Here is a 44463-nt window from a genome sequence, read left to right on the forward strand (position 1 = left end):
GTACCCCGGTGCGGGTACCGATCGCGCACAGTTCGTTGATCAGCCGGTGAACCAGCGGCGACGCCGGTTCACGGCGAATTCCGCCTTCTCGGTGGCCAGTTCGGTCGACGGCGCGACGAACGGCGCGACGGGCGCCGGTCCGGACAGGAAGTCCGCGTCGACCTTGCCGACCAGGCCGCCGCCGAACTCGATGTGGCAGGCGCCCCGGCCGCGGTACTTCACCTCGGGCTCTGGCGCCGACCGCACCCTCGCGGCGATGACCGCGGCGACCGTGCGGGCGGCGTCCTCGGCGAACACCCCGGCCCGGGGAACGGGTGCGTCCGCGCAGTCTCCGATGGCGTAGACGCCGGGGAAGGGCGTGGCGAGCGTGCGCTGATCCACGGCGATCCAGCCGTCCGTTCCGCCCTCCGTCAGTCCGGAGGCCTCGACGACGGCGGGCACCCGGTGTTTCGGGATCCCGATGAACAGGTCGTAGTCGAGGTCCCCTGCACGCGTGCGGGCGCGGTGCGCCGACGGGTCCAGCGCGTGGACCAGGCGCCCCGGCGAGTACTCGATGCCGCGTTCCGCGAGCGCCCCGACGAGGGCGGTCGAGGTTCCCGCCGACACCGGGATCGGCGAGTCCATCGGGCTGAGCACGTGGATGCTCGTCCGGTCGCGCAACCCGCGCCGGACCAGTTCGTCGTGCAGGAGCAGGACGCCCTCATAGGGCGCGGGCGGGCACTTGAACGGGACGCTCAGGATGCCGAGCAACACCGCGCCGCCGGTGAAGTCGTCGAGCCGGGCACGCAACCGCCCGACGCCGTCCACGGAGTAGAACTCGTGCCCGTCCTCCACGAACCCCGGCGTCGCGCCGGGCTCGTAGTCGGCGCCGAGCGCGACCACCAGGGTGTCCGGCTCGTACTCGGACCGGTCGGTGATCACCCGGCGCTTCCTCGGATCGATCGAGGTAACGGTCTCGCGCCGGAACTCGACGCCCGGCCGGGTCAGGTCGCGGTACGGAATCCGGACCGATTCGCTTGTCGCACCCTTGAAGAGGAGGTCCATCTTCGCGAACCCGAACATGAACGAGTCGCTCTGGTCGACGAGCACGATGCGGGCCTCATCGGCAACCGATTCGGACAGACATGCGGCCAGCTCGAGTCCTCCGAACCCGGCGCCGAGGATCAGCACGGTGTGCATTCATCAAGGCTCCTCCCGCCGGGGGCGACGAGGCAAGGGTGTGCGCGCTACGGCCAGACGAACTCGGCGTCCGACTCGTAGTCCGCGCGGCGGGCGGCGAGGGCCATGTTCACCATCTGATGGGCACCGGTGCCGATGACCTGGCGCACCGGCGGATGCGGGTTGTTCACCAGTGCGAGAAGTGCGGCCGCCGCCTCCGCGGGCGGGGCATCGACCCACTCGGGATCCGTGTCCTCCGGCTCCGCCTGCGGCGCTGCGCTCGGGTCCGGATACGCCGCGGTCCCCAGGATGGCGAGACGGGTCTCGTCGTAGGCGGGATTCGCGGCCGCGAACCTCATGCTCGAGCCTGCCCAGTCGGTGTCGAAGCCGCCGAGCTGGGCCATCGTCACCGAGATCCCGAACGGGCGGAGCTCTTCGGCGGCCGACGCGCTGAACCCCTCGAGGGCCCATTTGCTCGCGTTGTAGAGGCCGAAGGTCGGCATCGCCCCGACCGCACCGACGCTGGAGATCTGGATGATGTGTCCCGATCCCTGCGCCCGCAGCTGCGGTATCACGGCCTGGGTGACCCACAGGGCGCCATAGAAATTCGTCTCCATCTGGGCCCGGGCCTGATCCTCGGTGACCTCTTCGACGGCGCCCATCAGTCCGTACCCGGCGTTGTTGACGACGACGTCGATCCGGCCGAACCGGTCGACGGCCCGCGCGACGGCCTCGGCGGCGGCGGCGCGATCGGTCACGTCCAGGCGAAGCGCGGCGACGCGCCCCGGGTGGGCGGCCTCCAGATCCAGGAGGGTCGTCGCGTCGCGGGCGGTGGCGACCACCCGATCGCCTGCATCGAGTGCGGCGGCGGCGAAGGCGCGGCCGAGTCCGCGTCCGGCGCCGGTGATGAACCAGGTGCGGGGTTCGGTGGTCGGAATGGTGGCCTCCTCGGATCGGTTCACGAGACGGTGCGTCTCGTGGGACCACTGTGGCATCGTCCCGAGGGTGTGTCAAGACGGAACGTATCGTCTCGCTGATATGGTGGGCGAATGACACCCGAGCCCAAGGTCCTGCCCGCACGGCGCAGCGAGCGCGCCCGGTCGGCGATCCTCGCCGCCACCGCGGAGCTGGTCTTCGAGGTGCCCTACGGCCGGCTGACGATCGAGGCGATCGCGGCGCGCGCCGGCGTGGGCAAGCAGACCATCTACCGCTGGTGGCCGACCAAGGGAGCGGTGCTGTTCGACGCGCTGCTCGAGCTGTCCGGGGGGCCGGACGGGGTCGCCCTGCCCGACACCGGTGACCTGCGTGCGGATCTCGGGCTGTTCCTGCGCGCGACGGTGGCGGAGATGACCGAACCGCGTTTCGATGCCTTCCTCCGCGCGGTCATGATCGAGATCCAGTCGGATCCCGACCTCGCCGAGGTCTACCGGGATCGGCTGCTCGCGCCGCAGCGCGAGGCGATTCGGGAGCGGCTCCGGCTGGCGGTGGAGTCCGGCGCGATCCGGGCGGACGTCGACCTGGAGGTCGCGGTCGACCTGCTGGTCGGGCCCGTCCAGACCCGGTGGGCGCTCGGGTTGGGAGGCCTGACCGAGGGTTACGCGGACGCCCTGCTCGACCTGGTCATGGCGGCGGTGCGCCCGAGCTGATTGCCCCGCGGGCGGATCCGTCCATGGAACGTCGAGAAGGCTGAGAAGGTGCTCGAGGACGGTGGCTACAGGCGCGCGGGGCGTGGTGGTCGAGCACCGCCGAAACCGGCTACCGATCCTGGCCAGCCAACACCACGTCGCAGAAACGACCGATTGATGGACGTGAATCTGGATGGTGAGGTCTCGGAGGGAGACCAGCGGCAGGGATGTCGGGGATCTCGACGCTTCCCCACCGTTCTCTGGCGGCGTCGAGCTACGTGTGGGTCACTCCGTAGCCATCTTGCGGGCGTGTCCCTGGTGACAGCTTGACTCACAACCGACCGCCAGGGACACCGGGCACTCGGTTCGAGGAAGATGCTCCTGTGAAAAGGACATCAAAGAAGCGCACCCGGTGGCCCTTGCGCGCTTGGGTGGGGCTCGGAACAGCAGTCACGACCGGCGTCGGGTTGTCGGTGCTGTTGGTGTTCGCGCGCTTGCAGGCCGGCAAAGCGGTGTGGGAGAACGGCTTCTACCTCAACGGATCTCAATGGTTCGATGTCGCCCGCACCACCGTCACCTTGATCGGAATCATCGGCCTCGGCGGCGCTGCATTCCTCGCCTACCGCAAACAGCTCTCCACCGAGGCGACCCATATCCTTCAGGAGGCCGGTGCATTGCGTAACCGCTACACCACCTGTGCCGAACAACTCGGACATGACTCTCCTGCGATCCGACAGGCTGGGGTCTACGCCCTCGCCTCCCTCGCCGACGACTGGCACATCAAGGGAAGCGACGCCGAGCGCCAGGTCTGCATCGACCTCCTGTGCGCATACCTTCGGACAGACCGCGCCCCATCCATCGCCCCCGCCACACCTGGACCAAGTCCGACGTCTCGACGAACAGTTGCCGGCCGAAAGCCCATGCGGTTGACGCCGAACCCGCCACCGCCGAAGTCGGATCCCCAGGAACAGGAAGTCCGCGATGCGGTAATCAGCGTCATCCGGGACCGCACAACGACACTGAGCCCTGAAAAGCGCTGGCCAGATGGTGTTCTTGCTCTCAGATCGGCGAACCTGCGCGGCGCGGACCTGCGCGGCGCGCACCTGGTGCGAGCGACGCTGCTCGAGGCGAACCTGAACGGTGCGCACCTGGACGGCGCGTTCCTGTCCGGCGCGAACCTGCGCGGCGCGCACCTGGCGCGAGCGACGCTGCTCGAGGCGGTCCTGAACGGCGCGCACCTGGACAGCGCGTTCCTGTCCGGCGCGTTCCTGAACGGTGCGCACCTGGACGGTGCGTACCTGCGCGGCGTGGACCTGACTGACGCGGACCTGACTGACGTGGACCTGCGTGGCGCGAACCTGTCCGGCGCGAACCTGTCCGGCGCGTTCCTTTCCGACGCGGATCTGCGTGGCGCGAACCTGCGCGGCGCGAACCTGCGCCGCGCGCACCTGACTGACGCGGACCTGACTGACGTGGACCTGCGTGGCGCGAACCTGTCCGGCGCGCACATGTCCGGTGCGAACCTGACTGACGCGAACCTGACTGGCGCGGACCTGCGTGGCGCGAACCTGTCCGCGAACCTGTCCGGCGCGAACCTGTCCGGCGCGAACCTGTCCGGCGCGAACCTGCTCGACGCGTTCCTGTCCGGCGCGGACCTGACAGACGCGGACCTGTGCGTCGACCTGTTCGGCGCGGACCTGACCGAGATTCACTACTCCAGCAGCACCAAGTGGCCGGATGGATTTTCCCCTCCCTTACCAACGCCGCCTGGTTCCTGACTATCAACTGTTTCTCAGGTGCCACGCGAGGCCGTCCTGAAATCGTTCATTTTTTGGACGCGAATCTGGATGGTGAGGTCGCGTGTGGACTTGATCGCGGAGGAGGGCTGTGATCCAGCATGTTCTCCGCGGCAGGACGGCGATCGGGATGCGACGATGATCAGCGTGATCATTGAGCATGCGCTGTTGAATGTCCGGCCCGGGCACGAATCGGACTTCGAGGCGGCTTTCGCGGATGCAAAGTCGATCATTTCCGCGATGCCGGGCTTCGAGCAGCTGACGTTGTCTCGGTGTATTGAGCAGCGGGGAACCTACCTGCTGCTCGTGCAGTGGGAGAAGTTGGAAGACCACGTCGAGGGCTTCCGTGGTTCGCCGCAGTATGAGCGATGGCGTCAACTGCTGCACCACTTCTACGAACCGTTCCCACTGGTCGAGCACTACGAACCGGTGCTCGCCGCGCAGTGTTGCCACCGAGGTTAGGGCGCGTCGTTCCGGATCCACGCTCGGATGAGGTCACCTGCGGCGGACAACGAATCTGCGTTGTCACTCGCCGCTGCAAGCTCATTGGCTTGATGGGTACTGCTGATGGCCAGCACTCTCATCCCTGCTCCCAGGCCCGCAGCTACTCCGGCCGGGGCGTCTTCGACAACGAGGACATCGGACGGGAAAGCCCCAAGAAGCTCTGCGGCCCGCAGATATCCCTCCGGGGAAGGCTTCCCGGCGGACACGTCCTCGGCATCAACGAACACTTTCGGTTCAGGAATACCCGCATTCCTGAACCGCGCCAACACAGTAGAGCGGCGACCGCTTGTGACAACACCCCAGCATTCGGGAGGTAATGACCGAAGTAAGGGGGCCGCAGCAGGAAACGCAGGGAACTGGTCGCCGATGCTGTGCATCAGCTGCCTCAACAGTGAGTACTCGGCGTCGGGGTCAAGATGTGGGGCGACTTCAGCGATCGTTTCGACGGGTCGCCGGCCGTGGGTGGCCGACCAGGTCACCTCGAACGGAACCGACCTCATCGCGCACCAGCGACTCCAAACCTGCCTGTATCCCCCATAGGAGTCGATCAGAACGCCATCAACGTCGAAGAGTACGGATCGCACCTCGGGATGCTAGCTGCCTGCGAGGCAGCTCTGGGCGAGCGCGACCGCGACCGCGACCGCGACTCAGAATTGATAGCTCCCCCCTGTCGAGTTGCGCGCGTCTCCCTACCGTTCGTTTCCAGGACGCGAATCTAGATGGCAGGTCGCGGACTGTGACTCGTGGCGATGTGTGGCGGTGAGGCGCGAGCTTGCTTCCCCAGGCGAGAATTTGGCGATGCCGCCCGAGACGAATACCGACAGCGACAAAGTTGAGGTCTTGCACGACGACGAGCCCTGGTACGAGGTGGCTCTGGTCTGCCTGAGCGTGGTCGCTGGAATGGTGGCCGGGATCGTCCTGGGCTGGTACGTCGCCAGCTGGGCGGTGCCAACGCTCCAGGACCTCATGCACGTTCCGGAGCTGTCACCAATACCTGACTACGATCGGGCGCCCGGTGTTCCCGGACCAACGGCAGGATATTGGATCGCCTGGGTGATACCGCCGCTGGCGGTATACGCCACCTGCGCGCTGGTGGTCTGGGGCTGGCGGCCAGCCCGTTGGTTCATCGGGCCCATGTTGTCGAGCTTCACCGTGCTCGCCCTGCTCTTCGTGCCGATGTTCATCTTGCTCGACGTCGGTGGGTTCAGCCCCAGCTGACCCGAGAGGAAGTGGACGACCACTGCCTAGGAACCACAATCCGTTCTGTGGCTCTGCTCGTTCTGGCTCGGTGCGGATATCAGTATCCGGTCTGGAGCCCGGATTGATAGCTCTCCCCTATCGAGTTGCGCGCGTCTCCCTACCGTTCGTTTCCCGGACCCGGATCGAGGCGGGGGAGTGGCGGCGAGCGACCAGCTCCTCACAGGTCCCAAAAACGTGTCTCAATGCCGTTGTCCCGAAACCTGGTGCTGTCGGTGAGTTCTGGGACACTCACCGCCGTGAGCGCACTGTTGGGCTACGCCCGGGTCTCGACCGCCGACCAGAACCCAGATCTCCAGACGGACGCCCTCAGGGCCTCCGGGTGCTTCCGAGTCTGGACCGACACCGCCTCCGGCGCGAGGACCGACCGGCCCGAGCTGGCCGCCGCGATGGATGCGCTCAGACCGGGAGACACCCTCGTCGTGTGGCGGCTCGATCGCCTGGGCCGCAGCCTCCCGCATCTGATCGAGACCGTCACCGAGCTCGAGCAGCGCGGGGTGGCCTTCCGCTCGCTGACCGAGGCCATCGACACATCGACTGCCGGTGGGAAGCTGATCTTCCACATCTTCGGCGCGCTAGCCGATTTCGAGCGCAGCCTCATCCGCGAGCGCACTATGGCCGGACTCGCCGCGGCCCGCGAGCGCGGCCGTGTCGGCGGACGCCCGCCCGCACTCACCCCGGCGAAGAAGCCTCAGGCCAAGAGAATGCTCGCCGAGAACACGCCCATGACTGAGATCGCCGAGGTGCTCGAGGTCGCCCGAAGCACGCTCTACCGGCACCTCGGGTGAGGGTGCGTGAGCTGTGTAAGACTCGCGTGGTCCCCGCAAATCCCCGTTGCCGTGGACGTACCTCCCCGGGCTTCCGTTCTGCGTGCGGCTCGGGGAGGCTCAGATTTGCCACCGCCGCCATCGGGCGACAGAAGCGCCAGTGGGTGCGTCGATCGGGTGGTCTGGCGAGATGTTGCATCGGTTGTTCGCGGCCCGATTCGCTCAGGTCCGTCCGTCACGGGCCACCTACCTCGGACTGACATGCAGGACAGGTAAACCGAACAACCGAGCGTGTGTTTTCGCAGGCCGCGATCTTCCCTGAGTCGCTGGGATGTGCCTTGTTTGACGATCGTCAAACAGGACCGGCCAGAAGGTGCACTGTGGTGAGACCGGCTTGCGGCACCGAACGCTGCCACCGATACAGCTTCGCGGGTCGACATCCCCAGCGGCGAGCGGTCCGGCGACTCTAAACTGGCATGTGGCGCATCGCTACAGTCGCGTCAGGAATGCTGATCTCGGCGGCAGCAGGTATGGCGTAGCCGCGGTCTATGGCGTCGGTACAGCCTGGATGTCAGTGCCGCCCGCCGAGCAGCTGGGCGGCTCGGTGCCGCCCAGCTCGGAGCCGGTATGTCGGTGACCTCCTAGATGGAGCTACTTTGGTCGCGAGGCCAACCCCATCGCCACCCCAACGGCGTAGCCGGCAGCGGCAATGCCGATTGCAATCGCCAGATTCCGCTCATCGGGTTCATCGTCGGTCAATAGTGGTTGGCCCGCGATGTCGTTTATTGATTGCACCGCGTCAGGATTCGCCGCGAGCTGGGTCGCGATTTGGGGTGCCACCTGCGAGACCGCAGCCCGAACATCGGGGCGCTGGTACAGAGCGTCAATTACGTACCACGGCGGACAGAGTGGCGGTTTCCCCAGGCCGTTGCCGGAATTGGGCAGCGAACAGAAGGGTGGCCATTTTGGAATGAAGGTGTCCAATTGCGAGGGGGTAAGTTGCGTATTCATCCTAAACACTCCTACTTCGCCCATGTATGCCCGACGGCGTAGCCGAAGGCCATCGCTGAGACTGCCAATGCAACAAGCGCGACGGGGTTGCGCTCGGGTCCGGTTAAATCCTGCCGGAGAAGCTCCTCGAGAGTCGCTGGCCGCTCTCCCGGGGTAGTGGCGAACGGATTCTCGGCGCTCTTACGGGCGTGGTTGCCGTCCATGGTTGACTGGGCAAACTCCTGCAAGAACCCTTTTCGCGCTGGCTGCAGTTGCGCAAGCTCCTGGATCACGCTCGGAAGGTTTGCATTGAGTCCATCGACCAGCTGCGGTGTCATAACTGGCAGCGCTTGCGAGTACATACACAGTTCGGCAAGAGCTTCCACGTGGGTAACGGCATCGCCAGAAGGCTCGGTCGGCGGTTGGTCGGATCGGCCCTTGGTGAGCGTCTTCGTTAGAAGTCCGATCGCCTCGTCGAATGCAGGGTGGCCGGGTCGAGATTGGGTTGCGGTCATCGGATCCTCCTCGTCGTTCGTTCATTCGTTACGCCCAACGGCTGTGATCACGTCTGCAGAATATTTTCTCGTGCAACCCCTGTCGCGAGTAGTGCGCTACTCGAATGGGTGCCTGCTGCATCGCGTAGTGGCCCGGGCAGGAGAGAACTCGAACAACTGGACGACCTTAGAGCGGGTGCCGAGGTCCACGGAGGCACCACGACCCCCCTGGACAGAAACGAGAAGATGCCGCGCGAAGGCGTTGGCTCGGCCTTCCTCGGGACTGTTCGAGGTCACATTCGGCTTGTCGATCGAGCCTTCGAAGATCACGTCAGCCAACTCGTGGGCGAGGGTGCTGCGCCGCGGCATTGGTACAGAGTGCGTGCAACAGCGATGACCACAGCATCGAGGGCAGATCTGCGGGTAGACGTCCCAGGCGCGGACATCATGGTGTCAATCTGACCCCCGGCCGGGTCGATCCCGGCCGGGTCGATCCCGGCCGGGTCGATTATGAAGGCTAATGATCGGTGACAAACGCCCCTCGGCCAGGAATGATGGAATCAGACCGGTCTTGATGTGAACAGGACGCAATGCCGCTATACCGGGCCAGTTGGCCCGGTTGAAACGATGGAGGCCGGTTATGACTGAGCTGAATCCTCAACCACTCCTTCCGAAAGTTGTACGGATTCACGTCACTCGTGAGATCGCATATGATCTTGACAAGACCGAGAAGATCCGGGCGAACGTGATGGACAAGCTCGGATGCCGTGGGTGTACCTCGGGGCACATCCTCGACTTTCACGTGATCGACGAGTTCATCGTTGATCCAGATACCCTGGATGTTTCGCCGAATGTTGTCGGACCGACATTCTGACGTTGTACCTGGTCGGCTGGGGGTCGGGCTGGTCTACTTTCCGGCCCTCCGCCCGCTGTACGCCGAGGATTCGGATTCTCCCCCTGTCCTCGAACTGGAGCCGCAGACTCTGTGGGTGCGCACTCGCGTCCACGGGATGTGGCGTTACGACATGCCGTCGGAACGTCTCGCGGAGATAGACGGGCTTGCGCCATCTGTGCTCCTTCACGGCGTCGGGCAACCCTTCGCGGGATCCACGCTGGACCCTGTCGACTACTTCCCCCTGCTTCGGGACGCTGTCGACCTATTAGATCCTGTATGGATCAGCGAACATTTGAGCTTCATGCGCGTGCGGACGGCATCGGGCGTCCATGAGACCGGCTTCCTTCTGCCGCCCCTGCAATCAGAGGAAACGGTCCGCGTCGCTACGGCTCGTATCGGCGAGTACCGCAGACGACTTGGCCGTCCCGTCGCGTTCGAAACCGGAGTCAACTACCTGCGGTACCGATACGGACCTCTGGACGACGGCACTTTCTTCCGCCGCGTTTCCGAGAACGCAGATGCCGGGATCCTGCTCGACCTGCACAACCTCTGGTGTAATCACGTCAACGGCCGCGCAGAACTACAGAAGGTCCTCGATCGCATCCCGCTCGACAGGGTATGGGAAGTGCACCTTGCCGGCGGCAGCACCATGGATGGGGTATGGCTTGATGCCCATAGCGGCCCGATCCCCGAAGCGCTCATAGAGTGCACCGCCGAGATCATGCCTCGGCTCAGTGCCTTACGCGCCCTCATCTACGAGGTCATGCCCCAACAGGCTGATCGTATGGGAGTTGACCAGGTGCGAGAGCAACTGGACACATTGCGTGCGCTCTGGAGACTGGTGCCGTCTGGCCACTTCGCTGTCTCGCCGGGCGATCTGAGGGCGCCCCAGTCGCACATACTCAGTAGTAGTGACATCGCCACGGTGGAATCCTGGGAGCAGACACTCCATACCGCAGTGGGACTTGGTCCGAAGGCCCGCCGTGGCCAAACATCGGAGAATTCAACCTATTCCGCGCTGGCCGGTGATCCCGGCCTCGACATCTACAGAAAGCTTGTCAACGATGCTCGTCTCGGGTGCATAGCGCAGACCCTCAGATACACCGTCATGTTGCTGCTGATGCACCTCGGGTCGCGCCTAACCCGTGAACTTCTTGAGCAATACAGCACCGTGGCTCCGGCTCAATCTTATGCAGCGATTGAGGGACATCAGTTCTGCACGTATCTGCGAAGCGCTATCGAGTCCACGTCGAATGGCCTAGCTGAAATCCCCTACTTGAGTGAGGTGTTGGCGTTCGAGTCAGCACTACTGAAATCAGCTGTCTTCGGAGAGTCGAGCACCGTGTCGTGGACGGTCAACCCGTCTTTGCTGTTATCAACGCTTGACGCCGGACTCAAGCCGGACAATCTTCCTTCCGCGCCCCAGACGAGCATCTTCCATGCAGGTACTGATCGACATACGGGCTGACCAAGGCCTCGCTGCCACTGGTTCTGACTAACCTGACCGCTTCGGATTTGGGGCCGCAACGACCGTTTTCGTTTTCGGCCCGATGCCGTCCGCACGTGCAACCGTGGCCCGGACTCGAGGCAGGCACCATCAAGAGCCTGTCGCAGATGTCGCGCGGCCGACTCCCAAACGCGCAAGGCGTCGGCTAGACGCGCCGGCGCACGAGCGGCCACCACAGTCAGGCCGGCCACCACCGGGATGACCAGCAGTGCGGCCGCGATGACCATCACAGTGCTCGATCGCAGCGCGGGGCCACGCTCGCCGAGCTGCAGCATGTGAGCGTGTGGACGACAGATCCGTACAATGTGGAACGGGTTCGCGTTCTCGTTGCGCTGCACGGCGATCCCGAGGCGATCGCCCGCAAGGTTCTGCGGGGCGAGCCGGCAATTGGTTAGGCCGGACTGGGTGATGGCCAGAGACGACGCCGATCTGATTTCCAGCTACTTCTGCGCGAAGATGGAGGCGAAGGGACGCTTTGAACGCGCTGCCAGCTCCGCCGACCGACATCGGGCGGCAGTGGAGCTCGACCATATTCGCAAGGCAGAACGTCCCTTTGATCTCGATATCGTCGGCGAATTCTACGCTTGTACCGCTGCAATCGCGGGCAGCCCGTGGGCCGAGCACCTGCAAGTCGGCGCCGAACTCGGTCTGACGGCCGACGACTGCACGAAGCTTTGCCGCGGCGCCGATGTAGCTACCGCTGAGAGCGGGCGTGCAGCAGTGGGCGGTTTTGAGCTGGGAACTGGACCACTCTGCGGCGACCGGCCCGTCCCCTGCCTTTCATCGCAAGGCTGGCGGGCAGGGCATCGCGAAGCCGCAGTGAACAGCTCGCACGCCAGCGGGTTCACGGTCGTCAGGGTATGCCTGACATAATCTCTGTTATCGGTATGCTAAATCGGTTGTGCTTCAAGGGGCTGGAACGGCTCTCAACACAACGTCGCGGGCGTGATCGAAGTGCGGGTCCGTGACGTCACCGCGTGCCCGGGCAGATGGACGGCTGGGCCAGCACAAGCCGGGGGATTCGGCGCCGTATCGTGTCGTGGATCCGCTGGCGCCCTCGCGTGCCAACCTGAAAATGGTCCACACCTTCAGTCCGAGTTCCTCGACCGGCCTCGTTTGTGATCGAGGCGGTCACGATCTGCTCGCCGCCATCGACCTTGACCTTTACCGTGGCCACTCACACTGCCGATGGTCACGTCGGTGATCATTCCGCTCAGCTGATTTGTGGGTGGCAGTCGCATCGTGAAACTCCATCTTCGTCACCACGATTGCCACCGGGCTTCTTCAACCGGCAGACAGGGTAGGAATGGGCGATGTCAAAGTATGCAGAAGGAGACAACGTCTTCGTGTCGGCCGCGCGGCTGGGCGGAGCTGTCAAAGCACCGTATGCGCTAAGGCCAAGGCGGGTCCTTGGCATCAGTGGACGATCAAATAATCGTTGACGACCTTACCAGCGAAACTACAACCGTTGCGGTTTGTCACGTTCGCCGGGATCGTTGGGATTTTTATTACTGCGCATTGGCGACCTCAAGACCGACAGACGCTGCTTGACCCTCTCGCGAAAAGCATTCTGCACTTTCTACGAATTTTGCTTCCCGACAATGATATTCATAAACTGAGTATTCGCACCTATCTGAACTCGAAGAATGGTGAAATGTCAACGCGGGAACGATCAGCCACGTAGTGATGATCGGGCACGGAGCACCGGACAGCATCAACTTCGTCGACCCGAAAGGGCCGGTAACCGGGGAGTAGCTTGGGGAGATGCTCGATGCTGCCCACACCACCTGTGCGCCCAAAGTCTTCATCTCTCCCGCGCGTCACACAGGTAGGGCGGCATTCGCCCAGGGATTCAGCCGCGCTCGCGTCTGCCAAGAGTTCGTCGCTCCCTTTCATGCGGTACACGGCGCAGGAGCATCTCAATACACACAGAACCTCCTGACGCATCATCTGCTCGAAGCAGTAGGCTTTAGCCGCAGCCCACAGCCGAGCCGTCAAAGCTTCGATTCCGGGCGGGCGGTTTAGGAGATACCGGAACGGGTGGCACGAAGACCCCGCCACCCCGACCTCGTTCCGACCGGAATGAAGTACGAGCTACTGCGACACCAAGTGTGGCAACGGTGGGTCGACCCACTCGACTCCGGTTACCGTGGCTCGGTCGCGAGCTTCTCCTTGTTTTCCGCGTAGCGGAGCATCGCGGACTGGATTGCCTGAGCGTTGGTATACGCGATCTGAGTTAGGTTGCCGTGCGGCATGTAGATCTGAACGTATGCGTGCCCGCGGTAGCCTCCGCAGAGCCACTGGCTGCTGCTGGTTGTCCCTCCGTCATTTATGAAGCACCACATTTCGGGGGTATTTTTGCCAACGTCAGGATCGGGTTGCCCCTCGCGGGAAGCTTCCTCTCTACCGCTGCGCCAGTCGTACTGAACTTGGCCACGCGCCGCAGCGTCTTCGGGGGTCGGATAGATCTCTATTTGAGCAGTTCCGGCGTCCTTACCGGCCGTGTGGCCACCGTAATTTGTCGAAGTCAGCTCCACTTTGACGACGGCGAGATTCTTGATTGCGCTCGCGTCCCTGGTGCCCCATTCCACAGGATCAGCCACGGTTACTGACTGTGGAAGTCTCTGGTCGAACGGGCCGATCAGGATCGCGTTCGCCATCTCCTGTGTGTCTACCTTCGGCTCCTGTGGGCCGGGTTGTTGTGGGTTGACGAGGAAGACAGACAACGCCGAGGCGGCGGCGATGAAAACTGCAGTCGGAGGCCCCAAGCGTTTGCGCCAATGGGGAGGTAGGACGAGGACGACCGCCGCCGCGAGCAGGCAGGCAACGAAGAAAAATGCCAACCGCAATCGTTCGTTCGACACCGAAAAGGCGAGGAGAACCATCACCGCGACAGTTCCGACACCTAGGAGCATCGCAAACAAGAGGCGTACCCCTGCCCTGGACGTTCGACTGTTGCTTGATACGTGCGGAGGCGGACCCGCTGGGGATGGGCCTGGTTCCCTGGGTTGATCGGCCGGCGGCTGTGGCATGACTGTCCTTGAGTTCGGCGTATCCCTCAATTTTGACCGGTAGACCGACCGAGTGGGATTCCTTGCTGACTTCACGGGCGTTGACCTCGGTGACGGACTTTCCGTGCAGCGCCTCTGTCATGGTTCCGAAGGTCGGTGAACAGGCCGTCGACGGCGGCGCGAGGGATCCAGCGGCCTCCCAACTGTGCGCCGGGGTTGGCTGGCTCGGCTGCTGCCGCCAGGAAGCCCTGACGCCATCGGGAGACGATGCGCTCGGCCGCGACTTCCTGCGGCGCTTCCACGTCCACGATCACGATGCCCGGCGCCGCGGTCAGGGGGCCGTCTTCTTCTGAAAGCGAGGCGAGCCAGGCGCGGCGGGCCTCGATCTGCTCAGGAGTCGCCACAGGTCAGTCGGCCAGGGCGTCGAGCACGGCGTCGTAGTCCTCATCCGCGAGGAGTCCCTCGTCGAGGGCGCGGCCAACCTGATTGTTGAACCCACCCTCCCTGATCGGCGGGACGTCATTGGCGTAGGGGAAGGGATTGGGAGCGCCCGGCTTCTCGTATGCCCACTCGATCAGTTCCCGACGGACCGTGGCACGGTCATCTCCCCTGCGGCATATCGGGCGGCGATCTCGTACGCAGTCCCACCGTGCGTGCCGGGCCGCACGTCCGGAGCCTCGACGCGCGCTCGCCTGAGGAGGTCGCTGATCGTTGGCTGGCTCACGTTCTCGACCTCTGCCAGAGCAACCTGGGTCAGTCCCGACTCGTAGAGCTGACGCAGGTGCCGAAGGTAGTTGATCCGCGCCACCTTCTCGCGGGCCTTGTCGCGCGCGAGCTTGCGGCAGAGCTGATCGCGATCCATATCCATGATGAAGTCGCTTTCTCCACTCGCTCTATAGGGAAGCCTATATCGGCAGGTCTGACCCGGTTGGTGGTCCGGACACTCATAGTGTTCGTGCTCCGTGTCTAACAGACCGGCGACCTGCTGAGGGTGAAAAGGTCGCAGCTGATCAGACCCAGTAGGGCGTCGTGGTCGTGAGTGACCGCCGGTGCGAGCTGCGAGTGGCGGTTCGTCGCCCGAGCCGCTGGAACTGCCGAGCATCAGCCCTAGTGGTTGCCGCCTTCGTCGGTAAGAAGATTGCGATGCCGGCGGTCGACGTCATGCGTGGGCCATACCGGTGGCGCAGCCGCCGTCGGGCAGGGCGGTGCCCTGGTCGGTGCCGTACCGGTGGCCGTGCCCGGCCGGGGCGTCGAGGGCGGAGAGCAGGTCGACGCTGGTCTGCACGAAACTGACGATCGGCAGCCAGCCCGGCCGGGGCGCATCGGCCCGCGTCCCGTCCAGCGCCGGCGGGTGCAGCAACAGTCGAGGCGACCACCGCACCACCGGATCGGACGAGTTCGCCAGCACCGTCGCCCCCGCGGTGCGGGCGGATCCGGCGGGTGGGCCCGCATAGAGGGCGCCGCAGGCCCGCTCGCCGAGTTCCTCGTCCAGGAAGATCGAGCTCGCGCCCACCGCGCCGAGGCTCTGTCCGTAGACGTACAGCCGGGGGCGTTCCCCCACGGGCAGCAGCGAGATCCGGTCCGAGACCGCGGTGAACAACGCTCGCGCGGATTGCTCGGCCGCGTCGCGATCGAACAGGAAGGTCACCCAGCTGGGGGCGCTCGAATACTGCACCCCGACGAGGGCGACATCGTCGCCGAAGCGTTGCTCGAGACCCTGCGCGGCGTTGCCGTCGATCCACCCGGACCCGGTGGGCACGGCCACCAAGACGGTGGACTTGGTCAGGCCGCCCGCGCGTTCCAGTTCGCGGACGGCCAGGCGGACCCGGGCGTCCTGGTCGGGGGCGCTGTCGATGCCGGCGTAGGTGCGCACCGCGCCGGAGGCGGCCCCGGCCGCGACGAACTTGCGCCCCTGCGCGCCGAGCGAGTCCCATGACGTCAACGAGCCGGGGCCTCCGGAGATCGACGGCGAAACCGGTTGCCGCAGTGAGGTGTCGACGGTCGCGTTAGCCGCGTGGTACGACTGGGCCCGCGACTGCCAGAGCGCGGGTCCGGCCCAGAACTGCGTCGCGATCGCGAGCGCGGCGACGACCGCGGCCGAGCGGAGCGCGCCGAGTCGACGGATACCGGCCGACACGGCGCTCGCCCCGGCCGCCAGGGTCAGCGCGATCGCGGCGCCGCCCGCGACCACCTGTGCCCAATGGCCGGCGCCGACCGTCGGTACGCCCATCGCGACGCGCAACGAATCCTGCCAGTGATCGGCGAGCAGCATCGCCGCGGCCACGGTCACCGCGCAGGCCAGCAGCACCAGCAGCCGCGCGGAATCCCGCGACGGCGCCGGACGGGCGGCCCCGCGCCTGCGGGGCCGGTGATGCCACGCGGTCGCCAGACCCCAGCCGAGCGCCGCGAGCAGCCCGGTGAGGATCGCCTGGACCACGGCGCTTCGGGGGAGCAGGGAGGGTGCGAGCGAGACCGCGACCATCGAGGTCACGGCCACGCTGGTGAGCACCCGGGGCAGCGCGACGGCGGCGACGTCCACCGTCGCGGCGGGCCGATCCATCACGGCGGTCATGCGAGCACCGATCCGGCCGGCGTGACCGCGCCTGCGGTGACCCGCCCGCGCCGATTGGTGGCCGCGACCGCGCCGACGATCAGCACGGCTCCAACTCCGCCCGCGAGCGCGTAGCCGGTCATCGGCTCGGGTCGCGGTGCGACATATCCCTGCCGCCAGGAGTTCGAGGTCACCGCGGTGGACGCGATGTTCGCCATCACGTAGCAGGAGGTCCGCGCCGCGTCGACGGTGCGCGCGTCGCAGGCGCTGTGCATTCGCCGGTCAAGCTGCGCGTCAAGGCTTTTCCGCGCCCACGGCCCGAGTGCCGCGCCGTGGCGGTCCGCGTAGCGCAGCAGGTCGTAGCCGAGATCGTGGGCCTTGCAGGCGGTCTCGAACTCCACGGGCAGCGTGACCGGAGAGGAGCACTCGCCGGTCGGGTTCACCAGCATCCCGGATTCGACGGCAGGGCGGTAGCCCATCGTGGCGGCGAAGTCCGCCGGGATCGACGATGCGGGCGCCGCGTGGTCGGCGGTGGTGATCGAGGCGATCGCGGCCGCGGTTGGGGTGCTCTCACGCGGCTGCTCTGCCGCGGCCGGATCGGCCATCAGGGTGGTCGTCATGGTGGCCGCCGCGGCCACCGTCAGCGCTGTCCAGGTCGTCTTCCGCATGGATCAAAACGCTAGGAATCCGCAGGACCCGGGCACATCACCCCGCAGCGTGGTTCCCGGGTACCCACGCTGGAGGCGTCGGCGCGACGCCCTCATACCGTGGTGCCGCGCCGGTCTCACCCCGCAGTATGAGGACTTTTCGGGTCGCGGTTCCTACTGTTCTGGATGTGAGTAAGACAAATCGTGCGCTCAAGAAGGTCGCGAACGACGCCGCGGTGGCGGCGGCCCCGCGACTGAAGCGGCTGAGCTCCAGCCAGTGGGTCGACATCTTCATCGCGATAGTCACCGGCGTGCTCTTCGCCATCGCCTGGCCGACGCTGCAGCTGACCCACCACGTGCCTGCCGGGGTTCAGCCGGTGATCGCCGGTCTCGCGGCGCTTCCCCTGCTGCTGGTGCGGGCGAATCCGGCACTGGGGTGGGCGATCTCGGCCGCGGGGGCGCTGGTGATCCCGATCGTCTTCGACCGGGCCGACGGGTACGACTTCCCGTGGCAGGTGGTCCACGTGATGGTCATGATGGTGTTGCTGGTGGCGGTCAGCATGCGGGCACCGATCCCCGTGGTCGGCGTGGCCTGGGTGTCGACGGTGCTGCTCTTCCTCGCCGACGCGCCCGGCACGGACGGCAGGGGCTGGGCGGTCGGGCTCACCGCGTTGGTGCTGTTCGGGCTGCTGATCCGCTGGCTGGTGCTCTCCAGGCGCGAGCTCGCCAGGCAGGAGGAGGTCAACGAGGTAGAGCGGGCGCGCCGGGCGATCCTCGAGGAGAAGGCGCGCATCGCCCGCGACCTGCACGACGTCGTCGCCCACCACATGTCGCTGGTCGTGGTGCAGGCGCAGAGCGCGCCGTACCGGGTCGACGACGTCTCGCCCGCGGCACGGGCGGAGTTCGAATCCATCGGCGCCACGGCCCGCGACGCTCTCAACGAGATCAGGGGCATGCTCGGTGTGCTCCGCAGCGACGGCCAACTCGCTGAGGACGCCCCGATGCCCGGCCTCGACCGGATCGACGAGCTGGTCGAGGGCAGCAAGCGGGCGGGCATGCAGGTGCAGGTGGACCGGATCGGGATGCCCGAACGGTTGTCGGATTCGGCTGGCCTGACGATGTACCGGATCCTGCAGGAATCACTGTCCAACGCGGCCCGGCACGCCCCTGGGGCGCCGGTTCGCGTCACCCTCGGCCGGGACGGGGGCCTCGCCACGCTGGCGGTGGTCAACGCCCCGCCCGTCGGTGTCGCTCCGTCGGTGGTCGCCGATCATGCCGGCGGACACGGCATCACCGGCATGCGTGATCGGGCCTCGTCGGTGGGCGGGAGCCTGACCGCGCAGCCACGCCCCGACGGCGGATTCGAGGTGCTGGCGCGGATCCCCGCGGTCCCCGGCATAGGGTGACCGGGTGGCGATCACGGTGTTCATTGCGGACGATCAGGCGATGGTGCGTCAGGGTTTCGGCGCACTTCTCGGCGCCCAGCCCGACATCAGCGTTGTCGGCGACGCCCCGGACGGGAAGGTCGCGGTCGACGAGGTGATGCGCCTTCGCCCGGACGTCGTCCTGATGGACGTGCGGATGCCGAACCTCAACGGCCTGGAGGCGGCACAGCAGATCCTGTCGGTCTCGTTCGACAAGCCGGTCCGGGTGCTGATGCTCACCACCTTCGACATCGACGACTACGTGTACGAGGCGCTGCGCGTCGGCGCCAGCGGCTTCATGCTCAAGGACGCCCCCGCCGAGGAACTGATCCGGGCGGTCCGGGTGGTGGCGGACGGGCAGGCCCTGCTCGCGCCGACCGTGACCCGCAGGCTCATCGCCGACGTCACCAGCAGGCGCGCGCCCGCGCGGCGCGAGCCTGCGCAGCTCGCGGCGCTGACGCCGCGCGAACGGGAAGTGTTGGAACTGATCGCCCGCGGGCTGTCGAACGTCGAGATCGCGGAGTCGCTCTTCGTGGCCGAGCAGACCGTCAAGACGCACGTCGGCAAGGTGCTCGGCAAGCTGCACCTGCGGGACCGGGCACAGGCCGTGGTGCTGGCCTACGAGACGGGACTGGTCACCCCCGGCTGACCCGCCGGCGTGCCCGAACCGCCGGGCGGGGGCAGGATGCAGTGGGACACTGAGCGCATCCACCTGCACGCAGAACGGGCGATGACGATGACGAGGATCGGCATTCTGACCAGCGGCGGCGATTGCCCCGGCCTCAACGCGGTGATCCGGGGGGCAGTGCTCAAGGGCTCCGAGGTGCACGGGCAGGAGTTCGTCGGGTTCCTCGACGGGTGGCGCGGTCTGGTCGAGGGCGACGCGATGCCACTGGACCGCAGCCGTGTCCGCGGACTCTCGCACGAGGGCGGCACCATTCTCGGGACCAGCCGCATCGGTCCGTACCAGGGACCGAACGGTGGGGCGGAGAACATCGCCCGCACCATGGAACGGCTCGGGGTCGACGCCGTCGTGGCCATCGGTGGCGAGGGCACCGCCGCCGCGGCCCAGCGCCTGTTCGACGAGGGCATCCGGATCGTCGGGGTCCCGAAGACCATCGACAACGACCTCGACCAGACCGACTACACCTTCGGGTTCGACACCGCGGTGGAGATCGCGACGGAGGCGATCGACCGGCTGCGGACCACCGGCAACTCGCACAAGCGGTGCATGGTGCTCGAGGTGATGGGGCGCAATGCCGGGTGGATCGCCCTGCACTCGGGGACGGCTGGCGGCGCGCACGCGATCCTGATCCCCGAACAGCCCGAGAGCATCGAGCAGATCTGCTTGTGGGTGAACAGCGTCCGCGAACGCGGCCGGTCGCCGATGGTGGTCGTCGCGGAGGGCTTCACCCTGCCGGACATGACGCAGGCCCACTCGACCAAGGGCATGGACGGCTTCGACCGCCCGCGGCTCGGTGGGATCGCCGAGCTACTGGCACCGATCATCCAGGAGCGCACCGGAATCGAGACCAGGGCGACGGTGTTGGGCCACATCCAGCGGGGCGGCGTGCCGACCGCGTTCGATCGTGTCCTCGCGACCAGGCTCGGCATGGCGGTCACCGATCTGGTGGCGGACGGGGAGTGGGGCCACATGGTGGCGCTGCACGGAACGGAGATCGTGCGGGTGGGCTTCGACGAGGCGCTCGTCGACCACAAGTCCGTGCCCGCGCACCGGTATCAGGAGATGCGGGTCATCTTCGGGTGAGTCCCGGTCAGCGCCGCCCGATCCGCAGCAGCACGAAAACCGCGAGGGCGGCAACGGCCGCGATCGCCGAACTCGTCGCCATCACGGCGTCCAGTCCCTGCGCGGTCGCCCCGCGAGCCAGTTCGGACAGCGCGGGCACCGCAACGGCGAACTGATCGGGGACGAACTCGATGACCCGTTGTCCGGCACCGGAACTGAGCGCCTCGGTCAGCATGTCGGCCTGCTCGTCCGGGACCGAGACGGTCATCGTCCCGACACTCAGCGCGGCGAGCCCGGCGCCCGCCTCGGTGGCGACCGCGTGCGAGAAGACCGCGCCGAGGCCGGCCACTCCGACCACGATGCCGACCTGGCGGGCGGTGTTGACCGCGCCCGTGGCCATGCCGGCCCGGTCCACGTCGACGAAGGTCAGCGCGGACTGCGAGGCGATCACGGTGACCGCGCCGAGTCCGGCGCCGCCGAGGATCGACCCGGCGATGTAGTGCGTCCACGTGGTGGACGCGTCCGCGCCGGTGCACAGCCACAGCCCCACCGCGACCACCGCCATCGAGACCGGCAGCGACCACCTCGCGGGCAGGCGGTCGTGCAGCACGGCGATCGGCGGGGCGACGACGAGAGCGGACAGGGTGAGCGGCAGCGCCCGCAGACCCGCCTGGAACGGGTCGTGGCCGAGCGTATTGATGAAGTAAAGCGCCAGGAAATTCGTTGCGGCGACAAGGGTTCCGGCGCCCGCGAAGGCCGCGAGCGCGTTCGCCGCGAAGGCGGGCCGGACGACAAGACGAAGGTCGAGCATCGGATGCGCGGCACGTAGCTCCCAGGCGATGAAGGCGAGCAGCCCGGCGATCGAGGTGGCGCCGAGGGCGATCACCCGGGTGGACGACCAGCCCCACTCGTTGCCCTCGATCAGCGCCAGCACCCCTGGCAGGAGCGCGAGGGTCAGCAGCCCCGTGCCCGCCCAGTCCGCAGGCGCCGCACTGTCCGCACGGGATTCGGTGACGTACCGGTACGCCAACGCCACGGCGACGATGCCGATGGGGACGTTGATCAGGAAGATCCACTCCCAGCCGATCGCCGTGACGAGGGCCCCGCCGACCAGGGGACCTGCGGCGGTCGCCGATGCCATCACCGCGCCGTAGATGCCGATCGCCCTTGCCCGCTTCATCGGATCGGGGAAGGCCGCGGCGACGAGGGGCAGGGAGACGCCGAACAGCAGCGCCGCGCCGACGCCCTGGACCGCGCGCACCACGTTGAGTGTCACGATGTCGCCCGCCAGCGCGCAGCCGAGTGAGGTGATGGTGAAGATCGCCATGCCCGCGATGTAGAGGCGGCGTCGGCCGAGCCGGTCGCCGAGGGTGGCCGCGGTCAGCAGCAGCGCCGCGACAGGCAGCGTGTACGCGTCGACCACCCACTGCAAGCCGCTGAGGGAGGCGTCGAGGGAGGACTGGATGTTGGCCAGCGCGGCCGCGACGATCGTCATGTCCAGCATCAGCATGAACATCCCGATGCAGACCGTGATCAGCGTCGCGGTCGGGTGGATGGCGGTCGACTCTGCGGCGGACTTCTCGGAAACGTCGGTGAGCGAGCCGGTACCGGCCATCGGTCCTCCTGTGCGGACGCGCCGTGCCGGATCGGGTAGCGCTACGGGTGTAAATTAACAGGCGTAGCCCTACGCGTGTCAATGCGGAGTGCCCCGTCCCGACCGCCCGCGACTAAGGTGGCTCGCGTGATTTCGACGAGGAAGAAGGCCCAGCGCACGCCGTCCAGGCGGGGCGCGGGCGAGTCGCTGCGAACGGACATCCTCGCCGCCGCCGCGGAGATGCTTGGCGAGACCGGCGATGTCGACGCGGTGTCGCTGCGCGGCGTCGCCAGGCGCGTCGGCGTCACACCGACCTCCATCTATCTGCACTTCGCCGATCGCGAGGAGCTCCACCTCGCGGTGAAGCAGCTCCGATTCGAGGAGTTCGCCGCCGTGCTGCAGGCGGCCGCCGAGGCGGCGGGGGATGACCCGGGCGCCCGGCTGCGGGCGATGGGGCATGCCTACGTCGGCTACGGGCTGGCCAATCCGGGTCACTACCGGGTGTTGTTCGTCTCCAACTTGCGTCATCAGGCAGGCGAGAATCTGGCCGACTCGCACGCGCACCGCGCGATCCTGCTCATCACGGAGGAGGTCGGGCGGTACCTGGAGCTGCCTGCGGACGCGAAGGAGACGGTGATGCTCGGGATGCACCTGTGGAGCGCGACGCACGGCATGGTGGCACTGCGGCTCAACAAGGCCCGCGACCCCTGGCCGGATGTGCACGAGCAGATCGACAACCTGGCCGATCTGCTGCTGCCGAAGCGGGGCGCATAAACTCGTGACCATGACTGCAGCCGGCCGGGTGGCGACAAGTACTGACCTTCTCGACTACGACGAGGTGCTCGCCCGCTTCGAGCCCGTCATGGGCATGGAGGTACACGTCGAGCTGCACACCGCGACGAAGATGTTCTGCCCGTGCCCCACGGCCTTCGGCGCCGAGCCGAACACCCAGGTGTGCCCGGTCTGCCTGGGCCTTCCTGGCTCGCTGCCGGTGGTCAACCAGTCGGCGGTCGAGTCCGCCATCCGCATCGGACTCGCGCTGAACTGCTCGATCACCCCGTGGGGCCGCTTCGCCAGGAAGAACTACTTCTACCCGGATCAGCCGAAGAACTACCAGATCTCGCAGTACGACGAGCCGATCGCCACCGAGGGGTACCTCGACGTGGTGCTCGACGACGGCACCACCTGGCGGGTCGAGATCGAGCGCGCGCACATGGAGGAGGACACCGGTAAGTCGCTGCACGTCGGCGGCGCCACCGGCCGGATCCACGGCGCCAGCCACTCGCTGCTCGACTACAACCGCGCTGGCGTCCCGCTGGTGGAGATCGTCACCAAGACCATCTCCGGTGCGGGCGAGCGCGCCCCCGAGGTCGCCCGCGCATACGTCACCGCGCTGCGTGATCTCCTCAAGTCGCTCGACGTGTCCGACGTCCGGATGGACCAGGGGTCGATGCGGTGCGACGCGAACATCTCGCTGATGCCGATCGGCGCCAAGGAGCTCGGCACCCGCACCGAGACCAAGAACGTCAACTCCCTCAAGAGCGTCGAGGTGGCCGTCCGCTACGAGATGCGTCGCCAGGCCGCCGTGCTCAGCTCGGGCGGTGAGGTGATCCAGGAGACCCGGCACTTCCAGGAGGCCGACGGCACCACCTCCGCCGGGCGCCGCAAGGAGACCGCGGAGGACTACCGGTACTTCCCGGAGCCGGACCTCGAGCCCGTCGCCCCGAGCGCAGAGTGGGTCGAGGAGCTCCGCGGCACGCTGCCCGAGCTGCCGTGGATCCGCCGCGCTCGGATCCAGGCCGACTGGGGCGTCTCCGACGAGGAGATGCGCGACCTGGTGAACTCCGGTGCACTGGAACTGGTCATCGCGACGACCGAGGCGGGCGCCCCCGCGGACGCGGCGCGCTCATGGTGGGTGGCATACCTCTCGCAGCAGGCCAACACCCGCGGCGTGACGCTGGCCGAGCTGCCGATCACGCCGGCGCAGCTGGCACGCGTGATCGCGCTCGTCGCCGACGGCACCCTGGCGAACAAGCAGGCGCGTCAGGTCGTCAACCACGTTCTTGCCGGTGAGGGCGACCCCGACGAGGTCGTTGCCGCCCATCCCGAGCTGGTCGTGGTCCGCGACGACACCCTGATCAAGGCCGCCGTCGACGAGGCCCTCGCCGCCAACCCGGACATCGCCGAGAAGATCCGTTCCGGCAAGGTCGCCGCGGCGGGAAAGATCGTCGGCGACGTCATGAAGGCGACCCGAGGCCAGGCCGACCCGGCCCAGGTCAAGGACATGGTCATCGCGGCCTGCTCCTGAGCCGACACGGCGTGCGGGTCCTGCCGTCGATGGTGGTCCCCGTCTAGCAGAATCAGGCGGTGCCCTCAGTCTCCGCTTCGTTCTTCTGGATAGCGCTCTGCGCAGTCGTCGCCCCACTGGTCGCCGGACTGGTACCGCGCAAGCTGGTCCCGGAGGTGGTGCTGCTGCTGATCGCGGGCGTCATCGTCGGGCCGCACGTCCTCGACCTCGCCGTGATGGGCAGCGAGATCGACCTGCTCCGCGAGCTCGGCCTCGGCATGCTGTTCCTGCTCGCCGGCTACGAGATCGACACCAGTGAGCTGACCGGCCGCGGCGGGCGTCGGGCGCTGATCACCTGGCTGTCCTGCCTGGTGCTGGCCTTCGTGGTGGTCGGGTTGCTCGGCCTCACCGGCGCGATCAACGCGGAGATCGCGGTGGCCATCGCCCTGACCTCCACGGCGCTCGGCACGCTGCTGCCGATCCTCAAGGACAGCGGCATGCTCGGAACCCGCTTGGGCCGTACCGTTCTCAACCACGGCGCCTTCGGCGAACTCGGCCCGGTGATCGCGATGGCGATCCTGCTGAGCTCGCGGAGTGCGGGCGCGTCGCTGGTCGTGCTGGCGGCGTTCGCGGCGGCGGCGGTGGGAGTCGCGTTCATCCCGGCGCGCCTGCGACGCGAGGGCTCGAAGCTGGCCTCGATCATCAGGCTCGGCTCGGAGACCACCGCGCAGACGACCGTGCGGTTGACGATCCTGCTGCTGGTCACGCTGATCGCGGTCGCGACGATCTTCGATCTCGACATCATCCTCGGCGCCTTCGCCGCGGGCTTCATCCTGCGCCGCGCGATGCCGTCGGGCGACGAGAAGCTGGAGGCGAAGCTGGACGGGCTGGCCTTCGGGCTGCTCATCCCGATCTTCTTCGTCACCTCGGGCATGGCGATCGACGTCAAGGCCGTGGCCGCCGCGCCGGGCGTCCTGCTCGCGTTCCTGGTGCTGATCCTGTTGGTGCGCGGGCTGCCGGTCTTCTTCGCCGAACGCTTCGACCGGGGTCCGGAACTCAAGGATCCGCAGCCGACCGTGCGCGAGCGGGGGCAGGTGGCGCTGTACGCGGCGACCGGACTGCCGCTGATCGTCGCGGTCACTGAGGTCGCCGTCAACGCCGGTCAGATGACCGCGTCCAACGCCTCGATCCTCGTCGCCGCGGGAGCGATCACCGTGCTGGTCCTGCCGCTGACCGCCTCGCTGCTCGGCCGGACCCCCGCATCCACGGCAGAGCCCGTGCAACGGGCCGACCAGGAGACCACGTCCTGAGCCGATCATCGGCTAACACGGAAACCTTTCTGCCGAATGAGTGAAGTGAGGAGTTGCGATGTGTACACGAGCACTGTGGACCGGTAGTGGCCACGGCGTCCTGGTGGGCCGGAACATGGACTGGTGCGAGGAGATGGACACCAACCTCTGGGTACTGCCGCGGGGCGCCCGCCGGGTGGGTCACGACGCCGACCCGAATCCGCTGTCGTGGACGGCGGTCTACGGCAGCATCGTCACCACCACCTGGGATCAGACGACGACTGACGGAATCAACGAGCGCGGTCTCGCCGCACACATCCTGTGGCTCGCGGAGGCCGACTTCGGCACGCGTGATGCCGGGGTTCCCGCCCTGGCCGCCTCGATGTGGGCGCAGGTCTTTCTCGACCGGTGTGCATCCGTCGCCGAGTGCATCGAACTGATGACGGCGCAGCCCTTCCAGATTCGGCCGCTCGTCGAGCCGCGCTCAGGGCGCAGCGCGACGGTGCACCTCGCGCTCGAGGACGCGACCGGTGACTCGTTGATCATCGAGCACATCGACGGATCGGTCCGGTTGCACCACGATCGTGCGAACACGGTCATGACGAACTCGCCGCCCTACGACGAACAACTGGAACTGCGAAAGGGGTACACCGGATTCGGCGGAACACAGCCTTTGCCGGGCACCACCGAGGCCGCAGACCGATTCGTCCGTGCCAGCTACTACCTCGACCGGCTGCCCGCATCGGAGACCGCCGAACGTTCCTACGCGGCGCTGCTCAGCGTGATGCGCAACGCGGCGCAGCCGTTCGGCGAGCCCGACCCGGACCGGCCGAACATCTCGATGACGATCTGGCGAACGCTCGCGGATCTGACGACCGGGACCTATTTCTACGAGTCGTCGTTCAGTCCGAACATCGTGTGGACCCGGCTCGCCGATTTCGACTTCGAGTCCTGCCGCAAGCTCGACCTCTCCGCGCCGGGGCTCCTCGGTGACGTGGGTTCCGCGTTCGCCGAGTCGGCACCACCCGATTTCGCGTTGTCCTGATCGGCGGAACCGCGCCCCCTTCGTCAGTCGAAGCCGCCGCCGCCCTGCGGTGCGGGGATCTTGACCACCCGGTCGTCGGACGGGCTGCCGGGGCCGTCGGCCTTGTTGACGGTAGATACCCAGATCGTGTTCTCGGCGCCGAGCGCGGCCGCGCCGAGCTTGCCGTACCGGTCCTGCACGACCAGCGAGGGCGCCGCGGTCACGGCGCCGGTCTGCGGATCGGTGTCGAGCAGTGCGAGTGCCCTGCCCGCGGTCAGCGCGATGGCGACCGAACCGCCGCCCGCCGTGCAGCCCGCGACACCGGGCCGGTCCGGCCAGGTCCAGACCGGGACGCCCGCCGCGCCGTTCGGCGCGACCTTCTGAAGTCGGTCCTCGAGCGGGGTTCGGTCGGTCACCCAGATGTTCTGGTCTGTCGGGTCCACGCAGACGTCGCCCGCACCGCCGATGCCCGACAGGGCGACCTGGGGGAACGGCTGAGACCCGGGCGGTCCGGGGGTAAGCGCGGTCACGCGGAGCAGCTTTCCGGCCAGCGAACCGGGATCGGTTGCGGCGGAGGGGTTCCCGGCATTACCGGTGAGCACCAGTAGTTCATTGGGGCCCGCGAAGGTCAGGGCTCCGGTGTTGCCGACGGATCCGCGCGGGATGCCGGTCAGAACGTCCTTGGGCACATCGCCAGGCGCGACCCGCACCACCCGGTTGTCGCCGGGGGTGGAGACGTAGGCGTACACCAGGTTGTCCTCGACGAAGGTCGGCGACAGCGCGACATCGAGCAGGCCGCCGTCGGAGGAGCCGTCCACGTCGAGTCGGGCGAACTCCTCGGCGGGCTTGCCAGGGGTGATGCGGAGGATGCGGCCGGTGCGGCGCTCGGTGACCAGTACCGAATCGCCGCCGGGCAGCATGGCCATGCCGCCGGTGGTGTCGAGGCAGGTCATCACGACGGCGGGGTCCGGGTCGATGCAGGGCGCCGGCTCTACGGTCGGGAGGGGCCCGCGGGGGCTGGTCGGGGGCGTGCCCGGGGGTCGGGGCCGGACCTCGCCGCCCGCATCGAAGGTCGGCGCGGGGGTGAACGGGCTCGTCGCCGAGTCGTCGAACCGGGCACAGCCCGCCACCGCGACGACGATGGACACGGCCGCCAACACCCTGACCCGACTTGCTCCCATGACTGCAAACGGTACGGAAGCCGGTGCGGGCGGCGCCACGGCGGTCCGGTGCGGCGCGCCGGACCGCGTATCTGCCGCTCGCCCTTACGCTGTCCATCGTGACAGCGAAGCAGCAAGGGGACCCGGACCGCGACGGCATCGAGCGCACCGCCTCGAGTCCGTTCGACCTGCCGACCGAGCAACTTCCCGCGTCCTCCGGCGGTGCGCTGCCCGTATCGGAGGACGATCTCGGGCTGATGCCCACCGAGCAGATCCCGACCTACCGCGGCAGTGCGGTCGACGAGCTGTACCCGACCGACGATGTGTACCCCACCGACGAGGTGTACCCCACCGAGGAACTGCGGTTCGCCGATCCGTCCGAGCAGCCCGCCGTCGTTTCCGGTTTCACCTCGCCCGTCCAGCAGGCGATGCCGGAGACGATCACGCCTGCGATGCCGTCCGGGCGTGGCACGCTCGACCTCGGCCTGCTCGTCCTTCGGGTGGGGCTCGGTACGGTCGCGCTGTTCCACGGTCTGCAGAAACTGTTCGGCTGGTGGAACGGCCCGGGACTCGACGGCTTCGAGACGACGTTGTTCGACGCCGGCTTCGAGCAGGCCCGGCTGCTCTCGATCCTCACTGCAGTCGGTGAGGTCGCGGCAGGCGCCCTCCTGATCATCGGTCTGGTGACCCCGCTGGCGGGTGCCGCGGTGCTCGCGGTCCTGATCAACGCGTGGTGCGTTCGCCAGGTGGCGGAGCCGGGACTGCAGTTCTTCGCGCCGTCCGGTGTGGAACACGAGACGATGCTGGTCGCGGCGGCCGTCGCGGTGGTGTTGACCGGCCCAGGCCGGTTCTCGGTGGACGGTGGCAGGAAGTGGGCGACCAGGCCGCACATCGGTTCCGTCGCCGCGCTCGTCCTCGGCATCGCGGCAGGCGTCTGCCTGTGGGTCTTCCTCAACGGGGCGAACCCCCTGATCTGAGTGATCAGGGGGTTCGCGATAGGGCCGGTCAGGCGGTGACCGGCTCCAGCTGCTCCTCCGGGGGCTGCGTGGCCTTGGCGGCGAGCCGCTGGCCGAGCACCGACTTGCGCTTGCCGTAGGCGAAGTAGATCACCACACCGATCGCCATCCAGACCAGGAACCGGATCCAGGTCTCCACGGACAGGTTCAGCATCAGCCACCCGCAGGCCAACACCGCTAGGATCGGCACGAAGGGAACCAGCGGGACCCGGAACCCGCGCGGCAGGTCGGGTCGCGTCTTGCGCAGCACCACGACGCCGATGCAGACCAGGACGAAGGCGAACAGGGTGCCGATGTTGACCATTTCCTCGAGGGTCCCCATCGGGAAGAAGGCCGCGAGCAGCGCGACGATCACGCCGACGACCACGGTGATCCGCACCGGGGTGCCCTTGGTGCCGGTCTTCGCGAGTCCGCGGGGCATCAGCCCGTCTCGCGACATCGCGAACAACACCCGAGTCTGGCCGAGCATCATGACCATGACGACGGTCGTCAGTCCGGCGAGGCCGCCGAAGTTGATCGCCATCTGAGCCCAGGTGATCCCGTGCGCCTCGAACGCGGTCGCGAGGGTGGCGCTGCTGTCGCCGACGAGCGGGCTGCCGGTCTTCAGGTCGGTGTACTTGACCATGCCGGTCAGGACCAGGGTCACCGCGACGTACAGGACGGTGACGATGGCGAGCGAACCGAGAATGCCACGGGGGAGCGCCTTCTGCGGGTTCTTGGTCTCCTCGGCGGTGGTGGCCACGACGTCGAACCCGATGAACGCGAAGAACACGAGGCTGGCCGCCGCGAGCAGGCCGTACCAGCCGTAGCTGCTGCCGTCGGCGCCGGTGAGGAACGAGAACAGGGTCTGGTGGACACCGCTTGCCGTGCTGGACGCGCCCTCAGCGGGCGGGATGTACGGGGAGTAGTTGTCCTTGTTGATGTAGAACGAGCCGACCACGATGACGAGCAGGACCACGGCGATCTTGATGGCGGTGATGATCGCCGACACTCGCGAGGACACCTTGGTGCCGATGGCGAGCACGGTGGTGATCGCGCCGATGATCAGCAGGGCGCCCCAGTCGAAGTCGATCGGGCCGAGATGTGCGGTGGTCGAACCGCTGGCGCCGAGCACGTTCCCCAGGTACAGCGACCAGCCCTTGGCGACCACCGCCGACGCGAGTGCGAACTCGAGGATGAGGTCCCATCCGATGATCCAGGCGACGAACTCGCCGAATGTCGCATAGGAGAAGGTGTATGCACTGCCTGCGACCGGAACGGTCGAGGCGAACTCGGCGTAACAGAGGGCTGCGAGCCCGCATGCGATCGCGGCGAGGACGAAGGCCAGCGAGATGGAAGGCCCGGCGACGTTTCCTGCCGTCCTCGCGGTGAGGGTGAAGATGCCCGCGCCGATGACCACGGCGACGCCGAAGACGGTCAGGTCCCAGGCGGTCAGCTCTTTGCGTAGGCGGGTACCGGGTTCATCGGTATCTGATATCGACTGTTCGACGGACTTGGTGCGCCAAATACCGACTCCGGGCATGGATGGGCTCCTTGGTTGACTCCCGATGACCTTGTGGGTCGCCGGGTGGGGGCTGTGCTTGACCGGATGTGATCTGTGTCTCATCGGCGTGAAGAGAGAACCACCTGTGAACCCGATGCGCAACACCCGGTCGGTCGATGGTGCACCGTGCGCAGCTGCGTTCCGAATTGTTCGGGCGAACTGCGCCGTGTGCACACCTGGTGTGGGCCGATTCGCCAATTTTGCTGCCCTGGCCCGTGATCGCGGCCCCGGCGTCGTCGTGCGCCGGACGGGCAACGGCTTGACATCCGTGTGACGCGCCTTACAGTTCATGCCGGGCAGGTACTCCGCCCGTCGCGGCCACAAGTGCCGTAACTCTCTGTCCCGCAACGGATCAGCCCCACAAGGGCGTCATCTGTCGTGGGCTGACCTCAGGAGCAGCATTGAGCGCCATCAATTCCCTGGCCGAGCAGGACTTCGAGCAGCTGTCGATCCAGCGCGTGGAGAACGGGCTTGCCAGCATCATCGCCGTCCACGACACGACCCTCGGGCCCGCGCTCGGGGGAGTCCGGATCCGCCAGTACGAATCCGACGATGCGGCCGCGGCGGACGCGATGCGCCTCGCGCGTGCGATGACCTACAAGGCGGCGCTCGCCGGCCTGGCGCTCGGCGGCGGGAAGAGCGTGATCAACGCCGATCCGCGCAGCCAGAAGACGCGTGCGCTCCTCGAGGCGCACGGCAGGCACATCGGGCTGCTCGGTGGCCGTTACATCCCCGGCGCCGACATGGGCACCGGACCCGCGGATCTGAAGGTCATCGCCGAGTACGCCCCGCGGGTCTCCAGCGACGGGCGCGATCCCTCGCCGTACACGGCCAGGGGAGTGGTCGCCTCGATCTCGGCGGTCGCCGACCATCTGGGGCGCGACGGCGTCGAGGGACTGCGGGTTGCCGTGCAGGGTGCGGGCAACGTCGGCCTCGGGATCGTCGAGCTTCTCTCCGCGGCCGGGGCCACCGTGCTGGTGGCCGATCCCGACCCGGAGCGGGTGCGGCTTGCGGTGGAAGATTTTGGCGCGCAGGCGAGTTCGTTGGACGAGATCCTGCACACCGACGTCGATGTGGTCTGCCCGGCGGGTCCGGGTCTGGTGATCGACGAGCGTGTGGTCGACCGGCTCAAGGCGGTGGCGCTGGTCGGTGCGGCCAACAACATGCTCGCCTCCCCGGCTGCCGGTGAGGCGCTGACCGCCCGCGGCATCGTGCACGTCCCGGACTTCGTGTCGAACGCGGGCGGCCTGATCTCCTGCGACGCCGAGGTGAACGGGCTGACGGACTTCGTCGGCAAGGTGGACCGCATCGCGGACGTGGTGATGGAGATCCTGGACCGGGCCCGGGTGACCGGGGTGGACACCTCCACCGCCGCGATCGAGCTGGCCGAGCGGCGGATCGCGGAGGTCCGCGCGGCCTGATCCCGAGATCTGTCCCGCGGGTGTGTTGGCCTGGCTGCCTGCGCCCGCGGGACGTCGGCGCGGCGGAATATTGGTCCAACCAGTTGACAGGTTGACCTGCTGCCCGCAGGCTGTCAGCGTGACGGAGATTACAGCGGTGTCGAGGTCAGTGCTCTCGGACCAGGTGTTTGCCCAGTTGATCGACCAGATTCTGGCCGGTCGCCTCGCCCCGGACGAGCTGCTGCCGCCGGAGCGAGAGCTCGCTGAGGTGTTCGAGGTCAACCGCCACGCGATCCGGGAGGCGCTCAAGCGCCTGCAGCAGACGGGGCTGGTGCGGATCGCGCAGGGCGGCAAGACCCGCGTCATGGACTGGCGGCGGCATGCCGGACTCGAGCTGTTGGTCGAGATCGCGCAGTCCGGCGCGGTGCCGACGATCTCGGTGCTGCGTGACATCGCTGTCCTGCGGCAGTCCATCGGGGCAGGCGCCGCCCGGCTGTGCGCCGAGCAGGCGAGTGCCGAGGCGCTGACCCTGGTCGTGGACGCGGCCGGGGGATATCCGGCAGACCCCTCCGACCACGAGGCACTCGCCGCCGCGGACCTGGCGTTCTGGGACGCCGTCATCGACGGATCAGGCAACCTGGCCTACCGGCTCGCGCTCAACACGGTCGTCACCGGTATCGACCGCATCGGCCTCGCGCGGATCGCCGGTCTCGTCGACGAGTACGCGGACCGGGGCAGACACACCGCGCTCGCCCAGGCGATCGCGGAGCGCGACGGCGCAAGGGCCCAGTCCGAGGCGCACGAGATGCTCGGGCTGATCGTCACCGCCATCGACGGAATCCGGTAGGGAGACGACACGCATGTTCGACCTGATCCTCTACGCGATACCGGCGTTCGTCCTGTGCATCGCACTCGAAGCGGCCTCGTACTATTTCCTCCCCGACGAATCCGAGCGTGGCTACGAGACCCGCGACGCCGCAACGAGCCTGTCGATGGGCCTGGGCAATGTGGTGGTCAACGTCGGGTGGAAACTCGTCGTGGTCGCCGCCTACACCGCCGTCTACCTGGCCTCGCCGTGGCATCTCGACGCCACGAATCCCTGGATGTGGGTGCTGCTGTTCTTCGCGGACGACTTCGTCTACTACTGGTATCACCGCCTGCACCACCAGGTTCGGATCCTGTGGGCCAGTCACGTTGTCCATCACTCGAGTCAGTTCTACAACCTGACGACCGCGCTCCGGCAGCCGTGGACGCCGATGAGTTCGCTGCCGTTCTGGCTTCCGCTGGCGCTCATCGGGTTCCCGCCCTGGATGATCCTGCTCCAACAGTCGGTCAGCCTGCTGTACCAGTTCTTCCTGCACACCGAGCGCGTCGATCGCCTACCGCGGCCGGTCGAGTGGGTGATGAACACCCCGTCGCATCACCGTGTCCACCACGGTTCGAACGATCAGTACCTCGACCGCAACTACGGCGGCATCCTGATCGTCTGGGATCGACTGTTCCGGACCTTCGAGCCGGAGGGGGATCGGGTCGTGTACGGGCTGACGAAGAACATCGACACCTTCAACCCCGCCCACGTCGCGTTTCACGGGTTCGTCGGAATCTGGCGGGACGTCCGCGCGGCGGCCGCGTGGCGCAGTCGCCTCGGGTATGTGTTCCGGGGGCCGGGCTGGACACCGAGCGAGTAGTCGGTGCTTGCGACTCGTTCGGCCGCCGAAACGCCTGCGCCCCTGTGGTTCCGGGAAGGCCCGGCACCACAGGGGCGCATTGCGGATGGTGAGGACTACGGCACGTAGCGAACGGCGCCCTTGTCCGCGGATGTCGCCAGGGCCGCGTAGGCGCGCAGCGCGGTAGTGACGGTGCGCTGGCGGTCGACGGGCTGCCACGGACGCTCGGACGCCTCCATCTTGGCGCGGCGCTCGGCGAGCACGGCGTCGTCGACGAGGATCTCGAGGGTTCGGGTGGCGACGTCGATGCGGACCTGGTCGCCGTTCTCCACCAGGCCGATCACGCCGCCCGCCGCGGCCTCCGGGGAGATGTGCCCGATGGACAGGCCAGAGGTGCCGCCGGAGAAACGGCCGTCGGTGATCAGCGCGCACTCCTTGCCCAGGCCCGCGCCCTTGAGGAAAGCGGTGGGGTGCAGCATCTCTTGCATGCCCGGGCCGCCCTTGGGACCCTCGTAACGGACCACGAGAACGTCGCCGGACTTGATCTTCTTCTGCAGGATCACCGAGACCGCTTCCTCCTGCGATTCGACGACCAGCGCCGGACCCTGGAAGGAGAACAGCTCCTCGTCGATGCCCGCGGTCTTGAGGATCGCGCCGTCCAGCGCGACGTTGCCGCGGAGCACGACGAGCCCGCCCTCGACGGTGTACGCGTGCTCCTTGTCGCGGATGCACCCGCCCGCGGCGTCGGTGTCCAGTGCGCTCCAGCGGTTGGAGGTGGAGAACGGCTCGGTGGTGCGGACACCGCCCGGTGCGGCGTGGAAGAGCTCGATGGCCTCGTCGGTCGCCTTGCCGGAGCGGATGTCCCAGTCGTCGAGCCACTGGTCGAAGCTCTTGGTGTGGACCGTCGAGACATCGGTCTCGAGCAGGTTCGCGCGGCGCAGTTCACCGAGCAGCGCGGGGATTCCGCCCGCCCGGTGCACGTCCTCCATGTGGTAATCGGAGTTGGGCGAGACCTTCGACAGACACGGCACCATGCGGCTGATCTCGTCGATGGTGTCGAGGTCGAAGTCGACCTCGCCCTCCTGTGCGGCGGCCAGGGTGTGCAGGACGGTGTTGGTCGACCCGCCCATCGCCACGTCGAGGGCCATCGCATTGCGGAACGCCTTGGGGGTGGCGATGTTCCGGGGGAGCACCGACTCGTCCTCGTCGCGGTAGTACTTGATCGCGGCCTCGACGACCGTCGTGCCGGCGCGGGAGAACAGTGCGCGGCGAGCCTCGTGGGTGGCCAGGGTGGAGCCGTTGCCGGGCAGCGCAAGGCCGAGTGCCTCGGTGAGGCAGTTCATCGAGTTCGCCGTGAACATGCCGGAGCACGAGCCGCAGGTCGGGCAGGCGCTCCGCTCGACCTCGTCGAGACCCTCCTCGGACACCGCGTCGTTCGCGGATGCCGAGATGGCGGTGATCAGGTCGGTGGGGGCCTGCGCGACGCCGCCGACGACGACGGCCTTGCCTGCCTCCATCGGACCGCCCGAGACGAAGACGGCCGGGATGTTCAGTCGCATCGCGGCATTGAGCATGCCGGGGGTGATCTTGTCGCAGTTGGAGATGCAGACGAGGGCGTCGGCGGTGTGCGCGTTCGCCATGTACTCGACCGAGTCGGCGATGATCTCGCGGCTGGGGAGCGAGTAGAGCATGCCGCCGTGACCCATCGCGATGCCGTCGTCGACCGCGATGGTGTGGAACTCGCGGGGCACGCCGCCCGCGGCGCGCACGGCCTCGGCCACGATCTCGCCGACGTCCTTGAGGTGCACGTGCCCGGGGACGAACTGGGTGTAGGAGTTCGCGATCGCGACGATCGGCTTGCCGAAATCGGAGTCCGTCATTCCGGTGGCGCGCCACAGGGCGCGGGCTCCGGCGGCATTGCGTCCGACGGTGGTGGTGCGTGACCTCAACGGGGGCATAGGATGTCCTTAATCGTCGAACTGCGAACGTTGCCGTGACTCGAGCGGCTCCGGCGGGCTGGGCCGGTGGGCGGGTCTTCGGCATGGGGTGGGTGCCGTCGGCGCCCGGGCGTCGAGTGTCCGTAGCAACGCTACTCGCGGGCTATTTCGTTCCCGGATCCGACTCCGTGCCGGACTCGGTCTCCTTCTCCTCGGCAGCGGCCGCCCTCTCGGCAGCGGCCTTCTCGCGGGCCGCCCGATCCGCGGCCGCGTAGGGGTCGGTCACCCGGCCGCCGCTGGCCGCCGCGATCTGGGGGAGTCGACCGAAGGTGACCACGGGCAGGCTCACCTCGCGGCCGTCGGTCAGGTCGGCGCGCGCCCATCCTCGCTTGGGGAAGCGGAAGCCCTTGATCTGGCTCCACTCGATGTTCTCGGTGGAGAACACCCGGCGCAGGCGCAGTCCCTCGGCGGTGACCGTGGTCCGTACCCGGAGCATCCACCAGGCGACCGCGACGGGGATCACCAGCAGGATGAACAGGGGCATCGGCTTGGTGAACATGATCGGGCTCAGGCAGATCGCCAGCAGGCCAACCGCGAGGAGTCCGAGCTTCGAGATGTGTATGGACTGCTCGATGGGTTCGGCGGTGTGCGAGGATGAGTGCGGTGGCACGGGCTGCGATGAGGATGACACCGCACCATCCTTGCATTGCGGTCAGCGCTTCTCACATTCTGGGACAGCAGACTCACCAAGTTGACTGTTCACCCTTGACGCGCCTACCTTCGAGCGCGTGAAGCAGAATGAGTTGCTCGTAATCGGCCGGCGCGTCGCCGCCTGAGTCGATTTCGTCAACTCACAAGCACGACGCGCCACCCTCGTACAGCAAGATTGCTGACGGGGGTTTTTTCTTGCCCGGAGCCAGCTTGAACCGTCAAGACCAGAGGATTATGCAGTGAGCGCACCAACCGCACGGCCGCAGCCCACGCCGCGCAAGTCGGGGGGAACGGGTCAGCCCAGCCCCGCGGCAGCGCCGGCCGCCCAGCCCGGTAACCGCCGTCAAGTCGCCCCCGAGCGAGTGACCGGCGCCCAGTCCGTGGTTCGGGCCCTCGAGGAGCTCGAGGTCGACACTGTATTCGGCATTCCCGGCGGCGCCGTTCTGCCCGTCTACGACCCGCTCTTCGACTCGAAGAAGGTTCGGCACGTCCTGGTCCGGCACGAGCAGGGCGCGGGACACGCCGCGACCGGATACGCCCAGGCCACCGGCAAGGTCGGTGTCTGCATGGCCACCTCCGGCCCCGGCGCCACCAACCTGGTGACCCCGATCGCCGACGCGCAGATGGACTCGGTCCCGATCGTGGCGATCACCGGCCAGGTCGGTCGCGGCCTGATCGGCACCGACGCGTTCCAGGAGGCCGACATCTCCGGCATCACCATGCCGGTGACCAAGCACAACTTCCTGATCACCGACGGCGCCGACATCCCGCGGATCATGGCGGAGGCCTTCTACCTGGCGGCCTCCGGTCGGCCCGGCGCCGTCCTCGTCGACATCCCGAAGGACGTGCTGCAGGCGCAGACCACGTTCTCGTGGCCGCCGGAGATGCACCTGCCCGGCTACCGCCCGGTGAGCAAGCCGCACGGCAAGCAGGTCCGCGAGGCGGCCCGGTTGATCGCCGAGTCGAAGGCGCCGGTGCTCTACGTCGGTGGCGGCGTCATCAAGGCCGACGCGTCCGCCGAGCTGCTCGAGCTCGCGGAGCTGACCGGGATCCCCGTCGTGACGACGCTGATGGCCAGGGGCGCGTTCCCCGACAGCCACCAGCTGCACTGCGGCATGCCGGGCATGCACGGCACCGTCGCGGCGGTCGGCGCGCTGCAGAAGAGCGACCTGCTGATCACCCTCGGCGCTCGCTTCGACGACCGCGTGACCGGTCAGCTCGACTCGTTCGCACCCGACGCCAAGGTCATCCACGCCGACATCGACCCGGCCGAGATCGGCAAGAACCGGTACGCGGACGTCCCGATCGTCGGTGACTGCGGCGAGGTGATCACCGAGCTGATCGAGGCGATCAAGGCGGATCAGGCCACCGGGACCACGCTCGACTACGCCGAGTGGTGGGCGTACCTGGACGGCCTGCGCAACACCTACCCGCTGGCGTACGGCAAGCCGTCGGACGGCGCGCTGTCCCCGGAGTACGTGATCGAGGCGGTCGGCCGGCTCGCAGGCCCGGACGCGATCTACTGCGCTGGCGTCGGCCAGCACCAGATGTGGGCGGCGCAGTTCGTCAAGTACGAGAAGCCGCGCACCTGGCTCAACTCCGGCGGCCTCGGCACCATGGGGTACGCGGTGCCCGCCGCGATGGGCGCCAAGATGGGCATGCCGGACAAGGAAGTCTGGGCCATCGACGGTGACGGCTGCTTCCAGATGACCAACCAGGAGCTCGCGACCTGTGCGGTCGAGGGTGTGCCGATCAAGGTCGCGCTGGTCAACAACGGCAACCTCGGCATGGTGCGGCAGTGGCAGACGCTGTTCTACGACCAGCGCTACTCCAACACCAACCTCGGCACCCACGGCGCGATCCGGATCCCGGACTTCGTCAAGCTCGCCGAGGCGCTGGGCTGCCACGGCATTCGCGTCGAGCGCGAGGAGGATGTCGAGGCGGCGATCCGCGAGGCGCAGTCCATCAACGACAAGCCGGTGGTGATCGACTTCATCGTCGGCGCCGACGCCCAGGTGTGGCCGATGGTGGCCGCGGGCACCAGCAACGACGAGATCCAGGCGGCGCGGGGCATCCGGCCGCTGTTCGACGACGACGAGGCCGTCAACGAGCCCGCCGTCATCCACGAGGCCATGGAGCGCGAGCAGCAGTCCGGCCAGGCCGCTGCCGCCGCAAGGGAGGACAACCAGTGAGCACCAGCCACACCCTCAGCGTTCTCGTCGAGGACAAGCCGGGAGTGTTGGCCAGGGTGGCCGCGCTGTTCTCGCGCCGGGGCTTCAACATCGAATCCCTGGCGGTCGGGGGGACCGAACTCCCCGATGTTTCCCGCATGACCATCGTCGTCACCGTGGACGAGTTCCCGCTCGAGCAGGTGACCAAGCAGCTCAACAAGCTGATCAACGTGCTCAAGATCGTCGAGCAGGACACCGAGGCATCGGTGGCCCGTGAGCTCGTGCTGATCAAGGTGCGTGCCGACGCCAGCGTTCGGACGCAGGTTCTCGAGACGGTGAACCTGTTCCGCGCCAAGGTGATCGACGTCTCGCCTGAGTCGGTGACCATCGAGGCGACCGGCACCAGGTCGAAGCTCGACGCGTTGCTGCGGATGCTCGATCCCTACGGCATCCGAGAGATCGTGCAGTCCGGTGTTGTGGCTGTCGGCCGTGGGCCGAAGTCCATCACCGCGGCCCGCTAGTACTTTCTATTCACGAATCAAGTCTTCAGATAACCGAGGAGAGGTAATACCAGTGGCAGTCGAGATGTTCTACGACGATGACGCCGACCTGTCGATCATCCAGGGCCGCAAGGTCGCTGTGATCGGCTACGGCAGCCAGGGACACGCGCATTCGCTCAGCCTGCGTGATTCGGGCGTCGATGTGCGCATCGGCCTCAAGGAGGGTTCGAAGTCGCGGGCCAAGGCCGAGGAGCAGGGCCTGACCGTCGGCACGCCTGCCGAGGTCGCCGAGTGGGCAGACGTGATCATGGTGCTCGCACCCGACACCGCGCAGGCGTCGATCTTCACCAACGACATCGAGCCGAACCTCAAGGACGGCGACGCGCTGTTCTTCGGGCACGGCCTGAACATCCACTTCGACCTGATCAAGGCCCCGGAGTTCGTCACCGTCGGCATGGTCGCCCCGAAGGGCCCCGGCCACCTCGTGCGCCGTCAGTTCGTCGACGGCAAGGGCGTTCCCGCCCTCATCGCCGTCGACCAGGACCCGAAGGGCGAGGGCCAGGCCCTGGCGCTGTCCTACGCCAAGGCGATCGGTGGCACCCGCGCGGGCGTCATCAAGACCACCTTCAAGGAAGAGACCGAGACGGACCTCTTCGGCGAGCAGGCCGTGCTCTGCGGCGGCACCGAGGAGCTCGTCAAGACGGGCTTCGAGGTCATGGTCGAGGCCGGCTACGCGCCCGAGATGGCGTACTTCGAGGTCCTGCACGAGCTCAAGCTGATCGTCGACCTCATGTACGAGGGTGGCATCGCGCGCATGAACTACTCGGTGTCCGACACCGCCGAGTTCGGTGGCTACCTGTCCGGCCCGCGCGTCATCGACGCAGGCACCAAGGACCGCATGAAGGCGATCCTGGCCGACATCCAGTCGGGCGAGTTCACCCGTCGCCTGGTCGCCAACGTCGAGAACGGCAACACCGAGCTCGAGGGCCTGCGCAAGGCCAACGCCGAGCACCCGATCGAGGTCACCGGCAAGAAGCTGCGCGACCTGATGAGCTGGGTCGATCGCCCGATCACCGAAACCGCTTAGGCGACTGCGCCGCCCGTGCGTCCTTTCGGTCCCGTAGGGGGCCGGAAAGACTCACGGGGCGCGAAGCGCATTTCGGGGCCCGATGTCACCCCGTGACAGTGCACACTGTCACGGAGGGCATCGGGCCCTTTGCGTTGTCCCGGGTAGGTGGTGGATGGCACAACAAACGTCACTGCGATCGTGGCTTCCCGGTCTGGAGGTGGCCCGCCGATACGAGCGGTCGTGGCTGCGCTCCGACCTCACCGCGGGGATCGCGCTCACCGCGCTGCTGATTCCCGCGGGCATGGGATACGCCGAGGCCGCCGGCTTGCCCCCGGAGACCGGCCTCTACGCCACCATCGTGCCCCTGCTCGTCTACGCGCTGGTCGGTCCCTCGAAGATCCTGGTGCTCGGTCCCGACTCGTCGCTGGCCCCGATCATCGGCGCCGCCGTGATCCCGCTGGCCGCGGGCGATTCGGCGCGGGCTGTCGCCCTCGCCGGCCTGCTCGCGATCCTGATGGGCGTGATCCTGATGGTCGGCGGCCTGCTGAATCTGGGCTTCGTCACCGACCTGTTGTCCAAACCGATCCGGCTCGGCTACCTCAACGGCATCGCCCTGGTTGTGATCGTCAGCCAGATACCGAAGCTGCTCGGATTCTCCGTCGACGGGGTCAACCTCATCGACGAGGCGCGCAACACCGTCGTCGCCATCGCGGACGGCGAGATCGACCCGACCGCCGCCGCGATCGGCGTCGGTGCCATCGCGGTCATCGTGGCCTTCAAGCTGCTGCACAGTCGCATCCCCGGCGTGCTGGTCGCGGTGGTGGGTGCGATCGTCGTGGCCTATGCCCTGGGACTGCGCGACGACATCCCGATGGTCGGCGCGCTGCCGCACGGCCTGCCCGCGCCCGCGCTCGGCGGACTGACCTGGTCCGATGTCGGCGACCTGATCGTCCCGGCCGCGGGCATCGCGCTGATCGCGTTCGCCGACACCGGGGTGCTCTCGCGCACCTTTGCGGCGCGGCGCGGCGAGAGCGTCAACGGCAGCGTCGAGATGCGCGCGATCGGTACCGCCAACGTGGCCAGCGGGCTGCTCGGCGGGTTCCCGATGTCCGCGAGCTCCTCACGCACCCCGGTCGCGGAACAGAACGGCGCCAAGACCCAGCTCGTCGGTGTGATCGGCGCGCTGGCCATCGTGCTGTTCATCCTCGTCGCGCCCGGCGTCACCGGCTATCTGCCGTCGGCGGCGTTGGCGGCGGTGGTGATCGTCGCGGCGACCTCGCTGGTGGACATCCGCAGCATGGTGGCGATGTGGCGGATGAGCAGGGTGGAGGCCTGCCTGGCGATCGCGGCGTTCCTCGGCGTCGCGCTGGTCGGAGTGCTGGAGGGCATCTTGGTGGCGATCGCCCTGTCCTTCGTGGCGGTCGTCGTGCACGCGTGGCAGCCCTACCGTGCGGAACTGGTGGTGGTGCCCGGTCTCGACGGTTACCACGACCTCGCCAGGCACCCCGAGGGCCACCGGATCCCCGGCCTGGTCATCGCGCGCTTCGACGCGCAGCTCTTCTTCGCGAACGGCGCGCTCTTCGACGACTACGTGCGGGGGCTCGTCGCCGATGCGCCCGATCCGGTCCGATGGGTGGTGATCGCCTCGGAGCCGCTGACCGGGCTCGATACGACGGCGGTGGACGAGCTGGTCGAACTCGACCAGTACCTGGACAGTTGCGGGGTGCGGCTGGTCTTCGCCGAGATGAAGGGACCGGTGAAGGATCGGCTGATCCGGTTCGGGGTCGGCGACCGCTTCGGCCACGACCGGTTCTATCCGACGCTCGACGTCGCGGTGGAGGCGTTCGAGGCCGGCCGCCCCGGTTGAGTGATCCGTCCCACGAGGTGTCCACTATCTGGTATCGGCGCACCCAGGGTGCCGAAACCCGGGGGCCCGCACACTAAGCTGTCTTCGGTCACGGCCTCACGTGGGCGCCCGAGGCGGCGCCGGGCCGCGGACGATCCGCCCGACACCTAACACAGGAGTTCACTCGTGAGCCAGCCAGGCCGTCCCGTTGTTCTGATCGCAGACAAGCTCGCGCCGTCCACGGTCGAGGCGCTCGGCGATGGCGTGGAAGTGCGCTGGGTCGACGGTCCCGACCGTCCCGCCCTGCTGGCCGCCGTCCCTGAGGCCGACGCGATCCTGGTCCGCTCCGCGACCACCGTCGACGCGGACGTCCTCGCCGCGGGCACCAAGCTGAAGATCGTCGGCCGCGCAGGCGTCGGACTCGACAACGTCGACATCCCGGCCGCCACCGAGCGCGGCGTGATGGTCGTCAACGCGCCGACCTCGAACATCCACACCGCAGCCGAGCACGCCGTCGCCCTGCTGCTGGCCACCGCCCGCCAGATCCCGGCCGCCGACCGCACCCTGCGCGAGAAGACCTGGAAGCGTTCGAGCTTCAACGGCACCGAGATCCTCGGCAAGACCGTCGGCGTCGTCGGCCTCGGACGGATCGGGCAGCTGTTCGCGCAGCGCCTCGCGGCCTTCGAGACCCACGTCATCGCGTACGACCCCTACCTGCCCGCGGCCCGCGCCGCGCAGCTCGGCATCGAGCTCGTCGACATCGACGAGCTGGTCAAGCGCTCGGACTTCATCTCCGTGCACCTGCCGAAGACCAAGGAGACCGCAGGCCTGATCAACGCCGAGCGTCTCGCCACGGCCAAGGACGGGCTGATCATCGTCAACGCCGCCCGCGGCGGACTGATCGACGAGGACGCGCTGTACGACGCGCTCGTCTCCGGCAAGGTCCGCGCCGCGGGTCTCGACGTGTTCAACACCGAGCCGTGCACCGACTCGAAGCTGTTCGACCTCGACAACGTGGTCGTCACCCCGCACCTCGGCGCGTCCACCTCGGAGGCCCAGGACCGCGCGGGCACCGACGTCGCCAAGAGCGTGCTGCTGGCCCTTGCGGGCGAGTTCGTGCCCGAGGCCGTCAACGTCTCCGGCGGCCCGGTCGGCGAGGAGGTCGCGCCGTGGCTCGACCTGGTCCGCAAGCTCGGCCTGCTCGCGGGCACCCTCTCCCCGGAGGCGGTGCAGAACGTGCAGGTCATCGTCAGCGGTGAGCTGTCGGCCGAGAACGTCGAGATCCTCGGCCTCGCCGCGCTGCGCGGACTCTTCTCGGCCAGCAGCGACGAGCCGGTCACCTTCGTCAACGCACCGAAGCTCGCCGAGCAGCGTGGCGTCAGCGTCGAGGTCGACAAGCACAGCGAGGCGCTCACGCACCGCAGCGCGGTCGAGGTGCGGGCCGTCGCGGCCGACGGCACCGTCACCGCCGTCGCGGGCGCGCTGACCGGCCTGCAGCAGATCGAGAAGATCGTCAACGTCAACGGCCGCAGCTTCGACCTGCGCGCCGAGGGCCACAACATCGTCGTGCACTACCAGGATCGTCCGGGCGTGCTCGGCACCCTCGGCACCGTGCTGGGCAACGCGGGCATCGACATCCAGGCCGCGGCGCTGAGCCAGGACGTCGAGGGCGAGGGCGCCACCGTCATCCTGCGGGTGAACCGCGTGGTCGGCGATGCCGAGGTCGCGGAGATCGTCGCCCAGCTCGACGCCCGCGTGGCCCAGGTCGACCTGTCCTGATTTCGTCCCTGCGAGGAAGTGAGTAAGTACATGAAGCTTGCAGTCATTCCCGGCGACGGCATCGGGGTCGAGGTCACGGCAGAGGCGCTCAAGGTGTTGCGCAAGCTGGTCCCGGACCTGCAGACCACCGAGTACGACCTCGGCGCGACGCGCTACAACGCGACCGGTGAACTGCTGCCGGACGCCGAGCTCGCGCAGATCCGCGAGCACGACGCGATCCTGCTCGGTGCGATCGGCGACCCGCGCCTCGTCGGCCCCGGCATCCTCGAGCGTGGCCTGCTGCTGAACATGCGGTTCCAGCTCGATCACCATGTGAACCTGCGTCCGTCGCGGCTGTACCCGGGCGCGACGTCGCCGCTGGCCGCCAACCCGGACATCGATTTCGTGGTGGTGCGCGAGGGCACCGAGGGTCCGTACACCGGCAACGGCGGCGCCATCCGCGTCGGCACGCCGCACGAGATCGCCACCGAGGTGTCGATCAACACGTGGTTCGGTGCCGAGCGCGTCGTCCGCTACGCCTTCGCGTTGGCGCAGACGCGGCGCAAGCACCTCACGCTGATCCACAAGACCAACGTGCTCTCCAACGCGGGCGCGATCTGGTCGCGTGCGGTGGAGACCGTCGGCGCCGAGTACCCGGACGTCGAGACCGCGTACTGCCACATCGACGCCGCCACCATCTACATGGTCAGCGACCCGTCGCGCTTCGACGTGATCGTCACCGACAACCTGTTCGGCGACATCATCACCGACCTGGCCGGCGCGGTCACCGGTGGAATCGGTCTCTCGGCGTCCGGCAACATCGACGCCTCCGGCACCAACCCGTCGATGTTCGAGCCCGTGCACGGCTCGGCTCCTGACATCGCGGGCAAGGGCATCGCCGATCCCACCGCCGCGATCCTGTCGGTGGCGCTGATGCTGCGTCACCTCGGGCGCGACGAGGATGCGGCCCGCATCGAGCAGGCCGTCGAGGCCGATCTCGCGGCCCGCGGTGACGGTCCGATCAAGACCTCCGAGGTCGGCGACCGCATCGCTGCGAGCCTCTAGGCTCGGCGAGACCCAGTAGTAGCACTCCGCCCGCGAACCGAGAGGTTCGCGGG

General features: G+C 67.6%; 40 protein-coding genes. 26 read left to right on the forward strand and 14 right to left on the reverse strand.

Features of this window, described 5'->3' with window-relative positions; translation table 11 throughout:
• Positions 1–39 precede the first annotated feature (39 nt).
• Positions 40–1179: an NAD(P)/FAD-dependent oxidoreductase gene (locus ACWFRB_RS19060; protein WP_452642781.1), complete on the reverse strand. Its 1140-nt coding sequence runs from the start codon at positions 1177–1179 to the stop codon at positions 40–42.
• Between the two features lie 47 nt (positions 1180–1226).
• Positions 1227–2153 carry an SDR family NAD(P)-dependent oxidoreductase gene (locus ACWFRB_RS19065; RefSeq protein ID WP_452642783.1) on the reverse strand — a complete coding sequence of 309 codons (927 nt, stop codon included), beginning with the start codon at positions 2151–2153 and terminating at the stop codon, positions 1227–1229.
• A 54-nt stretch (positions 2154–2207) separates the two neighbouring features.
• Here ACWFRB_RS19065 and ACWFRB_RS19070 point away from each other — a divergent pair, with 54 nt between their 5' ends.
• The 3 genes from ACWFRB_RS19070 (at position 2208) to ACWFRB_RS19080 (ending at position 5041) form a co-directional block, all read left to right on the forward strand.
• On the forward strand, positions 2208–2804 hold the full coding sequence (locus ACWFRB_RS19070) for a TetR/AcrR family transcriptional regulator (protein WP_452642785.1): 597 nt from the start codon (positions 2208–2210) through the stop codon (positions 2802–2804).
• A 362-nt stretch (positions 2805–3166) separates the two neighbouring features.
• Positions 3167–4561: a pentapeptide repeat-containing protein gene (locus ACWFRB_RS19075; RefSeq protein WP_452642787.1), complete on the forward strand. Its 1395-nt coding sequence runs from the start codon at positions 3167–3169 to the stop codon at positions 4559–4561.
• Between the two features lie 156 nt (positions 4562–4717).
• A complete protein-coding gene (locus tag ACWFRB_RS19080) occupies positions 4718–5041 on the forward strand; it encodes an antibiotic biosynthesis monooxygenase family protein (RefSeq protein WP_452642789.1) in 324 nt (107 codons plus the stop codon).
• Here ACWFRB_RS19080 and ACWFRB_RS19085 read toward each other — a convergent pair.
• Complete coding sequence (locus ACWFRB_RS19085) at positions 5038–5667, reverse strand: HAD-IA family hydrolase (protein WP_452642791.1); 630 nt, start codon at positions 5665–5667, stop codon at positions 5038–5040. The two genes, ACWFRB_RS19080 and ACWFRB_RS19085, sit on opposite strands and share 4 nt — an antisense overlap.
• Before the next feature lie 214 nt (positions 5668–5881).
• On the opposite strand from ACWFRB_RS19085, the gene ACWFRB_RS19090 reads away from it, so the two are divergent.
• Complete coding sequence (locus tag ACWFRB_RS19090) at positions 5882–6301, forward strand: hypothetical protein (protein ID WP_452642792.1); 420 nt, start codon at positions 5882–5884, stop codon at positions 6299–6301.
• Positions 6302–6579: 278 nt separating this feature from the next.
• On the forward strand, positions 6580–7128 hold the full coding sequence (locus tag ACWFRB_RS19095) for a recombinase family protein (protein ID WP_452642794.1): 549 nt from the start codon (positions 6580–6582) through the stop codon (positions 7126–7128).
• Positions 7129–7758: 630 nt separating this feature from the next.
• Here the strand turns inward: ACWFRB_RS19095 and ACWFRB_RS19100 are convergent.
• Positions 7759–8118: a hemophore-related protein gene (locus tag ACWFRB_RS19100; protein ID WP_452642796.1), complete on the reverse strand. Its 360-nt coding sequence runs from the start codon at positions 8116–8118 to the stop codon at positions 7759–7761.
• 11 nt (positions 8119–8129) lie between these two features.
• Positions 8130–8612, reverse strand: a complete 483-nt coding sequence (locus tag ACWFRB_RS19105) for a hypothetical protein (protein ID WP_452642798.1) — start codon at positions 8610–8612, stop codon at positions 8130–8132.
• 619 nt (positions 8613–9231) lie between these two features.
• Between ACWFRB_RS19105 and ACWFRB_RS19110 the strand changes: the two genes are divergently transcribed.
• The 3 genes from ACWFRB_RS19110 (at position 9232) to ACWFRB_RS19120 (ending at position 11866) form a co-directional block, all read left to right on the forward strand.
• Positions 9232–9465, forward strand: coding sequence for a hypothetical protein (locus tag ACWFRB_RS19110; protein ID WP_452642800.1), 234 nt, complete (start codon positions 9232–9234; stop codon positions 9463–9465).
• Between the two features lie 115 nt (positions 9466–9580).
• Complete coding sequence (locus tag ACWFRB_RS19115; RefSeq protein ID WP_452642802.1) at positions 9581–10954, forward strand: DUF692 domain-containing protein; 1374 nt, start codon at positions 9581–9583, stop codon at positions 10952–10954.
• Between the two features lie 447 nt (positions 10955–11401).
• A complete protein-coding gene (locus ACWFRB_RS19120; RefSeq protein ID WP_452642804.1) occupies positions 11402–11866 on the forward strand; it encodes a hypothetical protein in 465 nt (154 codons plus the stop codon).
• 1271 nt (positions 11867–13137) lie between these two features.
• Here ACWFRB_RS19120 and ACWFRB_RS19125 read toward each other — a convergent pair.
• On the reverse strand, positions 13138–13917 hold the full coding sequence (locus ACWFRB_RS19125; RefSeq protein ID WP_452642806.1) for a hypothetical protein: 780 nt from the start codon (positions 13915–13917) through the stop codon (positions 13138–13140).
• 227 nt (positions 13918–14144) lie between these two features.
• On the opposite strand from ACWFRB_RS19125, the gene ACWFRB_RS19130 reads away from it, so the two are divergent.
• Positions 14145–14357, forward strand: a complete 213-nt coding sequence (locus ACWFRB_RS19130; RefSeq protein ID WP_452642808.1) for a hypothetical protein — start codon at positions 14145–14147, stop codon at positions 14355–14357.
• A 221-nt stretch (positions 14358–14578) separates the two neighbouring features.
• Here ACWFRB_RS19130 and ACWFRB_RS19135 read toward each other — a convergent pair whose 3' ends face one another.
• The 3 genes from ACWFRB_RS19135 to ACWFRB_RS19145 all read right to left on the reverse strand — a co-directional run bounded on the left by ACWFRB_RS19135 (position 14579) and on the right by ACWFRB_RS19145 (position 17223).
• On the reverse strand, positions 14579–14872 hold the full coding sequence (locus ACWFRB_RS19135; protein WP_452642810.1) for a hypothetical protein: 294 nt from the start codon (positions 14870–14872) through the stop codon (positions 14579–14581).
• A gap of 291 nt (positions 14873–15163) precedes the next feature.
• The gene (locus tag ACWFRB_RS19140) at positions 15164–16576 is read right to left on the reverse strand and encodes an alpha/beta-hydrolase family protein (RefSeq protein WP_452642812.1); all 1413 of its coding nucleotides are present in this window, start codon (positions 16574–16576) and stop codon (positions 15164–15166) included.
• Positions 16573–17223 (reverse strand): hypothetical protein, encoded by a 651-nt coding sequence (locus tag ACWFRB_RS19145; protein ID WP_452642814.1) that lies wholly within the window; start codon positions 17221–17223, stop codon positions 16573–16575. Before ACWFRB_RS19145 ends, ACWFRB_RS19140 begins: the two co-directional genes overlap by 4 nt.
• Positions 17224–17390: 167 nt before the next feature.
• On the opposite strand from ACWFRB_RS19145, the gene ACWFRB_RS19150 reads away from it, so the two are divergent.
• The 3 genes from ACWFRB_RS19150 (at position 17391) to ACWFRB_RS19160 (ending at position 20394) form a co-directional block, all read left to right on the forward strand.
• Complete coding sequence (locus tag ACWFRB_RS19150; RefSeq protein ID WP_452642815.1) at positions 17391–18608, forward strand: sensor histidine kinase; 1218 nt, start codon at positions 17391–17393, stop codon at positions 18606–18608.
• A 4-nt stretch (positions 18609–18612) separates the two neighbouring features.
• The gene (locus ACWFRB_RS19155) at positions 18613–19275 is read left to right on the forward strand and encodes a response regulator (protein WP_452642817.1); all 663 of its coding nucleotides are present in this window, start codon (positions 18613–18615) and stop codon (positions 19273–19275) included.
• An 87-nt stretch (positions 19276–19362) separates the two neighbouring features.
• Positions 19363–20394 (forward strand): 6-phosphofructokinase, encoded by a 1032-nt coding sequence (locus tag ACWFRB_RS19160; protein ID WP_452642850.1) that lies wholly within the window; start codon positions 19363–19365, stop codon positions 20392–20394.
• Between the two features lie 7 nt (positions 20395–20401).
• Here the strand turns inward: ACWFRB_RS19160 and ACWFRB_RS19165 are convergent, their stop codons facing one another.
• Positions 20402–21988 carry an MFS transporter gene (locus ACWFRB_RS19165; RefSeq protein ID WP_452642819.1) on the reverse strand — a complete coding sequence of 529 codons (1587 nt, stop codon included), beginning with the start codon at positions 21986–21988 and terminating at the stop codon, positions 20402–20404.
• A gap of 126 nt (positions 21989–22114) precedes the next feature.
• On the opposite strand from ACWFRB_RS19165, the gene ACWFRB_RS19170 reads away from it, so the two are divergent.
• From ACWFRB_RS19170 to ACWFRB_RS19185, 4 genes are read left to right on the forward strand one after another with little or no spacing between them, the layout of a single operon-like run.
• Positions 22115–22741 carry a TetR/AcrR family transcriptional regulator gene (locus tag ACWFRB_RS19170; protein WP_452642821.1) on the forward strand — a complete coding sequence of 209 codons (627 nt, stop codon included), beginning with the start codon at positions 22115–22117 and terminating at the stop codon, positions 22739–22741.
• A gap of 10 nt (positions 22742–22751) precedes the next feature.
• Positions 22752–24275 (forward strand): Asp-tRNA(Asn)/Glu-tRNA(Gln) amidotransferase subunit GatB, encoded by a 1524-nt coding sequence (gene gatB, locus ACWFRB_RS19175; protein ID WP_452642823.1) that lies wholly within the window; start codon positions 22752–22754, stop codon positions 24273–24275.
• Positions 24276–24334: 59 nt separating this feature from the next.
• Positions 24335–25564 (forward strand): cation:proton antiporter, encoded by a 1230-nt coding sequence (locus ACWFRB_RS19180; RefSeq protein ID WP_452642825.1) that lies wholly within the window; start codon positions 24335–24337, stop codon positions 25562–25564.
• Positions 25565–25622: 58 nt separating this feature from the next.
• Positions 25623–26588: a linear amide C-N hydrolase gene (locus ACWFRB_RS19185; RefSeq protein ID WP_452642827.1), complete on the forward strand. Its 966-nt coding sequence runs from the start codon at positions 25623–25625 to the stop codon at positions 26586–26588.
• A 23-nt stretch (positions 26589–26611) separates the two neighbouring features.
• Here ACWFRB_RS19185 and ACWFRB_RS19190 read toward each other — a convergent pair whose 3' ends face one another.
• Entirely contained in the window at positions 26612–27748 is a 1137-nt protein-coding gene (locus ACWFRB_RS19190) for a PQQ-dependent sugar dehydrogenase (protein ID WP_452642828.1), read from the reverse strand.
• A gap of 98 nt (positions 27749–27846) precedes the next feature.
• Here ACWFRB_RS19190 and ACWFRB_RS19195 point away from each other — a divergent pair, with 98 nt between their 5' ends.
• Positions 27847–28704, forward strand: a complete 858-nt coding sequence (locus tag ACWFRB_RS19195) for a DoxX family protein (protein ID WP_452642829.1) — start codon at positions 27847–27849, stop codon at positions 28702–28704.
• A 28-nt stretch (positions 28705–28732) separates the two neighbouring features.
• Here ACWFRB_RS19195 and ACWFRB_RS19200 read toward each other — a convergent pair whose 3' ends face one another.
• Positions 28733–30265, reverse strand: a complete 1533-nt coding sequence (locus tag ACWFRB_RS19200; RefSeq protein WP_452642831.1) for an amino acid permease — start codon at positions 30263–30265, stop codon at positions 28733–28735.
• A 422-nt stretch (positions 30266–30687) separates the two neighbouring features.
• On the opposite strand from ACWFRB_RS19200, the gene ACWFRB_RS19205 reads away from it, so the two are divergent.
• The 3 genes from ACWFRB_RS19205 (at position 30688) to ACWFRB_RS19215 (ending at position 33374) form a co-directional block, all read left to right on the forward strand.
• Positions 30688–31707 carry a Glu/Leu/Phe/Val dehydrogenase dimerization domain-containing protein gene (locus ACWFRB_RS19205; RefSeq protein WP_452642833.1) on the forward strand — a complete coding sequence of 340 codons (1020 nt, stop codon included), beginning with the start codon at positions 30688–30690 and terminating at the stop codon, positions 31705–31707.
• A gap of 118 nt (positions 31708–31825) precedes the next feature.
• A complete protein-coding gene (locus ACWFRB_RS19210; protein WP_452642835.1) occupies positions 31826–32533 on the forward strand; it encodes a FadR/GntR family transcriptional regulator in 708 nt (235 codons plus the stop codon).
• A gap of 13 nt (positions 32534–32546) precedes the next feature.
• Positions 32547–33374, forward strand: coding sequence for a sterol desaturase family protein (locus ACWFRB_RS19215; protein ID WP_452642837.1), 828 nt, complete (start codon positions 32547–32549; stop codon positions 33372–33374).
• Positions 33375–33469: 95 nt separating this feature from the next.
• Here ACWFRB_RS19215 and ilvD read toward each other — a convergent pair whose 3' ends face one another.
• Positions 33470–35311 (reverse strand): dihydroxy-acid dehydratase, encoded by a 1842-nt coding sequence (gene ilvD / locus ACWFRB_RS19220; protein WP_452642838.1) that lies wholly within the window; start codon positions 35309–35311, stop codon positions 33470–33472.
• 142 nt (positions 35312–35453) lie between these two features.
• Entirely contained in the window at positions 35454–35981 is a 528-nt protein-coding gene (locus ACWFRB_RS19225; RefSeq protein ID WP_452642840.1) for a PH domain-containing protein, read from the reverse strand.
• A gap of 259 nt (positions 35982–36240) precedes the next feature.
• Between ACWFRB_RS19225 and ACWFRB_RS19230 the strand changes: the two genes are divergently transcribed.
• The 6 genes from ACWFRB_RS19230 to ACWFRB_RS19255 all read left to right on the forward strand — a co-directional run bounded on the left by ACWFRB_RS19230 (position 36241) and on the right by ACWFRB_RS19255 (position 44410).
• On the forward strand, positions 36241–38193 hold the full coding sequence (locus ACWFRB_RS19230; RefSeq protein ID WP_452642842.1) for an acetolactate synthase large subunit: 1953 nt from the start codon (positions 36241–36243) through the stop codon (positions 38191–38193).
• Entirely contained in the window at positions 38190–38693 is a 504-nt protein-coding gene (ilvN, locus tag ACWFRB_RS19235; RefSeq protein ID WP_027499209.1) for an acetolactate synthase small subunit, read from the forward strand. Before ACWFRB_RS19230 ends, ilvN begins: the two co-directional genes overlap by 4 nt.
• A gap of 64 nt (positions 38694–38757) precedes the next feature.
• Positions 38758–39759 carry a ketol-acid reductoisomerase gene (gene ilvC / locus ACWFRB_RS19240; protein WP_179800683.1) on the forward strand — a complete coding sequence of 334 codons (1002 nt, stop codon included), beginning with the start codon at positions 38758–38760 and terminating at the stop codon, positions 39757–39759.
• A 154-nt stretch (positions 39760–39913) separates the two neighbouring features.
• Positions 39914–41608 (forward strand): SulP family inorganic anion transporter, encoded by a 1695-nt coding sequence (locus ACWFRB_RS19245; protein ID WP_452642845.1) that lies wholly within the window; start codon positions 39914–39916, stop codon positions 41606–41608.
• A 165-nt stretch (positions 41609–41773) separates the two neighbouring features.
• Positions 41774–43366 (forward strand): phosphoglycerate dehydrogenase, encoded by a 1593-nt coding sequence (gene serA / locus ACWFRB_RS19250; RefSeq protein WP_452642846.1) that lies wholly within the window; start codon positions 41774–41776, stop codon positions 43364–43366.
• A 30-nt stretch (positions 43367–43396) separates the two neighbouring features.
• Positions 43397–44410 (forward strand): 3-isopropylmalate dehydrogenase, encoded by a 1014-nt coding sequence (locus ACWFRB_RS19255; RefSeq protein WP_452642848.1) that lies wholly within the window; start codon positions 43397–43399, stop codon positions 44408–44410.
• The last annotated feature ends 53 nt before the right edge of the window (positions 44411–44463 follow it).

It is taken from the genome of Rhodococcus sp. NPDC055112 (assembly GCF_053607505.1).

Coding starts and splice junctions, on each gene's coding strand:
- ACWFRB_RS19060 (WP_452642781.1), bottom strand. CDS start 1,179: ATGCACACCGTGCTGATCCTCGGCGCCGGGTTCGGAGGACTCGAGCTG.
- ACWFRB_RS19065 (WP_452642783.1), bottom strand. CDS start 2,153: ATGCCACAGTGGTCCCACGAGACGCACCGTCTCGTGAACCGATCCGAG.
- ACWFRB_RS19070 (WP_452642785.1), top strand. CDS start 2,208: ATGACACCCGAGCCCAAGGTCCTGCCCGCACGGCGCAGCGAGCGCGCC.
- ACWFRB_RS19080 (WP_452642789.1), top strand. CDS start 4,718: ATGATCAGCGTGATCATTGAGCATGCGCTGTTGAATGTCCGGCCCGGG.
- ACWFRB_RS19090 (WP_452642792.1), top strand. CDS start 5,882: ATGCCGCCCGAGACGAATACCGACAGCGACAAAGTTGAGGTCTTGCAC.
- ACWFRB_RS19100 (WP_452642796.1), bottom strand. CDS start 8,118: ATGAATACGCAACTTACCCCCTCGCAATTGGACACCTTCATTCCAAAA.
- ACWFRB_RS19105 (WP_452642798.1), bottom strand. CDS start 8,612: ATGACCGCAACCCAATCTCGACCCGGCCACCCTGCATTCGACGAGGCG.
- ACWFRB_RS19110 (WP_452642800.1), top strand. CDS start 9,232: ATGACTGAGCTGAATCCTCAACCACTCCTTCCGAAAGTTGTACGGATT.
- ACWFRB_RS19120 (WP_452642804.1), top strand. CDS start 11,402: ATGGCCAGAGACGACGCCGATCTGATTTCCAGCTACTTCTGCGCGAAG.
- ACWFRB_RS19130 (WP_452642808.1), top strand. CDS start 14,145: ATGGTTCCGAAGGTCGGTGAACAGGCCGTCGACGGCGGCGCGAGGGAT.
- ACWFRB_RS19135 (WP_452642810.1), bottom strand. CDS start 14,872: ATGGATATGGATCGCGATCAGCTCTGCCGCAAGCTCGCGCGCGACAAG.
- ACWFRB_RS19140 (WP_452642812.1), bottom strand. CDS start 16,576: ATGACCGCCGTGATGGATCGGCCCGCCGCGACGGTGGACGTCGCCGCC.
- ACWFRB_RS19145 (WP_452642814.1), bottom strand. CDS start 17,223: ATGCGGAAGACGACCTGGACAGCGCTGACGGTGGCCGCGGCGGCCACC.
- ACWFRB_RS19160 (WP_452642850.1), top strand. CDS start 19,363: ATGACGAGGATCGGCATTCTGACCAGCGGCGGCGATTGCCCCGGCCTC.
- ACWFRB_RS19165 (WP_452642819.1), bottom strand. CDS start 21,988: ATGGCCGGTACCGGCTCGCTCACCGACGTTTCCGAGAAGTCCGCCGCA.
- gatB (WP_452642823.1), top strand. CDS start 22,752: ATGACTGCAGCCGGCCGGGTGGCGACAAGTACTGACCTTCTCGACTAC.
- ACWFRB_RS19185 (WP_452642827.1), top strand. CDS start 25,623: ATGTGTACACGAGCACTGTGGACCGGTAGTGGCCACGGCGTCCTGGTG.
- ACWFRB_RS19190 (WP_452642828.1), bottom strand. CDS start 27,748: ATGGGAGCAAGTCGGGTCAGGGTGTTGGCGGCCGTGTCCATCGTCGTC.
- ACWFRB_RS19200 (WP_452642831.1), bottom strand. CDS start 30,265: ATGCCCGGAGTCGGTATTTGGCGCACCAAGTCCGTCGAACAGTCGATA.
- ACWFRB_RS19215 (WP_452642837.1), top strand. CDS start 32,547: ATGTTCGACCTGATCCTCTACGCGATACCGGCGTTCGTCCTGTGCATC.
- ilvD (WP_452642838.1), bottom strand. CDS start 35,311: ATGCCCCCGTTGAGGTCACGCACCACCACCGTCGGACGCAATGCCGCC.
- ilvC (WP_179800683.1), top strand. CDS start 38,758: ATGTTCTACGACGATGACGCCGACCTGTCGATCATCCAGGGCCGCAAG.
- ACWFRB_RS19245 (WP_452642845.1), top strand. CDS start 39,914: ATGGCACAACAAACGTCACTGCGATCGTGGCTTCCCGGTCTGGAGGTG.
- ACWFRB_RS19255 (WP_452642848.1), top strand. CDS start 43,397: ATGAAGCTTGCAGTCATTCCCGGCGACGGCATCGGGGTCGAGGTCACG.